The 56,535-nt window shown below is 68.0% G+C and carries 56 protein-coding genes, 1 tRNA gene and 2 pseudogenes (2 of these 59 only partly in view); 31 read left to right on the top strand and 28 right to left on the bottom strand.

From position 1 onward, the window contains the following. The 6 genes from QFZ29_RS08025 to QFZ29_RS08000 form a co-directional block, all read right to left on the bottom strand. Positions 1–842: the 5' portion of a DUF3097 domain-containing protein gene (locus tag QFZ29_RS08025; RefSeq protein ID WP_306893644.1), read on the bottom strand. Its footprint begins 25 nt before the window's first position; 842 of the gene's 867 nt are visible here — the first part of the coding sequence; it begins with the start codon at positions 840–842; the stop codon falls past the left edge of the window. 46 nt (positions 843–888) lie between these two features. Beyond that, positions 889–2,079, bottom strand: coding sequence for an MFS transporter (locus tag QFZ29_RS08020; protein ID WP_306893643.1), 1,191 nt, complete (start codon positions 2,077–2,079; stop codon positions 889–891). A gap of 90 nt (positions 2,080–2,169) precedes the next feature. After that, positions 2,170–5,622, bottom strand: coding sequence for an error-prone DNA polymerase (locus QFZ29_RS08015; protein WP_306893642.1), 3,453 nt, complete (start codon positions 5,620–5,622; stop codon positions 2,170–2,172). Between the two features lie 2 nt (positions 5,623–5,624). Next, positions 5,625–7,166 (bottom strand): DNA polymerase Y family protein, encoded by a 1,542-nt coding sequence (locus QFZ29_RS08010; protein WP_306893641.1) that lies wholly within the window; start codon positions 7,164–7,166, stop codon positions 5,625–5,627. Continuing rightward, a complete protein-coding gene (locus QFZ29_RS08005; RefSeq protein ID WP_306893640.1) occupies positions 7,163–7,936 on the bottom strand; it encodes a hypothetical protein in 774 nt (257 codons plus the stop codon). Before QFZ29_RS08005 ends, QFZ29_RS08010 begins: the two co-directional genes overlap by 4 nt. A 123-nt stretch (positions 7,937–8,059) precedes the next feature. Further along, a tRNA-Leu gene (locus QFZ29_RS08000) sits at positions 8,060–8,143 on the bottom strand. Between the two features lie 123 nt (positions 8,144–8,266). Here QFZ29_RS08000 and QFZ29_RS07995 point away from each other — a divergent pair. Continuing rightward, on the top strand, positions 8,267–9,592 hold the full coding sequence (locus QFZ29_RS07995) for a M20/M25/M40 family metallo-hydrolase (RefSeq protein ID WP_306893639.1): 1,326 nt from the start codon (positions 8,267–8,269) through the stop codon (positions 9,590–9,592). 48 nt (positions 9,593–9,640) lie between these two features. After that, entirely contained in the window at positions 9,641–10,459 is an 819-nt protein-coding gene (locus tag QFZ29_RS07990) for an undecaprenyl-diphosphate phosphatase (RefSeq protein WP_306893638.1), read from the top strand. Between the two features lie 64 nt (positions 10,460–10,523). Here the strand turns inward: QFZ29_RS07990 and QFZ29_RS07985 are convergent, their stop codons facing one another. Then, positions 10,524–11,420 (bottom strand): PAC2 family protein, encoded by an 897-nt coding sequence (locus QFZ29_RS07985; protein ID WP_306896657.1) that lies wholly within the window; start codon positions 11,418–11,420, stop codon positions 10,524–10,526. Between the two features lie 108 nt (positions 11,421–11,528). Between QFZ29_RS07985 and QFZ29_RS07980 the strand changes: the two genes are divergently transcribed. The 9 genes from QFZ29_RS07980 (at position 11,529) to lnt (ending at position 21,511) form a co-directional block, all read left to right on the top strand. Continuing rightward, positions 11,529–12,203 (top strand): HAD family hydrolase, encoded by a 675-nt coding sequence (locus QFZ29_RS07980; RefSeq protein ID WP_306893637.1) that lies wholly within the window; start codon positions 11,529–11,531, stop codon positions 12,201–12,203. Next, on the top strand, positions 12,200–13,294 hold the full coding sequence (locus QFZ29_RS07975; protein ID WP_306893636.1) for a tRNA (adenine-N1)-methyltransferase: 1,095 nt from the start codon (positions 12,200–12,202) through the stop codon (positions 13,292–13,294). The genes QFZ29_RS07980 and QFZ29_RS07975 overlap by 4 nt, the downstream gene beginning before the upstream one ends. A gap of 52 nt (positions 13,295–13,346) precedes the next feature. Beyond that, entirely contained in the window at positions 13,347–14,297 is a 951-nt protein-coding gene (locus QFZ29_RS07970) for an FKBP-type peptidyl-prolyl cis-trans isomerase (RefSeq protein WP_306893635.1), read from the top strand. A gap of 49 nt (positions 14,298–14,346) precedes the next feature. Continuing rightward, entirely contained in the window at positions 14,347–15,372 is a 1,026-nt protein-coding gene (locus QFZ29_RS07965) for a helix-turn-helix transcriptional regulator (protein WP_306893634.1), read from the top strand. After that, positions 15,372–16,391 carry a helix-turn-helix transcriptional regulator gene (locus QFZ29_RS07960; protein WP_306893633.1) on the top strand — a complete coding sequence of 340 codons (1,020 nt, stop codon included), beginning with the start codon at positions 15,372–15,374 and terminating at the stop codon, positions 16,389–16,391. Before QFZ29_RS07965 ends, QFZ29_RS07960 begins: the two co-directional genes overlap by 1 nt. Positions 16,392–16,472: 81 nt before the next feature. Further along, positions 16,473–16,649: a twin-arginine translocase TatA/TatE family subunit gene (locus tag QFZ29_RS07955; RefSeq protein WP_373426195.1), complete on the top strand. Its 177-nt coding sequence runs from the start codon at positions 16,473–16,475 to the stop codon at positions 16,647–16,649. A 50-nt stretch (positions 16,650–16,699) separates the two neighbouring features. Then, positions 16,700–17,452 carry a twin-arginine translocase subunit TatC gene (tatC, locus tag QFZ29_RS07950; protein ID WP_306896655.1) on the top strand — a complete coding sequence of 251 codons (753 nt, stop codon included), beginning with the start codon at positions 16,700–16,702 and terminating at the stop codon, positions 17,450–17,452. A gap of 12 nt (positions 17,453–17,464) precedes the next feature. Next, on the top strand, positions 17,465–19,894 hold the full coding sequence (locus QFZ29_RS07945; protein WP_306893632.1) for a DEAD/DEAH box helicase: 2,430 nt from the start codon (positions 17,465–17,467) through the stop codon (positions 19,892–19,894). Positions 19,895–19,924: 30 nt separating this feature from the next. Next, positions 19,925–21,511 (top strand): apolipoprotein N-acyltransferase, encoded by a 1,587-nt coding sequence (gene lnt, locus QFZ29_RS07940; protein WP_306893631.1) that lies wholly within the window; start codon positions 19,925–19,927, stop codon positions 21,509–21,511. Here the strand turns inward: lnt and QFZ29_RS07935 are convergent. From QFZ29_RS07935 to QFZ29_RS07915, 5 genes are all read right to left on the bottom strand, one after another. Next, complete coding sequence (locus tag QFZ29_RS07935) at positions 21,465–21,830, bottom strand: RNA polymerase-binding protein RbpA (protein WP_129520650.1); 366 nt, start codon at positions 21,828–21,830, stop codon at positions 21,465–21,467. The genes lnt and QFZ29_RS07935 overlap by 47 nt on opposite strands. Before the next feature lie 85 nt (positions 21,831–21,915). Next, the gene (locus QFZ29_RS07930; protein ID WP_306893630.1) at positions 21,916–22,635 is read right to left on the bottom strand and encodes a glycerophosphodiester phosphodiesterase family protein; all 720 of its coding nucleotides are present in this window, start codon (positions 22,633–22,635) and stop codon (positions 21,916–21,918) included. Positions 22,636–22,679: 44 nt separating this feature from the next. After that, positions 22,680–23,612 (bottom strand): SPFH domain-containing protein, encoded by a 933-nt coding sequence (locus QFZ29_RS07925; RefSeq protein ID WP_306893629.1) that lies wholly within the window; start codon positions 23,610–23,612, stop codon positions 22,680–22,682. A 33-nt stretch (positions 23,613–23,645) separates the two neighbouring features. Then, positions 23,646–24,116 carry an NfeD family protein gene (locus QFZ29_RS07920; RefSeq protein WP_306893628.1) on the bottom strand — a complete coding sequence of 157 codons (471 nt, stop codon included), beginning with the start codon at positions 24,114–24,116 and terminating at the stop codon, positions 23,646–23,648. Between the two features lie 59 nt (positions 24,117–24,175). Continuing rightward, positions 24,176–24,646 (bottom strand): NfeD family protein, encoded by a 471-nt coding sequence (locus QFZ29_RS07915; protein WP_306896653.1) that lies wholly within the window; start codon positions 24,644–24,646, stop codon positions 24,176–24,178. A gap of 139 nt (positions 24,647–24,785) precedes the next feature. On the opposite strand from QFZ29_RS07915, the gene QFZ29_RS07910 reads away from it, so the two are divergent. After that, on the top strand, positions 24,786–25,553 hold the full coding sequence (locus tag QFZ29_RS07910) for an SDR family oxidoreductase (RefSeq protein WP_306893627.1): 768 nt from the start codon (positions 24,786–24,788) through the stop codon (positions 25,551–25,553). A 62-nt stretch (positions 25,554–25,615) separates the two neighbouring features. Here QFZ29_RS07910 and QFZ29_RS07905 read toward each other — a convergent pair whose 3' ends face one another. Continuing rightward, positions 25,616–26,224, bottom strand: coding sequence for an HdeD family acid-resistance protein (locus QFZ29_RS07905; RefSeq protein WP_306893626.1), 609 nt, complete (start codon positions 26,222–26,224; stop codon positions 25,616–25,618). 181 nt (positions 26,225–26,405) lie between these two features. Here QFZ29_RS07905 and QFZ29_RS07900 point away from each other — a divergent pair, with 181 nt between their 5' ends. Beyond that, on the top strand, positions 26,406–27,152 hold the full coding sequence (locus tag QFZ29_RS07900) for an SDR family oxidoreductase (protein WP_306893625.1): 747 nt from the start codon (positions 26,406–26,408) through the stop codon (positions 27,150–27,152). Between the two features lie 7 nt (positions 27,153–27,159). Then, positions 27,160–27,588: a hypothetical protein gene (locus QFZ29_RS07895; protein ID WP_306893624.1), complete on the top strand. Its 429-nt coding sequence runs from the start codon at positions 27,160–27,162 to the stop codon at positions 27,586–27,588. 10 nt (positions 27,589–27,598) lie between these two features. On the opposite strand, the gene QFZ29_RS07890 is transcribed toward QFZ29_RS07895, so the two are convergent. Further along, a complete protein-coding gene (locus QFZ29_RS07890) occupies positions 27,599–28,000 on the bottom strand; it encodes a RidA family protein (RefSeq protein WP_306893623.1) in 402 nt (133 codons plus the stop codon). A gap of 117 nt (positions 28,001–28,117) precedes the next feature. On the opposite strand from QFZ29_RS07890, the gene QFZ29_RS07885 reads away from it, so the two are divergent. Then, entirely contained in the window at positions 28,118–29,038 is a 921-nt protein-coding gene (locus tag QFZ29_RS07885; RefSeq protein ID WP_306893622.1) for an NAD(P)-dependent alcohol dehydrogenase, read from the top strand. A 246-nt stretch (positions 29,039–29,284) separates the two neighbouring features. On the opposite strand, the gene QFZ29_RS07880 is transcribed toward QFZ29_RS07885, so the two are convergent. Next, entirely contained in the window at positions 29,285–31,618 is a 2,334-nt protein-coding gene (locus tag QFZ29_RS07880; RefSeq protein ID WP_306893621.1) for a hypothetical protein, read from the bottom strand. Next, positions 31,615–32,955 carry a hypothetical protein gene (locus QFZ29_RS07875; RefSeq protein ID WP_306893620.1) on the bottom strand — a complete coding sequence of 447 codons (1,341 nt, stop codon included), beginning with the start codon at positions 32,953–32,955 and terminating at the stop codon, positions 31,615–31,617. Before QFZ29_RS07875 ends, QFZ29_RS07880 begins: the two co-directional genes overlap by 4 nt. Before the next feature lie 409 nt (positions 32,956–33,364). Between QFZ29_RS07875 and QFZ29_RS20470 the strand changes: the two genes are divergently transcribed. The 5 genes from QFZ29_RS20470 to QFZ29_RS07850 all read left to right on the top strand — a co-directional run bounded on the left by QFZ29_RS20470 (position 33,365) and on the right by QFZ29_RS07850 (position 35,964). Then, positions 33,365–33,601, top strand: coding sequence for a hypothetical protein (locus tag QFZ29_RS20470; protein ID WP_306893619.1), 237 nt, complete (start codon positions 33,365–33,367; stop codon positions 33,599–33,601). A gap of 181 nt (positions 33,602–33,782) precedes the next feature. Continuing rightward, positions 33,783–34,604: an MBL fold metallo-hydrolase gene (locus QFZ29_RS07865; RefSeq protein ID WP_306893618.1), complete on the top strand. Its 822-nt coding sequence runs from the start codon at positions 33,783–33,785 to the stop codon at positions 34,602–34,604. A gap of 148 nt (positions 34,605–34,752) precedes the next feature. Continuing rightward, positions 34,753–35,190 carry a VOC family protein gene (locus QFZ29_RS07860; protein ID WP_306896651.1) on the top strand — a complete coding sequence of 146 codons (438 nt, stop codon included), beginning with the start codon at positions 34,753–34,755 and terminating at the stop codon, positions 35,188–35,190. 67 nt (positions 35,191–35,257) lie between these two features. Next, on the top strand, positions 35,258–35,569 hold the full coding sequence (locus QFZ29_RS07855) for an ArsR/SmtB family transcription factor (RefSeq protein ID WP_306893617.1): 312 nt from the start codon (positions 35,258–35,260) through the stop codon (positions 35,567–35,569). 2 nt (positions 35,570–35,571) lie between these two features. Continuing rightward, on the top strand, positions 35,572–35,964 hold the full coding sequence (locus tag QFZ29_RS07850; RefSeq protein ID WP_306893616.1) for a VOC family protein: 393 nt from the start codon (positions 35,572–35,574) through the stop codon (positions 35,962–35,964). Positions 35,965–35,998: 34 nt separating this feature from the next. Here QFZ29_RS07850 and QFZ29_RS07845 read toward each other — a convergent pair. Continuing rightward, positions 35,999–36,528: pseudogene (locus QFZ29_RS07845) on the bottom strand (AAA family ATPase); the annotation flags it as partial. A gap of 44 nt (positions 36,529–36,572) precedes the next feature. Between QFZ29_RS07845 and QFZ29_RS07840 the strand changes: the two are divergent. Further along, positions 36,573–36,869: a Dabb family protein gene (locus tag QFZ29_RS07840; protein WP_306893615.1), complete on the top strand. Its 297-nt coding sequence runs from the start codon at positions 36,573–36,575 to the stop codon at positions 36,867–36,869. A 32-nt stretch (positions 36,870–36,901) separates the two neighbouring features. Here QFZ29_RS07840 and QFZ29_RS07835 read toward each other — a convergent pair whose 3' ends face one another. Next, on the bottom strand, positions 36,902–37,231 hold the full coding sequence (locus tag QFZ29_RS07835; RefSeq protein ID WP_306893614.1) for a hypothetical protein: 330 nt from the start codon (positions 37,229–37,231) through the stop codon (positions 36,902–36,904). 67 nt (positions 37,232–37,298) lie between these two features. Between QFZ29_RS07835 and QFZ29_RS07830 the strand changes: the two genes are divergently transcribed. After that, positions 37,299–38,063 carry an SDR family NAD(P)-dependent oxidoreductase gene (locus tag QFZ29_RS07830; protein ID WP_306893613.1) on the top strand — a complete coding sequence of 255 codons (765 nt, stop codon included), beginning with the start codon at positions 37,299–37,301 and terminating at the stop codon, positions 38,061–38,063. Positions 38,064–38,076: 13 nt separating this feature from the next. Here QFZ29_RS07830 and dhaM read toward each other — a convergent pair whose 3' ends face one another. The 3 genes from dhaM to dhaK are packed head-to-tail and all read right to left on the bottom strand — an operon-like array spanning position 38,077 to position 40,470. After that, positions 38,077–38,805, bottom strand: coding sequence for a dihydroxyacetone kinase phosphoryl donor subunit DhaM (gene dhaM, locus QFZ29_RS07825; protein ID WP_306893612.1), 729 nt, complete (start codon positions 38,803–38,805; stop codon positions 38,077–38,079). Between the two features lies 1 nt (position 38,806). Continuing rightward, positions 38,807–39,454, bottom strand: a complete 648-nt coding sequence (dhaL, locus tag QFZ29_RS07820) for a dihydroxyacetone kinase subunit DhaL (RefSeq protein ID WP_373426265.1) — start codon at positions 39,452–39,454, stop codon at positions 38,807–38,809. 14 nt (positions 39,455–39,468) lie between these two features. After that, a complete protein-coding gene (gene dhaK, locus QFZ29_RS07815; protein ID WP_306896649.1) occupies positions 39,469–40,470 on the bottom strand; it encodes a dihydroxyacetone kinase subunit DhaK in 1,002 nt (333 codons plus the stop codon). 219 nt (positions 40,471–40,689) lie between these two features. On the opposite strand from dhaK, the gene QFZ29_RS07810 reads away from it, so the two are divergent. Together QFZ29_RS07810 and glpK are read left to right on the top strand one after the other, a co-directional pair. Beyond that, positions 40,690–41,460 carry an MIP/aquaporin family protein gene (locus QFZ29_RS07810; RefSeq protein WP_306893610.1) on the top strand — a complete coding sequence of 257 codons (771 nt, stop codon included), beginning with the start codon at positions 40,690–40,692 and terminating at the stop codon, positions 41,458–41,460. Between the two features lie 96 nt (positions 41,461–41,556). Beyond that, entirely contained in the window at positions 41,557–43,071 is a 1,515-nt protein-coding gene (glpK, locus tag QFZ29_RS07805) for a glycerol kinase GlpK (RefSeq protein ID WP_306893609.1), read from the top strand. Between the two features lie 70 nt (positions 43,072–43,141). Here glpK and trpD read toward each other — a convergent pair whose 3' ends face one another. After that, positions 43,142–44,194 carry an anthranilate phosphoribosyltransferase gene (trpD, locus tag QFZ29_RS07800; RefSeq protein WP_306893608.1) on the bottom strand — a complete coding sequence of 351 codons (1,053 nt, stop codon included), beginning with the start codon at positions 44,192–44,194 and terminating at the stop codon, positions 43,142–43,144. A 136-nt stretch (positions 44,195–44,330) separates the two neighbouring features. On the opposite strand from trpD, the gene ctaE reads away from it, so the two are divergent. The 5 genes from ctaE to QFZ29_RS07775 all read left to right on the top strand — a co-directional run bounded on the left by ctaE (position 44,331) and on the right by QFZ29_RS07775 (position 49,418). Next, positions 44,331–44,963 carry an aa3-type cytochrome oxidase subunit III gene (gene ctaE, locus QFZ29_RS07795; protein WP_306893607.1) on the top strand — a complete coding sequence of 211 codons (633 nt, stop codon included), beginning with the start codon at positions 44,331–44,333 and terminating at the stop codon, positions 44,961–44,963. Positions 44,964–45,012: 49 nt separating this feature from the next. Continuing rightward, positions 45,013–45,804, top strand: a complete 792-nt coding sequence (qcrC, locus tag QFZ29_RS07790; protein WP_306893606.1) for a cytochrome bc1 complex diheme cytochrome c subunit — start codon at positions 45,013–45,015, stop codon at positions 45,802–45,804. A 41-nt stretch (positions 45,805–45,845) separates the two neighbouring features. Continuing rightward, the gene (qcrA, locus tag QFZ29_RS07785) at positions 45,846–46,922 is read left to right on the top strand and encodes a cytochrome bc1 complex Rieske iron-sulfur subunit (RefSeq protein ID WP_306893605.1); all 1,077 of its coding nucleotides are present in this window, start codon (positions 45,846–45,848) and stop codon (positions 46,920–46,922) included. Further along, the gene (gene qcrB / locus QFZ29_RS07780) at positions 46,919–48,529 is read left to right on the top strand and encodes a cytochrome bc1 complex cytochrome b subunit (RefSeq protein ID WP_306893604.1); all 1,611 of its coding nucleotides are present in this window, start codon (positions 46,919–46,921) and stop codon (positions 48,527–48,529) included. Before qcrA ends, qcrB begins: the two co-directional genes overlap by 4 nt. 94 nt (positions 48,530–48,623) lie before the next feature. Beyond that, a complete protein-coding gene (locus QFZ29_RS07775) occupies positions 48,624–49,418 on the top strand; it encodes a methyltransferase domain-containing protein (protein WP_306893603.1) in 795 nt (264 codons plus the stop codon). Positions 49,419–49,493: 75 nt separating this feature from the next. Here the strand turns inward: QFZ29_RS07775 and ctaF are convergent, their stop codons facing one another. The 5 genes from ctaF to QFZ29_RS07750 form a co-directional block, all read right to left on the bottom strand. Further along, positions 49,494–49,910 carry an aa3-type cytochrome oxidase subunit IV gene (ctaF, locus tag QFZ29_RS07770; RefSeq protein ID WP_306893602.1) on the bottom strand — a complete coding sequence of 139 codons (417 nt, stop codon included), beginning with the start codon at positions 49,908–49,910 and terminating at the stop codon, positions 49,494–49,496. Beyond that, positions 49,910–51,646 carry an aa3-type cytochrome oxidase subunit I gene (gene ctaD, locus QFZ29_RS07765; protein ID WP_306893601.1) on the bottom strand — a complete coding sequence of 579 codons (1,737 nt, stop codon included), beginning with the start codon at positions 51,644–51,646 and terminating at the stop codon, positions 49,910–49,912. The genes ctaF and ctaD overlap by 1 nt, the downstream gene beginning before the upstream one ends. Next, complete coding sequence (gene ctaC, locus QFZ29_RS07760) at positions 51,643–52,545, bottom strand: aa3-type cytochrome oxidase subunit II (protein ID WP_306893600.1); 903 nt, start codon at positions 52,543–52,545, stop codon at positions 51,643–51,645. Before ctaC ends, ctaD begins: the two co-directional genes overlap by 4 nt. Before the next feature lie 199 nt (positions 52,546–52,744). Further along, positions 52,745–53,095, bottom strand: a complete 351-nt coding sequence (erpA, locus tag QFZ29_RS07755; RefSeq protein WP_129520682.1) for an iron-sulfur cluster insertion protein ErpA — start codon at positions 53,093–53,095, stop codon at positions 52,745–52,747. A 79-nt stretch (positions 53,096–53,174) separates the two neighbouring features. Further along, on the bottom strand, positions 53,175–54,611 hold the full coding sequence (locus QFZ29_RS07750) for a dipeptidase (RefSeq protein ID WP_306893599.1): 1,437 nt from the start codon (positions 54,609–54,611) through the stop codon (positions 53,175–53,177). Between the two features lie 37 nt (positions 54,612–54,648). Between QFZ29_RS07750 and QFZ29_RS07745 the strand changes: the two genes are divergently transcribed. Then, complete coding sequence (locus QFZ29_RS07745) at positions 54,649–55,233, top strand: DUF3043 domain-containing protein (RefSeq protein ID WP_306893597.1); 585 nt, start codon at positions 54,649–54,651, stop codon at positions 55,231–55,233. Between the two features lie 72 nt (positions 55,234–55,305). On the opposite strand, the gene QFZ29_RS07740 is transcribed toward QFZ29_RS07745, so the two are convergent. After that, positions 55,306–56,454 carry an alkaline phosphatase family protein gene (locus QFZ29_RS07740; RefSeq protein WP_306893596.1) on the bottom strand — a complete coding sequence of 383 codons (1,149 nt, stop codon included), beginning with the start codon at positions 56,452–56,454 and terminating at the stop codon, positions 55,306–55,308. A 72-nt stretch (positions 56,455–56,526) separates the two neighbouring features. Between QFZ29_RS07740 and QFZ29_RS07735 the strand changes: the two are divergent. After that, positions 56,527–56,535: pseudogene (locus QFZ29_RS07735) on the top strand (DNA gyrase/topoisomerase IV subunit A); it runs 2,467 nt beyond the window's last position.

Below are 56,535 nucleotides of genomic sequence, written 5' to 3'. Positions count from 1 at the left end.
ATGAGCTCCTCGACCCGGCCGAGCAGCGCCGGTTCGAGGTCGCCGTAACCACGCACCCTGCCGAGGATGCGCTGCCAGGCGCGGGCGATGTCGGCCTGCTCCTCGTGCGGCCAGCCGAACGCCTCGCAGATGCCGTGCTTCCACTCGATGCCGCGGGGAATCTCGGGCCACGCATCGCGGCCGAGACGTGCCGGCTTCACGGACTGCCAGATGTCGATGTACGGATGCCCCACCACGAGCACGTGCGCGCCATGCGGCCCGCGCCGGGCGGCGTCGGCGATGCGCTGCTCCTTCGATCCCGGCACGAGGTGGTCGACGAGCACGCCGACGCGGCGGCCGGGACCCGGCCGGAACTCGTCGAGCACGTCGGCGAGCACGTCGACACCCTCGAGGTACTCGACGACGACACCTTCGATGCGGAGGTCGGCGCCCCACACCTTCTCGACGAGCTCGGCGTCATGGCGGCCCTCGACGAAGATCCGGCTCGGCAACGCGACCTTCGCCGGAGCCGATGCGACCGCGAACGAGCCCGAGGCGGTGCGAAGCCGGCCCGCCGGCGCCTTGGGCTTCGGCATGACGAGCTCGACCAGGCTCCCCTCGACGAGGAATCCGTGCCCGAGCGGGAACATGCGCCGTGCGCCGAACCGATCTTCGAGGGTCACGGTCTGCTTCTCGACGGCGACGACCGCACCGCAGAAGCCGCTGCTCGCGAGCTCGACGACGAGGTCGCGCTCGGCCTCGATGACGGGGATCGTGCGGCGGCCGCGCGCCCTCCAGTCGCCGGCGAGCACATCGCCGCCGTACCGGTCGTGGCCGATGGGGTCATGGGGCGTAGCAGGCACCGGTCGAGGCTAACGGACGTCGGCGACCGTTGTCGTGACGACGCGCTCAGGCGACGTCGACCGGTTGCCGCTGACGGGTGCGGCGCTGCAGGAACAGCGTCCAGATGCCACCCGCGAAGGCGATGGCCGCGCCGACGCCGAAGGCCCACGGGATCCCGAATGGGCCGGCGACCAAGCCGAGCGCGATCGGCCCGAGCCCGAGCCCCAGGTCGAGGGCCGCACTGGCGGTGCCGGAAGCGGCACCTCGCTGCGATGGCGTCGCCGTCGAGAAGATCGCCGAGAAGAACGCAGGGGTGCAGAATGAGACGCCGACGGCCATGATGACGACGCCGACCAGCATCCCCGCCGGAGCCTGCCAGACTGCGATGAGACCGAGCCCGGTGCCGATCACGCCGAGTGCGGCGGCGCCGAGCGGGAGCGAGGGCAACCGGTCGGGCACGCGCGCGAATACGATCCGGCACACCACGACGACGCCGCCGTAGACGAACAGCGCAAGGCTCGCCTGACTCAGGCCGACGCGCACCGCATGCAGGGAGGCGAAGGCGAGGAACCCGCCGACGGCGACGAGCGACGTGATGAATCCGATCGAGATCGGGATGGAAGGCCGATGGATGAACCGGCGAGGCGAGAGATCGGGCGACGAGTCGGCCGAGGTGTCCTCCCGGGTCTCCCCGATCAGCAGCGTCAGCGCTGCGGCGAGCACCGCGAGCACTGCCGCGCCCAGCCAGGCGATGCCGAATCCCCAAGTCTGCACGAGAACCTCGCCGAGCGGCGGGCCGAGCGCGATGCCGAGATAGAGGCGGAGGGAGTTGTAGGACAGCGCCTCGCCCAACCGCTTGGCCGGTGCGAGATCGGCGAGCGCTGCGAAGCCGGCGACGAAGAAGGCGGCCTCGGCAACCCCGGCGAGCAGGCGCAGCGCGATGATCGCGACCAGGTTCTCGGCCATTGCGATGAGCGCGAGGCTGCCGGCAGCGAGCAGTGCGCCCCCGAGAAGGAGGGGCAGACGGCCGTAGACGTCGACGATTCGGCCGGCGAAGGGTCGCAGCACGAGCGCGGACACCGCGAACACGCCGAAGGCGAACCCGGCACCGATCTCGTCCCCGCCGACGGGACCGGTCACGTAGAGGGGCAGGGCGAAGATCGACACGCCCACAGCAGTGAAGTACGCGAGGTCGGAGACCCCGAGCGCGATGAACTGCGGCGTGAACAGCCGCTCAGTCGGCGGCGGGCGCTTCATGGTTGGCCCCGGGGGGTGTTCGCGGCAGATCGTGTCTCAGCCACACGCTCACTGTATTCCTGATGCACCCGCGCCGCCGGTCTTCTCTGGTCAACGGAAGTCGCGCGAGCGCCCGGGCGCCGACACGACGAGCCGCTCGAATCGATCGGCGACGAGGTTCGTGACGCCCTCGGGCGATCGCTCGAGCATGCCGCGCACGATCATCGCGGGCGCTTCGCGTGCCACTCGCCGGTACCGGTTCCATACGCCCACCCCCGCGATGACGTTGAGGGTGCCCGATTCGTCTTCGATGTTGAGGAAGGTGATGCCGCTCGCCGTCGCCGGCCGCTGGCGATGGGTCACGACCCCGCCCACTTCGATGCGCCGGCCGGTCTCCGCGTGCTGCAAGCGGTCGATGCGGATCGCGCCGCGTTCGTCGAGTCGCTCGCGCACGTGCCGGATGGGATGGTCGTCGGGGGAGATGCCCGTGGCCCAGAGGTCGTAGACGACCTGCTCGGCGGGGGTGAGCATCGGCAGCAAGGGAGGCTGCACCACGACGACGGAGCCCTGAAGGTACTCGGCACGGTCTTCTGCAGCCTCGCCGGCGAGCCAGAGGGCTTCTCGGCGCTCGAGGCCGAAGCCGGAGAACGCACCGGCCGCGGCGAGTGCCTCGAGCTGTTCGGCGCTGAGCGCCGCGCGACGTGAGACGTCGGCCATGTCGCGGTACGGCCCGCGTGCGTCACGTTCGGCGACGATGCGTTCTGCGACGGCGGTGCCGATCGACGAGACGTCGGCGAGGCCGAGCCGCACCGCGAAGGCCGCATCGCGGCGATGCTCGGCGGAGCGATCGGGTGCGTGCCTATCGAACCTTCCGACGGGCGGTTGTGCCGGGTCGATGCACGAGTCGAGGCCGCTCGGCGCGCGCGATCCGCGCTGCCGGTCATCGGCGGATGCCGCGGCCGCGCCTGTCGCGGCATCCGTCGCGACCGCCTCGAGTCCGGCGTGCACGCCGGAGTGCAGGATGTCTGGCCGGAGCATCTCGACGCCATGCCGCCTCGCGTCGGCGGTGAGCGTCTGCGGCGAGTAGAACCCCATCGGCTGGGCGCGCAGCAGCGCGGCGAGGAATGCCGCGGGATAGTGGAGCTTCAGCCACGAGCTCGCGTAGACGAGCAGGCCGAAGCTGATCGCGTGGCTCTCGGCGAAGCCGAAGTTCGCGAAGGCCTCGATCTTCGCGTAGATCGAGTCGGCGACGTCTGGTTCGATGCCGTTGCGCTCCATGCCCGCGTAGAGCTTCGACTTCAGGCGTTCGATCTTCTCGACGCCGCGCTTCGAGCCCATCGCCCGGCGCAAGAGGTCGGCGTCGGCAGCGCTGCAGTCGCCGACCGCGACGGCCATCTGCATGAGCTGCTCCTGGAAGAGCGGCACCCCGAGCGTGCGTTCGAGCACCGGCTCGAGATTCGGGTGCAGGTAGCTCACTTCTTCTTCACCGGTGCGGCGGCGGATGTAGGGGTGCACCGCACCGCCCTGCACGGGCCCAGGACGGATGAGCGCGATCTCGACGACGAGGTCGTAGAAGCAACGTGGCTTCAGGCGGGGGAGCGTGCCGATCTGCGCGCGGCTCTCGACCTGGAAGACGCCGATCGAGTCGGCACGGCACAGCATGTCGTAGACCGCCGACTCCTCTTTGGGGATGGTGGCGAGCTCCCACGTCTCGCCGGTGGTCTGCTGCACGAGGTCGAAGGTGTACTGCAGCGCCGCGAGCATGCCGAGGCCGAGCAGGTCGAACTTCACGAGGCCCATCCACGCGCAGTCGTCTTTGTCCCACTGGAGCACCGTGCGGCGCTCTTTTCGGGCGTGCTCGATGGGGCACACCTCGCCGACGGGGCGGTCGGTGAGCACCATGCCGCCGGAGTGGATGCCGAGGTGGCGTGGGAAGGTGAGCACCTGCTCGGCGAGCTCGACGACGGAAGCGGGGATGTCGTGGTCGTCGGTCGAGACCATCGCACCCCAGCGCTCGACCTGGCGCGACCACGCGTCCTGCTGGCCGGTGGAGTAGCCGAGCGCCTTCGCCATGTCGCGCACGGCGGCCTTCGGCCGGTAGCTGATGACGTTCGCGACCTGCGCGGCGTTCTGCCTGCCGTACTTGTCGTAGACGTACTGGATGACCTCTTCGCGCCGGTCGGAGTCGAAGTCGACGTCGATGTCGGGCTCCTCGTCGCGGAGCGCGGAGAGGAACCGCTCGAAGGGCAGCCCGTAGCCGATCGAGTCGACCGCGGTGATGTCGAGCACGTAGCAGACGGCGGAGTTCGCCGCCGAGCCGCGGCCCTGGCAGAGGATGCCGCGGCTGCGGGCCTCGCGCACGATGTCGTACACGATGAGGAAGTAGCCGGGGAAGTCCTTCTGCTCGATGACGTCGAGCTCGCGGCCGATGCGCTCCCGCACGTGCTCGGGCATGCCGGGATAGCGTCGTTCGGCACCCGCCCATGCGAGCTCGCGCAACCAGCTCATCGGCGTGTGGCCGGTCGGCACCTTCTGCTGCGGCAGCCGCGGCTTCGCGCTCCTCAGCCGGAAGCCGAGCTCTTCGGCGAGTCGTACCGAGTGCTCGACCGCGCCGGGATACCTCGCGAAGCGCTGCGCCATCTCGGCCCCGCTCCTGAGGTGCAGCCCATCGGATGCCGGGAGCCAGCCGTCGAGCTCGTCGAGGCTGCGCCGTGCCCGCACGGCGGCCAGCGCGCTCGCGAGCCGGTGCTCGGAGGGGCTCGCGTAGTGCACGGCGTTCGTCGCGAGGAGCGGCAGCCCCGCGCGTTCGGCGAGCCCGGCGAGGGCGTCGTTCGCCTCCTGGTCGAGCGGATGCCCGTGGTCGAAGAGCTCGACGACGACGTTCTCGCGACCGAAGAGGGCGACGAGACGGTCGAGCTCGCGCCACGCGGCATCCGGCCCCTCGGCAGCGAGCGCACGCCTGACGGCTCCCTTGCGACATCCCGTCAGCACCGCCCACTCGCCGCCCGCGCGCTCACCGAGCTCGTCGAGCGAATAGGCGGGACGGCCCTTCTCACCGCCCGCGAGCTGGCCGGCGGTGATCGCGGCCGCGAGGCGGTGGTAGCCCTCTTCACGGCGGGCGAGCACGAGCAGGTGCTCGCCCTCCGGGTCGGCCGAACCGTTCTGCGGCGCGCTCAGACCGAGCGAGAGCTCGGCGCCGAACACGGTCGCCAGTTCGGGGAAGCTCTCGGCCGCCTCGGCGAAGTGCACGATGCCGTAGAAGCCGTCGTGGTCGGTCATGGCGAGCCCCGTGAGGCCGAGGCGCTGCGCTTCTTCAACGAGTTGCTCGGGCGTCGAGGCGCCGTCGAGGAAGCTGAACGTCGAGTGCACATGCAGCTCGGCGTAGGGCACGACCGGGCCGGTCGGCGTCTCGAGCCCTTCAGATGGGCGGTACGGATGCCGCTTCCGGCTCCACGCCGGACTGTCGCCGCCGTCGGCGATGAGCGGGGGCCCGCCCGGCCGTCGCGCGTCGGAGAGCTTGCGCTCGAGCTCCGACCACGGGATGGCGGGATTGTTCCAGCCCATGGCTAGTCGTACCTCGCTTCGGCCCACCAGCCCTCGTCGTCGCGCACGAGGAGCCAGGCGCAGCCGTCGTCGTCGACGATCTGGAAGCGATGCACGCGCTTCGCACGCTCGGGGTCCCACCAGCGCTCCACGACCGGCCATGGGCCCGCCCAGGCCCGCACGGGGGCCGGCCTGCCGCCGTGGACGGCGAAGACCTCGGGGGTCGTGGTGATCGCACCTCGCCCGTCGATCGCGACGGTGACCCCGCCGGCCCCCTGGAGCGCGATCGGCAGTCGTTCGCGGAAGACGCTCGCGGGGGCGAGTGCGGGCAGGCTCCCCGGCCAGGGCGCGTCGCTCGGGCGCTCGGGCGCACGATCGCCCCACGGCACGAGCACCTGCCGGTCGGTGAGCATGCGCCCACCGCCGATCGTCGCGGTCACGACACTCTCGTGCCCGAGCATGCTCTGGACGCGCGTGAGTCCGTGATGCACGCGTTCGTCGGGCCCGCCGCCCCAGAGTCCCTCTTCGTGGTTGCCGGTGGAGTCGATGCGTTCGGGCACGACCCGCAATCGCACGATGGGGGAGGCGAGCCCGCTGGCGGTGCCAGCGCCCTGCAACTGCCAGCGCACCCGGTCGACGACGTCGGCGGGCGTGAACCATTGCGGGTGCAGCCAGCTGCGGCTGGAATGCCCGCCGCCCTCGTCGTCGAGTTCGACGCGGATGCCGGTGCACACGAGCCGCACCGCCCGCATGCGCTCGATGAACTCCTCGGCGAGCACGCGGAAGGCGAAGGCGAGCTGGTCGACGCGGTCGAGCGGCGGCTCGAACTCCTGCTGCACGGAGAACTCGGGCGGCGGCGTGCGGGCGATCACCCTGGCCTGCTCGCGCCCGGCGGCGCGGTCGTGGGCGAAGGCCCCCGCCGCGCCGAAGCGCCGCCGCACGTCTTCTCGCGGCAGTTCGGCGAACTCGCCGAGCGTGCGCACCCCGAGCCGATTGAGCAGGGTCGTCGTGCGGGTGTCGGTGACGAGACCGACGGGCAGCGGTGCGATGAACGCAGCGGATGCCCCGGGCTCGACGATGCCGACGGGAGACGCCGTGGCGGCCCGCGCCGCCTGCTCGGCCGCGAACGGCCCGTCGGCGATGCCGACCCGTGCTCCTGGCACCCCGAGCTCGGCGACGGTGGTGAGGAGGGCCGCCGCCGCGGCATCCTCGCCGCCGTAGTAGCGGGCGGGACCTCTCGCCCGCATCGCGAGCGAGCCGGGGCGGATGAGCTGCACGCCAGGCACGGTCTCTTCGACCCGCCGCACGACGGGCTCGAAGATGCGCGCGTCGAGCGCGGCGTCGTAGTCGAGCACCACGACCGTGGGGGAGCGGTACTGCGCCTCGCGGAGCTTCAGCCCGCGGGTGACCCCGTCGCGGCGGGCCGCTGCCGAGCAGGCGAAGACGAGCTGGGATTCGATGAGGGCGATCGGCTGCCCGGGATCGAGCTCACGCTCGTGGCACGCCGCGAGGATCGGCCAATCGGGGCACCAGAGCACGATCGTGCGGGAGAGCTCGGAGGTCATCCGGTGGCCCGCCGTTCGATGTCGCCGAGGGGAACCGGCTCGGCCCACTCGGGTTCGACCCGGGTCGGCCGGGTGCGCGCCCGCTCGGGGAGTGGCAGCGCCTCGCCGGCAATCGCGAACCCGAGGGAGCGATCGGGCAGGCGGAGCCGCGATCGGGCACGCCGGCCGAACCCGCCTCGACCGGCGGCACTCACGACGACCTCGCGTTCACGCAAGTGGCCGTGCCCGCGTTCGAGCCCCTGCCACTCGCTCTCTTCGAGGCCGAGTCTCGCGTCGCTGCCCGGCCACTCGCCCGCGACGAGCAGGGTCGAGCCGCGCTGGCGGAGCCTCGCCGAGAGCCGGGACGCCTCGGCGGGCGACACCCGGCCGACGGGCCGTACGGCGACCATGGGGATGACGTCGGCGAGGGCGGCGACGACGGTGAGCCATTGCCCGCCGGGATCTGGCACGAGCACCAGGCGATCGAGCGCGATGCCGAAGCGGGCCGCGGCCTCGACGCCGAAGTCGGGCAGCCCGACGACCGCGACCCAGCGCCCGCTCGCCGAGGGGGTCGCGAGCAGCGCCATGAGCAGCGTCGTGGACCCCTCGACCTGCACGACCGTGCCCTCGCGGAGGGTGCCGCCCGGCAGCACCGATTCGAATGCCGGATGCGTCGGCACGGCCTTCGACTCGAGCCGCGTGGCCTGCATGCCGCTGATTCGGGCCTGCAGCTCTTCAACACGCTCCAGCCGCGCAGGTGCGGGCGAGTCCGTGGTGAGGGGAGCGGTCATGGTCATACCCCAGTTTCGAACATATGTTCGAAGAGGGCAAGTCGGGAATGCCGACTGTCCACGTCGTGCGCATTAACGCGAGAAGGGCCGGATCTCGATGATCCGGCCCTTCTCGACACATCGTGCGCGAGGGGGGACTTGAACCCCCACGCCCGTTAGGGCACTAGCACCTCAAGCTAGCGCGTCTGCCATTTCCGCCACCCGCGCATGTGTCTGGCCACCCGATCGCTCGGAGGCCCGAGAGAAGACATTAGCACGGATTACTGGGTGCCTCGAACGCCGGCAGGGCCCCGGTGGTCACCGCCAGCGGTGGCCGATACCGTGAAGTCCATGGCCGAGTCATCCGCAGTCCAGCCCCCGACCCCCGAACTCGATGAGACGGCCGAGATCGCGCGCGACCTGATCCGCATCGACACGAGCAACTACGGCGAAGGACGGGCGAACGGCGAGCGGGAGGCGGCCGAATACGTCGAGGCGAGGCTCACCGCGCTCGGCCTCACCCCGAAGCTCTACGAGCCCGAATCCCGCCGCACGAGCGTCGTGGCCAGGGTGCCGGGGCGCAACCCCGCCAAGCCCGCGCTCGTGCTGCACGGGCACCTCGACGTCGTGCCCGCCGACCCCCGCAACTGGAGCGTCGACCCCTTCGGCGGGGAGATCCGCGACGGCATGCTCTGGGGACGCGGCGCCGTCGACATGAAGGACATGGACGCCATGATGCTCACGGCGCTCGGCGACATCATCGGCTCCGGGTCGCAACCCGAGCGCGAGCTCATCGTCGCGTTCTTCGCCGATGAAGAGGCCGGCGGCGGTCTCGGTGCGAGCTGGCTCGTCGACGAGCATCCCGAGCTCTTCGCGGGCGCCACCGAGGCGATCAGCGAGGTCGGCGGCTACTCGATCGCCGTCGACGGGCAGCGCGCCTACCTCCTGCAGACGGGGGAGAAGTCGCTCATCTGGGTTCGCCTCGTCGCGCGAGGGGTCGCGGCGCACGGCTCGCGCCTCGTTCGCGACAACGCGATCACGAAGCTCGCCGAGGGCGTGGCGCGGCTCGGCCGCACCGAGTGGCCGATCCGCCTCACCGACACGACTCGGGAGCTCCTCGGCGAGATCGCCGCCGTACTCGGCGTCGACCCAGAGCAGGTCTCGCCCGATGAGCTCGCCCTCGCGACCGGATCCGCCTCGGGATTCATCACCGCGACGCTCCGCACGACGTCGAACCCCACGCTGCTCGGGGGCGGCTACAAGCACAACGTCATCCCCGACCGGGCCGAGGCGCTCGTCGACATCCGCACGCTCCCGGGCGAGGAGGACGCGGTGCTCGCCGAGATCCGGGAGCTCCTCGGGCCCGAGATCGACGTCGAGATCGTGCACCGCGACGTGGGACTCGAGAGCCCGACGTCCGGCCCGCTCGTCGATGCCGTGAGGCGCTCGATCGCCGTGCACGACCCGGGCACGCCGGTGTTCCCCTACCTGCTCTCGGGCGGCACCGACAACAAGTCGCTCAGCCGGCTCGGCATCGCCGGCTACGGCTTCGCACCGCTCAGGCTGCCAGAAGGCTTGGACTTCCCCGCGATGTTCCACGGGGTGGACGAACGCGTGCCGCTCGACGCATTAGTCTTCGGTAGGCATGTTCTGCGGGACCTGCTCCTCGACTACTGACGGTCTCGATCCTCCGGCGTTCCGCGGAGGCGGAAGGCGGAAGCCCACGTGTTCGAAGCGCTCATCCTCGGCCTGGTGCAAGGGCTGACCGAGTTCCTGCCGATCTCCTCGAGCGCCCACCTGCGGATCCTCGGCGAGTTCCTGCCCGGAGCGCAAGACCCGGGGGCGGCGTTCACCGCGATCACCCAGCTCGGCACCGAGACCGCCGTCGTGGTGTTCTTCTGGCGCGACATCGTGCGCATCGTCTCGCACTGGTGGGGCTCGCTCTTCGGCAGGGTGCCGCGCAGTGACCCCGACGCTCGCATGGGTTGGCTCATCATCATCGGGTCGCTCCCGATCGTCGTGCTCGGCATCCTCTTCCAAGACGAGATCGAGACGAGCCTGCGCTCCCTCTGGATCGTCGCGACGATGCTCATCGTGTTCGGCATCGTGCTCGGCCTCGCCGACTGGGCCGGGGCAAAGCGGCGCACGCTCGACCAGCTGACCGTTCCGCACGGCGTGGTCTTCGGGTTCGCTCAGGCGCTCGCGCTCGTGCCGGGCGTGTCCCGCTCCGGCGGCACGATCACCGCCGGCCTGCTGCTCGGCTACGAGCGTCCGGCGGCCGCGCGCTACGCGTTTCTGCTCGCGATTCCGGCGGTCTTCGGCAGCGGCCTGTTCCAGCTCTTCAAGAGCTGGGGGCAGCCGACCGTGTACGGCCCGATCGAGACGGCCGCGGCGACGATCCTCGCGTTCTTCGTCGCGATCGTCGTGATCGCGTTCTTCATGAACTACATCTCGAAGCGCAGCTTCCTGCCGTTCGTGATCTACCGCATCCTCCTCGGCGGGCTCATCTTCGTGCTGCTCGGCACGGGAGCCATCCAAGCCTGACGGACGACGGATGCCGCGGCGCCGCGGCATCCGCTCGCGTCGGACTTTCAGCGGCAGCGCCGCATCATTCGCGCGGCCGCCATGGCTCATCGCGCGGTCCCTCGCCCCGACCGTCGGCGCGCCCCTCGGGGCCCTCGCCGCGTCGCCGCAGGTACCGCTCGAACTCCTGGGCGATCGCCTCGCCGCTCGCCTCGGGGGCATCGACGGCGTCGCGCGCCTGTTCGAGTTGCGTGATGTAGCCGGCCATCTCCTCGTCGTCGGCGGCAAGGGCGTCGACGCCAGCCTCCCACGCCTTCGCGTCGGACTCGAGGCTGCCGCGGGGGATGCTGAGCCCCGTGAGCTCCTCGAGCTTGCCGAGGAGGGCGAGCACCGCTTTCGGCGATGGCGCGTTGTGCACGTAGTGCGGAACCGAGGCCCACAGCGAGACGGTGGGGATGCCCACGCGCTCCGCCTGGTCGGCGAGCACGCTGAGGATGCCGACGGGCCCTTCGTAGTTGGAGCGGTCCACGCCGAGGGCGGCCCGCACGTCGGGGTTCTCGCTCGAGGCGAACACCGAGAGCGGCCTCGTGTGCGGCGCATCGGCGAGCATCGCGCCGAGCAGCACGATGCCCTCGACGTCGGCGGTGAGCGCCGCGTCGATGAGCTCGGCCGCGAAGCCCTTCCAGCTGCGCGCCGGCTCCGCGCCGATGAGCACGTGCAGCGTGCCGGCGCCGGGTCCGGTGACGCGGTCGTCGTCGAGCGCGTCACCGCTCGGGCCGAGGATCGCGGCACCCGGCCACTCGATGCGACGGACGCCGTCGTCTCCGACGACGACGGTGGGTCGCGTGAACTGGTAGTCGAAGTACAGTTCGGGGTCGACGGCGGCGATCTCGACCAGGCCGAGTCGCTCGACGAGCAGCCTCGCTGCTCCGGTCGCCGCCTCGCCGGCGTCGTTCCATCCCTCGAATGCCACGACGAGCAGCCTTCCGCCCTCGAATCCGGCCGGCTGAATCACTCCTGGTGCCCCGCTTCCCGCCCCGGATCTCCGGGTTCCTCTCCACAATAGGCCGTGCCCGTAGACTTGCGGGTTGTGACTACACGCCTGCCCGCCGCCGTCCTCTGGGATATGGACGGAACCCTCGTCGACACCGAGCCGTACTGGATGGCCGCCGAAGAGGAGCTCGTGAGCTCCTTCGGCGGCACCTGGACGCACGAAGACGCACTCGCCCTCGTCGGAAGCGGCCTGTGGGAGGCGGCGACGGTGTTCCAGTCCTTCGGCGTCGACCTCGATGCCGACACGATCGTCGCGCGCCTCACCTCGCGCGTGAGCGAGCAGCTCGTCGCGCACGGCGTGCCGTGGCGCCCGGGCGCGCGCGAACTGCTCGAGGCGCTGCGCGAGGCATCCGTGCCCACCGCGCTCGTGACGATGTCGATCCGGTCGATGGCCGATGAGGTCGTGGCCGCGATCCCGTTCGAGGCGTTCGACGTGATCGTCACGGGCGATTCGGTGACCGAGGCAAAGCCGCACCCCGAGCCCTACCTCACCGCCGCCGCCGAGCTCGGCGTCGACATCCGCGATTGCGTGGCCATCGAGGACTCGCCCGCCGGCGTCATGTCGGCGTTCAGTGCCGGCGCCGTGGCGGTCGGAGTGCCGAACATCCTCTCGCTCGACGATTCGCCCGCGAGCGTGCTCTGGACGACCCTCGCCGGCAAGTCGGTGGCGGATGTCGCTGCCCTCGTCGGTGCGCGCGAGGAGAGCCGATGAGCGAGCCGACCGACGAGCCGACGCACGAGCCCGTGAACGAGCCGACGAGCGAGCCCCGGCGCGAGAGCCGCGGCCAGCAGAGCGGCCCGTTCCGCGTCGGCGACCGCGTACAGCTGACCGGCCCGAAGGGCCGCATGCACACGATCACCCTCCAACCGGGCGCCCTCTTCCACTCGCATAAGGGCCCGATCGCGCACGACGACCTCATCGGCCTGCCCGACGGCTCGGTCGTCGCCAACCGGGTCGGCATCCAGTACCTCGCCCTGCGGCCCCTGCTCAGCGACTTCGTCATGTCGATGCCCCGCGGTGCGGCGATCGTCTATCCGAAGGACGCCGCGCAGATCCTCGCACAGGCCGACATCTTCCCCGGTGCGACCGTCGTCGAGGCCGGAGTGGGCTCCGGCGCGCTGTCGCTCTGGCTGCTTCGCGGTATCGGCCCAGCGGGCCGCCTGCTCTCGTTCGAGCGCCGCGAGGAGTTCGCCGACGTCGCGCGCGGCAACGTCGCGACCTTCCACGGTGCCGATCCCGAGAACTGGTCGATCACCCTGGGCGATCTCGCCGAGGTGCTGCCCGACGTGGCGCCCGAGGCATCCGTCGACCGCGTCGTGCTCGACATGCTCGCCCCCTGGGAGTGCCTCGACGTCATCTCGACGGCCCTGAAGCCCGGCGGCGTGCTGCTCTGCTACATCGCGACGGCCACCCAGCTCTCCCGCGTCGCCGAGGCGATCCGGGCGACTGGGGAGTACACCGAGCCGAGCTCGAGCGAGACGATGGTGCGCGGCTGGCATGTGCAGGGGCTGGCGGTGCGGCCCGACCACCGCATGATCGCGCACACCGGATTCCTCATCACCGCCCGTCGGCTCGCTCCGGGCACGGTGCTGCCCGAGCTCAAGCGCCGTCCGTCGAAGACCGAGTTCAGCGACGACGACTTCGAGGCGTGGACCCCGGGCGCGCTCGGCGAGCGAACGGTCAGCGACAAGGCGTTGCGCAAGCGCGTCAGGGCTGCGGATGCCGCGGCTGAGCGCTCCCGCGCGGCCGACGGCCCCGCCGCCGAACCGCAGGACACCGAGCCCCCGGCCGGAGGCGGGTAGGCTTTCAACGACTTTTCACCGCCCCCGCGACCCATCGAAGAATCGAGGATCAGTGCGCTCGTCTCTCGCGCTCATCGCCACGGCCGGCCTCGTCGCCGTCTCCCTCGCCGGTTGCGCCACGGCGCCCGATCCGGAGGCCACTGCGGGCGACTCGTCCGAGGCCATCACCGTCTCGGGCGATTTCGGCGAGGCGCCGAAGGTCGAGTTCCCGAAGCCGCTTGCTCCGGGCGAGACGCAGTGCACCGAGGTCATCGCAGGCGAGGGTCCGCGGATCACCGATGGCGAGCAGGCGCTCGTCGGCCTGGCCGTCTACAACGGCGCCACCGGCGAGGAACTGTCGGTCGCCGGATTCGACGACGAGGAGCGAATCCCGATCACCGCCGCGAAGGGCGCCACGATGCCGGGCCTCCAGAAGGCCCTGACCTGCGCGCGGACCGGCTCTCGCGTGGTGGCCGTCGTGCCGCAAGACGACGGCTTCGGACCCGACGGCAACCCGTCACTCGGCATCGAGCCCGGTGACAGCCTCGTGTTCGTGATCGATGTCGAGAAGACGTTCCTGGCGCGAGCGAATGGCGCCGTGCAACTCTCGCGCGACGGCTTCCCGGCGGTGGTGCTCGCGCCCGACGGTCGCCCCGGCATCACCGTGGCGAAGTCTGACCCTCCGAAGCATGAGCAGTCCGAGGTCGAAGTGCTGAAGGCGGGGTCCGGTCCGGTCGTCGAGTCAGGCGACAATGTCGTCGTTCACTACACCGGCGTCACATGGGCCGACAACGGGGTCTTCGACTCCAGCTGGGAGAATGGTGCGCCCGCGAACTTCGAAGTGACCGAAGGCGAGGGCTCGCAACTCATCCCCGGCTTCTCGAAGGCGATCATCGGCCAGAAGGTCGGATCGCAGGTCGCCGTGATCGTGCCGCCCGAGGAGGGCTACGGCGACCAGGATCAGCCGAACATTCCGGCAGGCTCCACCCTGTTCTTCGTCATCGACATCCTGGGCACCTACTGAGTCCGCGCAAGGAGCCGTTGGTCGCCCACGGGCCAGTATGATCGCACGTGTGGCGAGTGGAGGGGGCAAGGGCGAGTCGAGGATCCCGGTCGAGGATCGTCTCTTCAGTCTTGTGCTCGCGCTGCTCGCAACCGAGACCGGGCTGCTGAAGGCCGAGATCCTCTCGACGGTGCGCGGCTACGCCGAGCGTTTCGACACCTCAGGGCAGAACTCCAACCTCGAGCGCCAGTTCGAGCGCGACAAAGACGACATCCGCGAGCTCGGCATCCCGCTCGAGACCGTGGAGTCGCCTGATCGTCCCGGCGACAACCAGGCCCTTCGGTACCGCATCCCCAAGGGGCAGTACGACCTGCCCGACGAGGTGCGCTTCACGCCCGACGAGCTCGCGCTGCTGGGCCTCGCGGCCGAGGTCTGGCGCGAGGCATCCCTGTCAGCCGACTCCCAGCGCGCGCTCACCAAGCTGCGATCACTTGGAATCGAGCCTCGCGACCCGGTCATCGGCTACGCGCCCAGGCTCCGTGTCAGGGAGGCCGCGTTCGAACCGCTCCGTCAGGCGCTCGACCGCCGCCAGACCGTGCGATTCCGGTACTTCAAGCCGGGGGAGCCCGAGGCGAGGCTCCGCACGGTCAACCCGCTCGCCGTCGTCCTGCACGAGAACCGCTGGCATCTGCACGCGTTCGACCTCGATGCCGACGGCCCTCGCACCTTCCTGCTCTCGCGCATCATCGGAGCGGTGACGCCCGTTGCTGGCTCAACGTTCGACGCGCCGCCGGCCGGCATCCAAGACCGGGTGATCGCCGAGCTCAACGAGCTCCGGCTGCGGAACTCCACCGATCTCGCCGTCACCGCGGGCAGTGACGCCGAGGTGCGCCTCGGCAAGCGAGCCGTCGAGGGCGACGAAGACGCGGGCGTCATCCGGCTCCATTACACGGATGCCGCGGTGCTCGCCGATGAGCTCGCCGCCTACGGTCCCGAGGTGCGCGTGCTCTCACCCGAGTCATTGCGCGAGGCGGTGCGCGAGCGCTTGCGTGCCGTCGCCGCGGCCCACCGCGACGGCGTGGAGGAGGCATCCTGATGGCCAAGCGCACCAAGCCCCTGAAGGCACCCGACAAGCTCGTCTTCCTGCTCTCGTTCGTGCCCTACCTGCTCGAGCAGCGGGTCGTCGACGTGGCGGAGGCCGCCCAGCACTTCGGGATGACCGAAGAGGAGATCCGCGACGCGGTGCGTCTCATCGCGACTTCCGGGCTGCCGGGCGCCACGGGCACCTACCAGCCGAACGATCTCTTCGACATCGATTGGGACTCCTTCGAAGACGACGACGTGATCGTGATCGTGCACCATGTCGCGATCGACGACGCCCCTAGGCTCTCGGCGCGCGAAGCGTCCGCGCTCATCGCGGGCTTGCAGTACCTCTCTGCCTCGCCCGAGAACGCGAGCAGCGCATCCCTCGCCTCGCTCATGGCGAAGCTCACGGCCGGGGCCTCCGCAGCACCAAGTCGACTCGCCGTCGCCGAGACCGAGGCCGACTCGTCGCTCGCCGTGATCCGCAGCGCGGTGACCGGCGGCCGACAGCTCGAGTTCGACTACCGCAACGCACTCGGGCAGGCGGGTCGCCGTCGCGTCGATCCGCTGCGCATCCTCTCCCAAGACGCCGACTGGTACCTGCAGGCCTACTGCCACACGCGCGAAGACGTGCGCAACTTCCGTGTCGACCGCATGAGCGGTCTCGCGGTGACCGAAGTGCCGATCGACGACCATTCCGATCGTGAGGTGCCTGACACGCTCTTCCAGGTCTCGGACTCCGACCTCGACGTCGTCGTCGATGTCGCCCCCGAGACGATTCCGTTGCTCGCCGACTACCTCGCCGACTCCACATCCGTCGAGGTCGACGGGCGGATGCGGGTGACACTCCGGCTCGCCCACGTGCACGGGCTGAAGCGGCTCGTGGCGGGCCTGCCCGGCCTCGTGACGGTCGTCGCACCAGCCGAGGCGCGCGCCGTCGTAGCCGAGTGGGCGACCGCCGGACTCGCGGGATATGGTGGCGAGGCGCCCCCGCTCGGCGACGAGAACGGCGCGGAGACCCCCGACAGGTAGACTGTCGTCACCCATCCTCCGAGAAACGGACCAACACTTATGTGGCAAGGCTTCACTGGTTGGCACGCGCTGATCATCCTCGTGGTCATCCTGCTGCTCTTCGGCGCGCCCAAGCTCCCCGCGCTCGCGCGCAGCCTCGGCCAGTCGATGAAGATCCTGAAGAGCGAGGTGCGCTCCGACAAGGTTGACGGCGAAGCGCCCGCCGCAGGCGACGCGCCGGCCAGCTCCGAAGAGCCGGATTCCGGCAAGAAGTCCTGACTCCGGTGACCGCGATGAAAGATCGCGGCGAGAAGAACCGCGAGAAGCGGATGTCGCTCGGTCAGCACCTGATCGAGCTCCGCAAACGCCTCTTCATCTCCGCGATCGCAATCGTCGTCGGCGCGGGTCTCGGGTGGTGGCTCACCGACCTGTTCGTCTGGGACGCGATCCAGGAGCCCGTGCAGCGCGTGGCCGAGGCGCAGGGCTCCGACACGACGATCATCTTCCCGACGATTTCGAGCGGGTTCGACCTGCTCCTGCAGATCGCGTTCACGCTCGGTCTCGTGATCTCGAGCCCGGTGTGGCTGTACCAGATCTTCGCATTCCTCGTGCCGGGGCTGAACAAGCGTGAACGCCGCTTCACGCTCGCCTTCTTCGCGACGGCGATCCCGCTGTTCTTCGCTGGCTGTGCGGCCGGATGGTTCGTACTGCCGAACATCGTCAAGCTCATGACGGGCTTCGTGCCCGAAGGTGCATTGTCGCTCCTGACCGCGAAGGAGTACATCGACTTCGTCCTGAAGCTCGTGGTCGCGATCGGCGTCGCCTTCGTCGTGCCGGTCTTCATCGTGCTGTTGAATGCCGCGGGCATTCTCAGCGCCGCGGCGATCATCAAGTCGTGGCGGGTCGCGATCCTCGTGATCGTGCTTTTCACGGCCATCGCGACGCCGTCGGCCGACATCGTGTCGATGTTCATGCTGGCGATCCCGATGATCGCGCTGTACTTCGCGGCGTGGTTCATCGCCCATTTGCACGATCGCCGTGTCGAACGGCGCAACGCGCGCGAATTCGGGGCGGCTGTCTAGGCTGGAGGGGTGATGAGCCTCTCGCCGTCCGAGCGCTACGCGCTTTCGCGTCAGGAACGCCGCCAGCCTCGGCTCGCAGAGTTCGCCGCCGGGCTCCGGTTCGAGCTCGACCCGTTCCAGCGCGCGTCGTGCGCATCGCTCGACGAGGGGCGCAGCGTCCTCGTCGCGGCGCCCACCGGTGCCGGTAAGACGATCGTCGCCGAGTTCGCCCTTTACCTGGCTATGCAGGCCCGCGACGAGAAGGTCTTCTACACCACGCCGATCAAGGCGCTCAGCAACCAGAAGTACCAGGAGTTCGTCGACACGTGGGGTGCCGACAAGGTCGGCCTGCTCACGGGTGACACGAACATCAACTCGAGCGCGCGCATCGTGGTCATGACCACCGAGGTGCTCCGCAACATGCTCTACGCCGACTCGCCGCTCCTCGATCGGCTCGCGTATGTGGTCATGGACGAGGTGCACTACCTCGCCGACCGATTCCGCGGTGCCGTTTGGGAGGAGGTGATCATCCACCTCCCCGAGGCCGTGCGGCTCGTCTCACTGAGCGCGACCGTGTCGAATGCCGAGGAATTCGGCGACTGGTTGCAGGCGGTGCGCGGCGACACCGACGTGATCGTCTCCGAGGAGCGACCGGTGCCTCTTGAGCAGCATGTGCTCGTGAAGGCGAAGCTGCTCGACCTCTTCGATTCTTCAGGCCCGGTGGCGACGCATCGGGTGAACCCCGAACTCCAGCGCCTCGCGCGTGCCGGCGGCCGCTCCATCACGGCGCGATCCGAGCGCGGCCGCCGCGGCGGCGATCGTGGCCGGTACCACCAGCCTGGCCAGGGCAGCGGGCGCGCCGACCGGCCAGAGGTGGTCGCGCTCCTGCAGGGCAAGAACCTGCTCCCGGCGATCGTGTTCATCTTCTCGCGGGCGGGCTGCGACCAGGCCGTTCGTCAGGTGCTGCAATCCGGCATCCGGCTCACCGAATCGCACGAACGCGCCGAGATCAGGGCGATCGTCGAGGAGCGGGCACGGATGCTGCGCGACGAGGATCTCGCCGTGCTCGGTTACTGGGAGTGGCTCGAGGGCCTCGAACGGGGCGTCGCAGCGCACCACGCGGGCATGCTGCCGGCCTTCAAGGAGATCGTCGAAGACCTCTTCCAGCGGAAGCTCCTGAAGGTCGTGTTCGCGACCGAGACGCTCGCGCTCGGCGTCAACATGCCGGCGCGCTCCGTCGTGCTCGAGAAGCTCGAGAAGTTCAACGGCGAAGCGCGAGTGCCGATCACACCGGGGGAGTACACCCAGCTGACGGGCCGCGCAGGCCGGCGCGGCATCGACGTCGAGGGGCACTCGGTGATCCAGTGGGTCGACGGGCTCGACCCCGAATCGGTCGCCTCGCTCGCCTCGCGACGAAGCTACCCGATGAACTCGAGCTTCAAGCCGACGTACAACATGGCTGTCAACCTCATCGACCAGTTCGGGCGCGAGCGCACCCGCCAGATCCTCGAGCTCTCGTTCGCGCAGTTCCAGGCCGACCGCGCCGTCGTCGACCTCGCTCGCACCCTGCGCAAGCAAGAGGAGTCGATGGTCGGATTCGAGGAGGCGATGCGGTGTCACCTCGGCGACTTCGGCGAGTACGCGGCACTGCGGCGGCGCATCGGCGAGCTCGAGCGGCAGGCGTCGAAAGGCAACCCCTCGCACGGCCAGCGCGAACGGATGCAGCGTGAGCTCACGGCTGCACGCAAGGCGATGCGCGGGCACCCATGCCATGGGTGCGCTGAGCGCGAGCAGCACGCACGGTGGGCCGAACGATGGTGGCGACTGAAGCAGGAGCACGAGCAGTTGTCGCGACAGATCCGCACCCGCACCGGGCAGGTCGCCAAGCGATTCGACCGGGTCGCCGAGGTGCTCGAGGCCCTCCGGTACCTCGAGTACGACAAGCACGGCGCCCTCGTGTCGACCTCGGCGGGCCGCATCCTGAAGCGCATCTATGGCGAGCGTGACCTGCTGGTGGCCGAGTCGCTGCGCCGCGGGTTGTGGGACGGTCTCGACACCGCAGGCCTCGCCGCAATGGCCGCGGCGCTCGTCTACGAGCCGCGCCGCGACGACCGCGGCGAGCAGTTCCGTTTGCCGCGCGCCGGATTCCGTGAGGCGTTCGAGCGAACGCTCGACGTCTGGAGCGACCTCGACCAGCTCGAGCGCGAACATCGACTCGCGGGCAGCGAGCAACCGTCGCCGGCCCTCTCGTCGGCGATGTACGCGTGGGCGCGCGGCGCCGCACTCGGCAACGTGCTCGACGACACCGAGCTTGCTGCGGGCGATTTCGTGCGCCTCACGAAGCAAGTGGTCGACTTGCTCGACCAGGTGTCGATCGTCGCCGATGCCGAGCTCGGGGCGACCGCTCGCGCCGCGATCGACACGGTGCGGCGCGGCGTCGTGGCGTACGGCTCGCTGGGCTGATCACGCCCGCGCGTCGCTTAGGCTGAACGAGTGCCCGAGAACCTCCAGCGTCCCGTGCTGCCGACTTGGGCCGCCGTTCTCGTGGCAATCGCCGGCGGCGCCGTCTACGACCTCGGCTTTCCCGGCGCGAGCGCCTGGCCGCTCGCATTCCTCGGCATCGCCCTCGCCCTCGTCAGCCTGATCGGCCGTTCTTCGTGGTCGGCGCTGCTCGTGGGTTTCGCCTTCGGCTTGACGTTCTACCTGCTGCAGGTGTCGTGGACCTCGCTGTACCTCGGGCCCGTGCCGTGGCTCGCGCTCTCGTTCCTCGAGTCGACCTTCGTCGCGGCGGGGGCGGTGCTCATCACGCTCGCCTACCGATGGCTGCCGCAGGCCAGTCCGTCGCGATGGGTGCGACTGGTGTGGCTGCCGCTCCTCGTCGCGGGCCTGTGGTGCGTGCGCGAAGCTGCGACGGGATCAATACCCTATGGCGGCTTCCCGTGGGGCCGAGCCGCGCTCAGCCAGTCCGAGAGCCCGTTCGCCGACGTGGTCTCCTGGATCGGCTCGACCGGGCTCAGTCTCGTGATGGTTGCGATCGTTGCCGCGCTCATCGAGTGGGTGCGGTTGCGAGGCTGGCGCGACCTGCGCACCGCCGTGCCGGTTGCGGCGGTCATCCTCATCGCGATGGTGATCCCCGCGTGGCCGACGACGCCCAACGGAGAACTCACGGTGGCGAGCGTGCAGGGCGACGGGCCTGCCGGATACTTCGACGAACGGTCACCCGGAGGCGTCCTCGCCGCGCAGCTCGAGGCGACCGAACCGATCCTCGATGAGTCGGGAGTCGACGTGCTCCTGTGGCCCGAGGGTGGCTCAGACGTCGATCCCATGCGAAGCACGGAGGCCGCGCGCATCTTCGATTCGCTGAGCGAGCGCCTCGATGCTCCCGTCATCCTCAATACCGTGACGAGCATCGACGAGAAGTTCTTCAACACCTCCCTGCTCTGGCGCGCAGGGGAGGGGGCGGTCGCGAGCTACGACAAGCGCAACCCAGTGCCCTTCGGGGAGTACATCCCGGATCGGTGGTTCTACGAATCGCTCGCCCCCGACCTCGTCGGGCTGATCCAGCGCGGCTACACCCCAGGCACCAACCCGCCCGTTTTCGATCTCGGCGATGCCGTGACCGGACTTGCGATCTGCTTCGACGTGATCTACGACGAGCTCATCTGGCAAGGGGCGCGCGAGGGTGCCGAGCTCTACATGTTCCAGACCAACAACGCCGACTTCCGCAACACCGACGAGAACCAACAGCAGTTGGCGATCGCGCGGCTCCGTGCGATCGAGACCGGGCGCTCCGTCGTGAACATCTCGACCGTCGGCACGAGCCAGGTGATCGATCCGTCGGGGCGCACCATCGACTTACTGCCCGCCTACAAGCCGGGGGCGATGGTGACCGAGGTCGAGCTTCGTGAAGGCCTGACGCCCGCGGTCGCGATGGGCGGCGGCATCCCGTTCCTCGTCATCATCAGCGCGCTGGGCGGGCTGGTCGCCGCGGCAGCCCTCGCGAAACGGCGAGCTGCCGCGGCGTGGTTCGCGTCTACGCGCCGATCTTCTGCTGACCCCGACGGGCTCGCAGGTAGTTGAGCCGCTCCTCGAGCAACTCTTCGAGCTCGGCGCGCGTGCGGCGCTCGAGCAGCATGTCCCAGTGGGTTCGGGCGACCTTCTCACCCGAACGGTCGATCTCGACCGGCTTCGAGTCGACGAGCAGCGTCGCGGCTGCACCGCAGAAGCGACACTCCCAGGTCTCGGGGAGCTCAGCCTCGGTCGAGAACGTCATCACCGTCTCGCGGCCGCACACCTCGCAACGGTAGGTGTAGTCTGCACGGTCGGCGAAGACGACGCCGTCCTCACTCTGCAGGCTCTGGGCGCCGATTCGCATGCCCCGAAGGCTCCTGTCCGCCATGGCGTACTCCTCTCGATCCTCTCTAGGTATAGACGATCAAGCTGGGCATTCCCTTCCCGCGGGCTGATGGATTGCCGGGGAATTCTCAGCTTCGAGAGGCGACGACGTCGAGCGCGAGGTCCGCGCGATCGGTGACGAGTCCGTCGATGCCGAGATCGAGCAATCGCGCCATGTCCGCACCGTCGTTGACCGTCCACACGTGCACCTCGCTGCCGGCGCGTTGGACCGCCGCCACGAAGCGGGCGGTGACGAGCCGAACCCTGCCCGAGCGCTCGGGAATCTGCAGGGCGCCGGCACCGCGCAGCGCGCGAATGAGTCGAGCCTCCGGCCCGGCGAATGCGGCGACGCGGGCACGGATGACCCCGGCGCTGCCCGCCGACGTGGCGACGCCGGGCACGAGCGACGCGAGCCGGAGCCGGCGCCGCTCGGAGAAACTCGTCAGCAGCACGCGCGACTCGGCTCCGGTGCGCTTCACCGCAGAGACCACGGGCTCGACCGCCCGCTCGACTTTCACATCGATGTTGAAACGCGTCTCGGGGAAGGCGTCGAGTGCCTCTTCGAGCGAGCAGAAGCTCTGACCTCGACCGAGGTCGACTCGGCCGAGCTCGGCCATCGCGAGTTGCGCCACCGCGATGTCTCGACCGGCGACGCGCTGGAGCGATGGGTCATGCGCGACGACCGCCATTTCGTCGCGACTGACATGCACGTCGGTCTCGATGTACTGCACACCGATGGCGACCGCATTCTCGAACGCGAGGAGCGTGTTCTCAGGCGCGTCGACCGCGAAGCCGCGATGAGCGAGCACCCGCGGCCCCGGTGGTTCGAAGTACGTGGAGGCCACGCGCGACGTCAGCTCCGCGGCGGCGCTGGGTCGTTCGGGCCGGCCTGCGGCGGCACGAACGCCCGCCCGATGCCCTTCAGCGCCTCGGTGAGCTCGCTCGGCACGATCCAGAGCTTGTTCGACTCGCCCTGCGCGATCTGGGGGAGCGTCTGCAGGTATTGGTAGGCGAGGAGCTTGGGATCGGGGTCGCCCTTGTGAATGGCCTCGAAGACCTTGAGGATCGCCTCCGCCTCACCCTGCGCCCGAAGCACGGCCGCTTGCGCATACCCCTCGGCCTCGAGGATCGCGGCCTGACGGGCACCCTCGGCGGTGAGGATCGCAGACTGCTTGGTTCCCTCCGCAGTGAGGATCAGTGCGCGGCGGTCGCGCTCGGCGCGCATCTGCTTCTCCATCGAGTCCTGAATCGAGTGGGGCGGGTCGATCGCCTTGAGCTCGACACGGGAGACGCGGATGCCCCACTTGCCGGTGGCTTCATCGAGCACGACGCGAAGCTGCCCGTTGATGTTGTCGCGTGACGTGAGCGCCTCTTCGAGATTCAATCCGCCGACGACGTTTCGGAGCGTCGTGGTGGTCAGCTGTTCGACCGCACCGAGATAGTTCGCGATCTCATACGTCGCAGCCCTGGCATCCGTGACCTGGAAGTAGACGACGGTATCGATCGACACGACCAGGTTGTCTTCGGTGATGACCGGCTGTGGAGGGAACGAGACGACGGTCTCACGCATGTCGACGAGCGGACGCACGCGATCGATGAACGGCACGAGGATGTTCAAGCCCGGCATGAGGGTCTTGTGATAGCGGCCGAGCCGCTCGACGACGCCGGCGTATGCCTGCGGGATGATGCGGATCGCGCGAACCAGCACGACCAATACGAAGATCCCGACGACGATCAGCAGCGCGATGACGAAGATCTGGCCGACGAATCCCTCGATGCCGATCATGGTGAACTCCTCTGCGGTTGTACGAACGGGACTTCAGGCGCTGTCGCGCTCGAGCGGAACGATGACGACGGTCGCGCCGTCGACGAGGACGACCCGAACGGATGCCCCGGTGTCGATGAGGCGCTGGGCGGATTCGGGTGCGAGGCGCGCCGTCCACGTCTCGCCGTTGGCAAGCTTGACGAGCCCGGTCGTGTCTGCCACGGGGGAGACGACTCGCCCCGACATCCCATGCAGTGCCGCGATGTTGCTCAGTGCCGGGTCCGCCCCCCGGCGCAAGTAGCGGAGCATGACGGGGCGGATGGTGAGGAGGAGCAACACCGAGACGGCGGCGGCCACGAGGAACTGCACCCACCATTCCCAGCCGAGGAGATTGGCGCCGAGGCCGGCGACCGAACCGAAGGCGATCATGAGGAAGGTGAACTCGAGTGTCAGAAGTTCGATGATCACGGCGATGAGGATCAGGATGAGCCACGCGATCCAGACGTACTGGGTGAGGTCCACCATTCGATCGCCCCTTCGACATCTCTGTGCTGAACCTATCACCGGAGCTCCGGCGGGGACCCCTATGCGTTCGGCGTGCTGCGCTCGATGGGGACGACCACCGCGGTCGCGCCGTCGACGCCGGTGACGAGCACGCGGTCGCCCACGGAGACATCCGGCTGCTCGGTGATGGGGGACAGGCGAGCCGTCCAGACCTCTCCATTCTGGAGACGAACCTGGCCGCCCGACGGGGTGACGGTACGCACAACCGATCCGTCGGCACCGATGAGCGCGTCGACATTGCTGCGCGCCGGATCGCCGCCGCGGCGGAGGAGCCTGAGCAGCGGCGGCCGAAGGGTCACCATGAGTGCCACAGAGACGACCGCCGCGATGAGGAACTGGGCCCACCAGGGAACGCCGAAGAGGCCTGAGAGGAGGCCGGCGACGCTGCCGAACGCCATCATCAGGAACGTCATCTCGAGCGTGAAGACCTCGATCGTGGCGAACGCGAGGATCAAGACCAGCCAGACGATCCAGGCGTACTGGGTCAGCACATCCAATTGCCCTCCTTCGCACCCGCCACCGTTCCGAAACTAGCAGGGCGGAGAGGCGACCGGGGGAGTTGATAGTCTCGGTTCGGCGTCCTGCCCGCGGACCGACGGTCCCAATTCCGAAGCTTCGAGGAGTCGACTCGTGACCAACCCACTCGCCCCCGATTCGCTCACCGGGCGTGTCGCCCTCGTGACGGGTTCGTCGCGCGGCATCGGCGCCGACACGGTGCGCTACCTCGCCGGCGCAGGTGCCGCCGTCGTCGTCAACTTCCGCAACAAGGAGGCCAGGGCAGCGAAGCTCGTCGACGAGATCGTCGCTGCCGGCGGCCGGGCGATCGCGGTGGGGGCCGACCTGACGGATCCCGCATCCGTCGCTGCGATGTTCGAGCGCACAGTGGCCGAACTCGGCCCCATCGACATCCTCGTCTTGAATGCCTCCGGCGGCATGGAGTCCGGCATGGGGGAGGACTACGCGATGCGCCTCAACCGCGACGCGCAGGTGAACGTCGTCGACGGAGCACTCCCGCACCTCGCCGACGGTGCTCGCATCGTGTTCGTCACCAGCCACCAGGCGCATTTCATCCGCACGACGCCGACAATGCCCGAGTACGAGCCGGTCGCGCTGTCGAAGCGTGCCGGTGAAGACGCGCTGCGCGAGAAGATCCCCGCCATCGAGGCGGCCGGATTCGAGTTCGTGGTCGTCTCCGGCGACATGATCGAGGGCACGATCACCGCGACCCTGCTCGAGCGAGCCAATCCCGGTGCGATCGAGGCTCGCAAGCAAGACGCGGGTCGTCTCTTCAACGTGTCGGAGTTCGCCGCCGAGGTGGCTTCCGCTGCGGTGGAGCCGGTACCGGCCGAGCACACCCGCTACGTGGGGGACACCTCGGGGTTCAACCGCGAAGTGTGACCCGCTGACGTGCTGAGGCCGGCCCGGAGCATCCGGCCGGCCTCATCTTCGTTCGCCGAGCGTCACACCGTCGCCGGTGCCCCGCGACCGAATGTGAACGCCCGCACGAGCTGCATGATGCCGAGCACGATGAGGCTGATGCCGGCGATGATGAACAGCACGATCGCAGCCCAGAGCGGCGAGAAGAGCAACACGATTCCGGCGATGATGCTGAGGATGCCGAAGAAGATCGCCCATCCCCTCGACGGGGCATCTCCGAGCTGTGCGAGGGCGACGACGCCTTCGACGATCCACAGGACGCCGATGAGCACGCCGATGAAGATCGCGAGGAAGACGGCGGTCGCGGCGAGATTCGCGAAGGCGAGGATGCCGCCGACGATGAACAGGATGCCGAGGATGACGTCCAAGGCCCTCGCGCCGCCGGAGATGCCTCTCGAGAAGATGCCGAGACCCACGTAGGCGATGCCGACGATCACGAGGTAGATCGCGAGCATCACCGTGAGGACAACAGCCGAGTCCTTCGGCCAGAACGTGATCAACAGGCCGATGATGAGCGCCGTGGCGCCGGTGATGCCGAGCATCGTGCGCACCGTGTTGATGACGGGCTTCGACAGGTTGGAGGCGTCAAGAGAGAACGAGGCGAACATCGCGCTGGGCTGCGGAGCAGACATGGAGTGTCCCTTCTGGCGACAACATGAGACGTGCAGCATCAGGGTATTGCTCACCATCGGCTGCTGGGTGGATGTCTGCCCCGAGCCTCGCCGCGTGTCGGGGCGGGGGACGGGTCACCCTGAACCGGCCACTTATTTCGCGGTGACTCATGTAAGTCGGATCGCATGGAAGACTGCACGAGTGGGACATCGTGTCGCGTGCATCACCGGCGTCGGACGCAGCAAGGGAATCGGGCGCGCGATCGCGTTGCGGCTCGCGTCCGAGGGCTGGGACATCGCGATCAACTACTGGCGACCGTACGACGTCCGAGAGGGGCTGGGCGACGGCACCGATCCGCAAGAGATCGACGACGAGCTCAAGGCAACAGGTCGGCGAGTACTGGCGGTGGAAGCCGACCTTGCTGACGCACGCGCTCCAGGCGAACTGATCGACCGCGCGAACACCGACCTTGGTCCCGCGTCGGCGCTCGTGCTGTCCCACGCCGAGTCGCACGATTCGGGCATCCTCGATACCTCGCTCGAGAGCTTCGATCGGCACTTCGCTGTGAACACGCGAGCTGCGTGGTTGCTCATCGGCGCGTTCGCTCGTCAGGTGCCCTCTGACGGGGGAGCCATCGTGGCACTCACGAGCGACCATGTGGTCGGCAACCTTCCCTATGGGGCGAGCAAGGGCGCGCTCGACCGTATCGTGGTCGCCGCAGCACGTGAACTCGGATCGCTCGGCATCAGAGCGAATGCGTTGAACCCCGGACCGATCGACACGGGTTGGATGAGCGACGAGGTTCGCGACGCATTGACGGCTCAGCAGCCGAGCGGGCGGCTGGGAACGCCGAACGATACGGCCGACATCGTGAGCTTCCTGGTGTCGCCACAGGGGAGATGGATCTCGGGCCAGCTCATCAAGAGCGATGGCGGGTTCTCGGTCTGATGCGGCTGTGGGGGAGACCCACCCGGGGTCAGGCTTCTCCGTCGAGCAGCCGTACGAGAGAGGCAAGGTCAGTTTCGAGGCTGTGCTGCACATCCTGTCCAAACCGGCGGGCCAGTTCTCGTTCTCGCGGTCCTTCCACCTTGGCGAGCAAGACGATGTGGCTCCCATCGCCGAGAGGATGAGCCTCGTGACGGACCGTGAGGTCGGCCCCGTCCAGGAACGTCGTGTCGGCATAGATGCGGCCGCTTTCGACGGCGTGATCATGAATGGGGCAGGGTCACCACCTTCGGCCTTGAGCAGTCCACGCGCCCCAATGGCGAACGGTTCATCAAGCCGCAGGAACTCCATGCTGGAGGACCACTCGGGGTGTGTCGCGAGATCGCACCATCTCGCGAAGAAGCGCTCCGGTGCAGCGGAAGAGTACGCCGTCGTATAGGCAACCTGAATCATCGCAGCACGGCGGCGACCGCGCTGATCTCGACGAGCGCGCCGGGCACGCCCAGCCCGGCGACACGAGCCGCGGTCACCAGGGCCGGCTGATCGGACGCGAGATCGGATGCGATCGCTCCGTACCCCGCCGCGAGATCGACGCCGTCGACGAAGAGCACCGTCCACTGGACGACGTCGCCGAGGGTCGCACCGGCCGCGGCGAGTGCGGTCTTCGCGTTCTCGAGGGCGCGGACAGACTGCGCGGCCACGTCGCCCTCGCCGACGAGCGAGCCGTCGGCGTCGACCGCGTTCTGACCGCCGACGTAGATGGTGGTCGCGCCGGGCGGCACGATGGCCACGTGGCTGAAAGCCGGGCTCGAGACGAGCCCTTCGGGACGGATGCGCTGGATGGCTGCCATGCCCGTACGATCGCACAGACCACCGACACCGGGGGCGGCCCCCGCCCTCGGCGTACACTGACTCGCATGTCGAGACGGCCGACCAGCATGAGAGCCGTGGTCTATGACCGGTACGGCTTGCCTGACCAACTGAGGGTCGAGGAGGTGCCGGTGCCGTCGCCGGGCGCGAAGCAGGTGCTCATCGAGGTCGCCGCGACATCCGTCAATCTCTCGGACTGGGAGAGCCTGACCGGAAGCCCGGCATACGCGCGGTTCGGGGGACTGCGAACCCCTTCGCATCGCGTGCTCGGATCGGACATCGCCGGTCGCGTCGCAGCCGTCGGCTCGGGCGTCACCGGTTTCGTGGTGGGCGACGAGGTGTACGGAGACAACCTGGGACTCATGGGCGGTTTCGCCGAGTTCGCGGTGGCACCCGAGGCGGCGCTCGCTCGCAAGCCTCGGGAGTTGACGTTCGCCGAGGCCTCGACCCTGCCCCAGGCCGGCGCGATCGCCCTTCAGGGCACTGCCCGTTCTCGCCCCGGGCTACGCGTGCTGATCAACGGGGCAGGCGGCGGCGCAGGCTCATTCGCCATCCAGCTCGCCTCGCGCTCCGGGGCACACGTGACCGGCGTCGACAACGCAGGAAAACTTGACTTTATTCGAGAGCTCGGCGCCGACGAAGCGATCGACTATCGCAGCGAGGACTTCACCCGGTTCGAACCGTACGATCTCGTGCTCGATCTCGTCGCCCACCGATCCGTGTTCGCCTACCGAAGGGCATTGGCGCCCGGCGGCCGCTACCTCTGTGTCGGTGGATCGGTTCGAGCACTGCTGCGGGTCGTGACGGTCGGGGCGGCGATCGCACTCCTCACCGGGCGCCGGATGGGGGTCATGGTTGCGAGGCAGGGGCCCGAGCACTTCGAGCCCGTCGCTGGGCGGTGCGTCGCCGGCGACGTTCGCATCCACATCGACCGTGTCTTCCCGCTCGACGAGGTGCCGCAGGCGCTCACCCACGTTGGTGAGGGGCGCGCACTCGGCAAGGTGGTCGTCACGCCATAGAGCCCCATCGAGTTCGTCGGCTCAATACAAGGTTCAATTGCTGATCGCGGGTGCGCGATTGAGGTAGGTGTCGTTGCTGACCTGCGAGGCGGCGAACGCGGCGATGTCAGCGCGGGTGACGGCAACTCCGATCTTGTATCTTGTCGGTTACGTCGGCCGGACCTCACTCGTTCTCGTAAGGGGTGTACGTCGGCCTTCGCCACCCTGTCGAGGCAGCCACGACGAGCTGCTGGCCGACGTCGCCGACTACGGTGTGGGCTCCGGTGAGGACTGCGGAGACGGGGCGGGCTCGGGTGCAGGTGTGGGTTCTGGAGACGGGGCCGGCTCAGGTGCCGGCGTGGTCTCCGGAGACGGGGCCGGTTCGGGTGCAGGCGTCGGCGGCGGCGCGCTCGGGTCAGAAGTCGGTGACGGAATGCCCGTCGAGGGTTCCTGCGTGGAGGGCGCCGGCGTTTCCGCGGGTGGGGGATCCGCTGCCGACTGGACCGGCGGTGCGTCTTCGAGGATTTCGACGATCTCCGTACTGAAGGCTTCGAGCTGTTCGATGATCTCGGTGAGCGTGTACGACGTGATGCCCTGCGCGAATTGGACAAGTTCATTCCAGACTTCGCCGAGCGCATTGAGCTGCTCATCGCCCGGCTCGCCGGCAACGGACAGGACGAGCTGGTTGGCGATGGCTGCGGTGATGCAGTTGTAGCAGTCGTAGTTCGCCGCGACGGCGAGGTTCTGCGGTACCACGACCTGCGCGTCCTCCATGATCAGCACGACCTGGAATGCGACCGCGACGGCCACGCAGTCCGAACAGGACGCATAGGCGTGCGCTTCGTTGACGTTGAGGACCTCGTCACCATCCGCCCAGACCAGTGCGAACGCGAGGTCGTAGATGACAGAGCCGTCCTCCGTGGCCACGGCGAGGGCCTGATTGTCACCTTCGGCAGGCGGAAGTGGCTTGTTGAAGGGGAAGACCCAAGTGTCCTCTGGTGCGCTGCCGGAGCCGTTCGAGTCGTCTGTTGGGACGAGCACCATGGCGAGCACCGGATCCTCATTGGTGGGCAGTGCCGTGCCCTCCTCGAATACTGCAACGAGTGACTGATCGCTGGACAGCCTGGTCTCCGCCGCCGTGCCTGGCGGGGCACTCGAGCTCGAGGGCGGGCCGACCCCGTCGCGCTGCGCCGTGGGCTGCCACGGGAGGAGCGCAGTGAGGGTTCCCCGCTCGTCTGGCTGGATGGGCCGGTAGGTGCCCGGGTCGGGCCACCAGGCCCAGGCCAGGCCGCCGATCACGACCGCGCCCAGGGTAGCGGCCGCGACCCGCTTGCGCGCCGAGCCGCGGCTCCATCCGACCAGTCGGCCAGCGAGCCGGAACCCCATTCGTCCGAGCACGAGGGCGCAGGCCAGCACAGGCAGAACGACCCCCAGTGCCTCGAGCCCGTGGCCTGCAACGTCGAGGAATCGACCACCGCCGGCCGCTTCGGCGACGGCGGTCGCGTCTTCCTCCAAGGCGGCCCCGGCACTTCCCAGCAGGCGGGGCACGGCCCGCACCATGGCGTAGAGCATGAACGCCATCAGAGGAACGGTCACGAGCACCCACAGCGTGATGAGCACCCGCGCACGGGGCGTCAGTATCCGCTGATCAGGGGAGTTCCAGCGGTGGGGCAGCAGCCCCATCAGGGTGGGCTTGATGCGGTGGTAGAGGTCAGGGACACCCGCCACGTCGGCGAGCACGTGATACCCATCGAATCGCAGCAGGGGCAGCAATTGCGTCACCATCTGCAGGATCTGCGTGGCCACCAGCAGAAGCAGGGCCTCCCAGCCTGTGACCCACCACCACGCGAAGGTGAGCACCACGACGACCGCGTTGAAGTACAGACCGCCGAGGTCGGTTCGGAGCCGTCCCACCCGATCCAGCCGGTAGCTGTCGGTGACGTCGGTGTAGAAGGCAGGCCAGACCAGGAAGAAACCGGCCCCCATCGAGCCGGGCACGCCACCGCTGTAGCGGTTCGCAGCGGCGTGCCCGAACTCGTGCAGGCCACCGGAGATCACCGTCACCACGAAGACCAGCACGAGCAGGTGCGGGCGCTCGAAGGCCTCGTACGCTGAGGCGCCCAGGCCCCGCTCGAAAAACACCCAGATCACTACAGCGAAGAATGCAACCAGCACGGGCAGGACCACCACGGACCGGAAGAGGAACCGGAACGGATCGGTCAGCCGGCGGGTGACGCTCGGGCTGGTCACCGCAACCTTGGGCTTGAGGCCGAGAAGCGGGTCCGAGCGTTTCAGCTCGGGCGCCGAGCCGTCGGCCCCGAGCACAAGACCGAGCGGCCGCAGGTGGCGGTTCACCAACGCGACGACGTCCGCTTCGGAGACGCTGCGGCCCAGTGCGCGACCGACTACCGCCGCGATCTCCGCAGAGCTGCGACTGCCGTCGGCGGCGTTCAGCACGAGGTAGAGCAGCGGGGTGAGTTGGAGAACCTGCCCGTCTCCCCGCCTCACCAGGGCAGGCGGGGTCCGGTATCCGGACCCCACCATGTCCCCGATGAGCTGGACGCCGTCGACGCGGGTGGGGGCGTCGATCAGCGTGGTCACGGCGTGGTGTCGTCAGCCGGGTCGACCGTCTCGGCGGCAGGGGCCGGCTCCTGCGCCACCGGTGCACTGGCGATGGCGGGATCGTCGGTCGACGCGGTATCGGTGTCGACCGGCTCCAGCGACGACTGGTCGATGTCGGAGATCTGGTCGGAGAGGCCGTCCGCGTTCCCGGTGATGCTCTGCGTGATGATGGCGGTTTGCTGCGCGATCGCGGTCGCTTCCGAGTTCTCCGACAGGATGTTCGCAGCCACCGACGCATCGATGGGCGCCGCGACGTTGGCGTTCGCCGCGATGGCGCCGTTGATCGGCGCTGCCAGATCGGCGTCCAGGTCGACGTTGACGTCGACGTTGAGCAGGTCGCCCTTGAGCAAGTCGCCAGTGTTGAGCCTCGTCAGTGCGTCGGTGACGTCGTCGACCACCTCGCCGATCGTTCCAAGGATGTTCCCCGCCGCGTCCAGGACTTGGCCGGTGATCGGGTTCAGCACACCGATGACGTTGCCCAGCGAGTTGACCACGTTGCCGGTCGCACCGTCGAGGATGCCGATCACGTTGCCAGCGGAGTCCAGGACGGTGGTGCCGTCCAGGAAGTCGGTCACCGTGCCCAGCACATTCCCGACCGTGTCGAGCACCTGGCCGGTGAGCGGGTCCAGCACACCCACGACGTTGCCGGTGGCGTCGAGCACGTTGCCGGTAGCCGCATCCAGGATGCCGAGGACGTTGCCGTTCAAGCCAACCACGGTGGCACCATCGACGAGGTCGGTGACCGTTCCGATCAGGTTGCCCGCCGAGTCGAGAACGACACCTGTCGTCTCGTTCAGCGTGCCCAGGATCGAACCGTCAGGGGCCACCACGTTGCCGGCCGCGGTATCCAGCGTGCCGATGATGTTGCCGGCCGAGTCGATCACGACGCTGCCGTCCACGGGCGCGGCAGACGCAGCGGCGAGCTCGGTGGGCGCCATCAGCGTGGATGCCTCGCCGACGCCCTCCGCGGGGACCGCACCGCCCACGACGGTGTCGCTCTGGTCGATGGTGCTGTCCTGCAGCGCGGTCGCTGTCGCGTCGGCGGCGACCGTCTGAGTGATCTGCACACCCTGGTCGGCCATCGCTTGGGCGGTCGAGCCGTCGGCAAGCAGGTTGGCGCTGACAGCTGCATCGATCGGCGCCACGACGTTGGCATTGAGGGCCACGGCCAGGTCGATGGGCGCCGCGCCGTCGATGGCCAGGTCGATGTCGGCGGCGAGGTCCAGGATCGAGACGACTTCCTTGTCTGGCAGGGCTACGATGCCCTCGTCGGCCAGTTCTGCGGGCGTGAGGGGCTCACGCTTTTTCTCGTCCATGATGATTTCTCCTCCACGACGCACGGTCAGTCAGCTCGGCCGGAACGTCGCTGTCGTCGATTTGGGTATAAACACCACACCTATCACGCACCCCGGACTGCCGTAGGAGGCTGCATGGTCGTGCGAGCTGTGCTACACTTCACGCTTCAACTCGGCGAGAGCGGCGAGGACACCAACCGGTGCCGATTGGTTCAACCAATCGGATCGACGTGGGTTCAACGTCTACCAGGACATCACCGTGCGTGTGCTCGACCTTGTCTCGGATGACGAAGGCCACCACGTCGGCGGCTGGTGCTTGGGTGAGCGCATGTCAGAACGACGTGGCGGTGCGCCTTCCTCTTAGACCACGTCGACGATCAGCGACGAGGATTGATACGCCCGCGAGTTCGACGGTGCGGAGTACTCCGACGTGCGATTCGTCGACATCGACCTCACCGAGGCATCGAGTTCCGGCGCGACCTTCACCAACTGCGTCTTCGTCAATGTGAAGTTCAACATCTCCAAATCACGAATCCACCGCGTTCGTGAACTGCACCTTCCGCAGCTGCAACTTCTTCGACGCGACCTTCACCGGCTGCAAGCTCGTCGGCTGCGTTTCGACAGCTGCGACTTCAGCATCCTGAAGGAACACGCATCGGCCTTATAGCCGATAATGCACATTATGTCCGTTTGCTCGAACGGGCCTGTTAGGGCGTCTCCCCTGAGCCCACCGACGAACGCGGTGACCGGGTGGTGGGCTCAACCGCTTCGCCCAAAGTGCTTGCAAGCACTACCGTCAGCCAATACGGTCTCGACAAGCGGATGAGACCACAAGCGGAAGGCATTTCATGCTGAAGCAAGTCGCTGAGGGCGTGCTCGTTCACGAGAGCGAGTTCATCCAGAGTAATTCCGTTGTGGTGCAGGGCCGGGACGGCGTGTTGCTCATCGACCCCGGCATAACGAGCGACGAAATGGCCGCCCTCGCGAACGACCTTCGTGAGCTGGGCCAGCCCGTCGTGGCAGGCTTCTCGACGCATTCTGATTGGGACCACGTGCTCTGGCACGCGAACTTCGGCGACGCGCACCGTTACGGTACAGCCCGCTGCGCGGCCTCTCTCCAAGATCTGCTGTCGAACGCGGACTGGAAGGACCGCGTAGCCGAGGGGCTCCCGCCGGAGTACGCCGAGGAGATCCCAATGGAGCTGCTCGGTCTCATTACCGGTCTGTCCACCGAAGCTGCGCAGATCCCTTGGGATGGCCCCGAAGTAAGGATCATCGAGCATCAGGCCCATGCCCCAGGCCACGCGGCCCTGTTGATCGAGGAGCGCGGTGTCCTCGTCGCCGGCGACATGCTGTCTGACATCCTGATGCCGTTCCTCGATCTCGAGGCCGCGAATCCGATCGAGGACTACCTCGCCGCGTTGCGGCTGTTCGATGGTGTGGCCGACCATGTTCATGCCGTCATCCCCGGTCACGGCTCGGTCGGCGGAGCTGAGCAGCTACGAGCACGAATCAAACTGGATCGCGCGTACGTGGAGGACCTGCGAGACGGCGGTGTTCCCGACGACCCGCGGGTCGGTCCATCTGCCCCATTGGATTGGCTGCCCGACGTGCACAGATGGCAACTCCATCGGCTCGCCGAGAGAGAGCAGAACGAGACGCCCGCATAGCGGTCATCCACCGCGACGCTCGTCGAGCCGCTGAAATTTCCGGACGCCCAGCGGAACCGGATTCCTGTTTGAGCCGCCCACAAAGTGCCCGGCCAAGGTGCCCAAACCGCAGCGAATCGGTTCGGCTCGGCTCGGTAGCATGCAACGCATGGCCATCAAACTTGAGAACGTCGGCATCGCCGTTCGCGACCTCGAAGCAACGATCTCCTTTTTCACCGACCTCGGTCTCACGGTCGTCGGCCGTGACACGGTCAGTGGTGAGTGGACCGACACTGCCGTCGGCCTTGATGGCAACCACGCCAAGATTGCGATGCTCCAGACGCCAGACGGCCATGGTCGCCTTGAGCTCTTCGAGTACATCCACCCCGAGGCGATCGAGTCGGAGCCCACTCGGCCCAACGAGATTGGCATGCACCGCGTTGCCTTCTCAGTCGACGACATCGACGAAGCCCTTGAGGTCGTCGCGAGGCACGGATACCGTCCGCTTCGCGGCGTGGCGACCTATGAAGACGTCTATAAACTCACGTACGTCCGCGGTCCCAGTGGCATCCTCGTGATGCTCGCCGAGGAGCTGAAGAAGAACTGACGCCACTCCCCCGATTCGGTTGGCTCGTCCCTCGACAGGTAACCACGTGGTTACCTATAGTGGTCATGTGGATCCGGTATTCAAGGCAATCTCCGACCCGACGAGGCGAATCCTCGTCGAGGAGCTCGCCGAGCGCGATGAGCAGACGCTCTTCGAACTGTGCGTACGACTCATGTCGCGGCACGGGCTCGAGGTCTCACGGCAGGCCGTCGCGAAGCACCTCGATGTGCTCGAGCAGGCCGGGCTCGTGACAATACGACGCGAGGGCAGGTACCGCCTCCACTCCCTCGATCGCGCACCGCTGCGCGCCACGTGGGACGAGTGGTTCCGGCCGCTCGTGACATCCGACGACCAGATGACCGACCAAGAACAGGAGTGACCATGCGCATCAACCTCACGAGCGTGCTCGTCGACGACCAGGCCAAGGCTCTCGACTTCTACACCGACGTGCTCGGGTTCGAGAAGAAGACCGATTTCGCGGCCGGCGAGGCCCGCTGGCTCACCGTCGTTTCTCCCGACGATCCCGACGGCGTCGAGCTCGTGCTCGAGCCCGACGAACACCCGGCAGCGGGGCCGTTCAAGCAGGCGCTCGTCGCCGATGGCATCCCGTTCACCTCGTTCGCTGTTGACGACGTCGAGGCCGAGCACGCGCGCCTCGTTGCCGCGGGCGTCGAGTTCACGCAACCGCCGACCGCGATGGGTCCCATGACGACCGCGGTCTTCGACGACACGTGCGGCAACCTCATCCAGATCGCGAGCATGGCCGCCTCCTGACGAGACGGAAGACGGCGTTGTGCTCCGGTCCCTGTCACCGATGCAACGTCGTGAGAATGACGAGCTGCTGCGTTGCCCGGGTCATCGCGACATAGCGGTCGACGGCTCCTTCGATGCCGTTGCCGAACGCATCAGGGTCGATGAGGACGACCAGGTCGAACTCGAGTCCCTTTGACAATTCCGGCGTCAGAGAACGGATCCGGGATGTCCCCTCGAATGTCGGATCGCCGATGACGCAGGCGATGCCGTCGGCGTGTGCGGCGAGCCATGTTCCGAGGATCGAGTCCAGGTCCGAAGTCGATCCGCGCACGATGGGGATGCCGCTGCGGTGTATGGAAGTCGGCACGTTGGCGTCCGGCAGGACGGCCCGGATGACGGGCTCTGCTTGCGCCATCACCTCTTCCGGCGTCCGGTAGTTGATGCTCAACGAGGCCAGGTTGATGTGGTGGAACCCGACCCCCTCGAGCCGTTCCTGCCACGACTCGTGGAACCCGTGTCTCGCTTGGGCGCGGTCCCCACGATGGTGAAGCTTCGCGAGGGGCAGCGGCGCAACAGCATCTGACACGGCGATCGGCTGCCCTCGTGTCTCTCGCCCATAGGGTGGAGCGATGATCCGTCACACCGTCGCGTTCCGTCTGCGTCACCCCTCGGGTTCCGAAGCAGAACGATCGTTCCTCGAGACCGCGCAGGTGCTCGCCGGCATTCCGGGTGTCGAGCGATTCGAGCAGCTCCACCAGGTGAGCGCGAAGAACGACTTCACGTTCGGATTCTCAATGGAGTTCTCCGATGCCGCTGCGTACGCGTCGTACAACGAGCATCCCGATCATGTCGCCTTCGTCGCCGCACGATGGGTGCCCGAGGTCGAGGAGTTCCTCGAGATCGACTACGCGCCGTACGCTGCGTAACCCAGCACCACTCCCCCGGCGACTCTCGCGACTCAGCGCGGCTCGCCGCGCTCTTCGTATCGCTCGAGGCGCCGTCCGGTTGCGGGCATGCCGAGCTCGTTGAGTGGTCCCGCTCCGTCGCGCTCGGGAATGCGCTCGTCGGTGGGACACGTCATCACGGTGTTGGGCGTGGAGTGATCGAACGAGTGCTCGAACATCGGGTGTCCACACAATGGACACCTCTGCTCATCGAGCGAACGCTCCTCTGGCTCGCTCTCGGTGATCGGTGGCGGACCGAACATCGGGAAGAGCGCTCGATCCACCCTCTCGAAGAAGTGCGTGAACGCGTTGCCCTCTTGGCGGCTCGCCGCGTCGCGTGCCATGGCACGATGGTACGCCCGTACTGCGCGTTCCCGCCAGAGGCGACTGTGGGCACCTAGGCTTGCCGGCATGGAAACGGATGCCTCGTCACGGCCGGTCACGATCATCACGGGAGCGAGCCGCGGCATCGGTGCGGCGATCGCCGAACGACTGGCCGCCGACGGACACGACCTCGTACTGACGTTTCGGGACAGGGTGGCGGATGCCGATGAGGTGGCACGCCTGTGCGAGGCATCCGGTGCCCGTGTGTTCTTCCTGCAGGTCGACCTCGCCGACCTCGACGTGGCCGCGACGGTCGTGCCGACGGCGATCGACGAGTTCGGGACGATCACTGGTCTCGTGAACAACGCCGGGATCACGGGTCGGATCGGCGGATTCCTCGACGCATCCATCGAGGAGTCCGAGCTCCTGTTCCGCGTGAACGTGCTCGCGCCGATCGTGCTCACGCGCGCTGCGATCGCGCACATGGCGACGGATCGCGGCGGCGCCGGCGGCTCGATCGTGAACATCTCCTCGGGCGCAGCGACGACGGGTTCGCCGAACACCTACATCCCCTACTCGATGAGCAAGGCCGCGCTCAACGCGCTCACGACGGGCACGGCGAAGGAGTTCGGCCCGGTCGGGGTGCGGGTCAACACCGTGTCGCCCGGCACCACTCGCACCGAGATCCATGCGGCCGCGGGTCGCCCGAACGCGCCCGAGGAACGCGCGCCGCGCATTCCGATGCGCCGGCCGGGCGAGCCCCACGAGATCGCGGGAGCCGTCGCGTACCTCTTCTCTCCCGACGCGTCCTACACGTCGGGCGCCGACATCCGCGTGGCAGGCGGCAACTAGAGGGGAACGCCCATCACGCCTCGCCGAAGCCGGACTCGGCGAGTTCGGCGATGGCGTCGACCGCTTCGCGTCCGTCGGGATCGGCACTCGCGATCTCGACGGCAGCTCCCTTCGTCAAGCCGAGCGACATGATGCCGAGCAGGCTCTTCGCATCCGTGCCGTTCACGGTGATCTTCTGCTTGAATCCGCTCGCGAGCTTCACGAGCTCCGCAGCGGGACGCGCGTGCAGGCCGTCGGCGTTCACGAGTGTAATCGAGCGGGAGTAGACGGAGCCGGATGCCGCTGAGCCGCCGGTGGTCGCGGCATCCGTGCCGACCGTGGCCTCGGCCGCCGCGCCGACCGGCTCTGCTCCCCCACGTGCGGATTCCGCCGCTGCCACGACCGCATCGAGCCCATCGCCCGACTCCGCAGACACCGCGGCAGCGACGCCGCCTTCGACGAGTGGGGCGTCGACGATGCGAACCCGTTCCCGCACTTCGTCGTCGAGGAAGTCGAGGGCGGTCTCGGCCGTGAGGATCGCGGAGCCGAGGTCGCAGAGCACGGCCACGCCCTCGCCGGCATCGGCGTCGGTGATCGCCGACGACACGAGGTCGAAGCTCGTGCCGATCCGGCCGTCGTCCGTGCCGCCTGCAGCGGCGAGCGTCGCCGTCGGCGCCATCTGGCGAGCGAGATCGACGAGGCCTGCGGCGATCTGCTGGGAGTGCGACACGAAGACGACGCCGACCTTCCCGGCCGTCGCCACGTCAGGCACCTGCCGACGCCGCCGCTGCGTCGGCCGCCGCCTGCAGGAGGAGGGCGCTCGATTCGGCGCCCGGGTCGCGATGTCCGGCGGAGCGCTCGCCGAGGTAGCTCGCGCGCCCCTTGCGCGCAACGAGCGGTTCCGTCGCCGCGGCGCCCTTCCACGCGGCACTCGCCGCGGCCTCGAGGGCGCCGACGGCATCCGCTCCGTCCGCGGCAGCGGCCGTGGCGGCGTCGACGGCGGGCGTCCACGCGTCGACCATCGTCTTGTCGCCGGGTTCGGCCTTGCCTCGCAAGACGATTCCGTCGCGAGCCGCCGTGAGGATGCCCGCGATCGCCTCGCCGTCGAGCGAGACCGAATCGCCTGCAGCGACCGCGGCCTTCAGGTACGCGGTGCCGTAGAGCGGCCCTGCCGCACCGCCGACGGTCGAGATGAGCGTCGTCGCGACGAGCTTCAGCACGTCGCCGGGGGTGGATCCGGCATGCAGGTCGTCGAGTTTCGGGAGCACTGCCTGGAAGCCGCGATCCATGTTCTCGCCGTGGTCTCCGTCGCCGATCTCGCGATCCAACGTGATCAGCTCGATTCGGTGGTCCGATACGACCTGCGCGCTCCGCCTGACCCAGTCCACCGCCCAGGTGATATCCAATCCCACCGACATGCCCCCTTCTATCGTCCCCACCGGAGTGCAGCAGTCTGCACCGGTGCATCCCACAATTCGACCATCTCGTCGTCGAGTCTCAGCAACGTGATCGACATGCCCTGCATCTCGAGCGATGTGATGTAGTTCCCGACGAGTGAGCGGGCGATCTCGATGCCGCGTTCGCCGAGCACCTCGGCAGCTCGACGATAGGCGATGTAGAGCTCGACGAGCGGTGAACCGCCCATGCCGTTGACGAAGAGCAGCACGCGGTCGCCGGACTCGAATGAGAGGTCTTCGAGGATCGGTGCAAGCAAGCGGTCGACGAGCCCGTCGGCAGGTTCGAGTTTGATCCGCTCGCGGCCCGGTTCGCCGTGGATGCCGATGCCGATCTCGATCTCGTCTTCGGCGAGCGTGAAGCTCTCCTCCCCGGCGTGCGGGACGATGCACGGGGTGAGCGCGAGGCCCATCGACCGCGCGTTGGCGTTGACGCGCTCGGCGACCTCGGCGACCTCGGCGAGCGAATCGCCGCGTTCGGCAGCTGCACCTGCGATCTTCTCGACCAGCACGGTGCCGCCCACGCCGCGTCGTCCGGCGGTGTACAGCGAATCCTTCACGGCGACATCGTCGTCGGTCACCACGGAGCGCACGTCGATGCCTTCGGCGGATGCCAGGTCGGCGGCGGTCTCGAAGTTCAAGACGTCGCCCGTGTAGTTCTTGACGATGTGCAGCACCCCTGCGCCGCCGTCGACGGCCTTCGTGGCCGCGAGGATCGGATCGGGCGTGGGCGACGTGAAGACGGCGCCGGGCACGGCGGCATCCAGCATCCCGAAGCCGACGAAGCCCGCGTGGAGCGGCTCGTGACCGCTGCCCCCGCCGCTGACGATGCCGACCTTGCCGGCGATGGGCGCGTCGGCGCGCACGATGTGGATCGGATCCATCTCGACCCGCACGAGATCGGCGTGGGCTGCACCGAAACCTGCGACGGATTCGTCGACGACACGTTTCGGATCGTTGATGATCTTCTTCACGGACATCCCTTCCCCTCGGCTGCCGGACGCCGTGCGACCGTGCATCGGCGCCGACGCAGCACTCCCGGCAAACCTACGCCCGCGGAGAGGCCGGCCGTAAGAGGCGGAGGGAAATCCCCGGCGCGCCCTTTCCGGGGGGCGCACCATCTGAGTATCGTGGGCTCTGTTCCGCCCCTGGGCGAAGCCCATCGGGCTCGGCGAAAAGGATGGAAGGTCAGCGTGGACAGTCTCGGAGTGTTGTTCCTCAGCGAGCTCATCGGCACCGCGATGCTCGTGCTTCTCGGTTGTGGTGTGGTCGCGAACGTGGCGCTCGTCAAGAACAAGGGCTTCGGCGGCGGATTCCTGATGGTGACCTTCGGCTGGGGCCTCGCGGTCTTCGCCGGTGTCACCGTCGCATTGGCTTCCGGCGCCCACATCAACCCCGCGGTCACGCTCGGACTGGTGGCCAACGGCGCTACCGAGTTCGGCAATCCCGCTTTCGGCACCGTCCCGGTCGAGTTCCTGTCGGTGATCGCCTACATCGGGGCGCAGCTCATCGGTGCGATCATCGGTGCCGTCGCCTGCTGGCTCGCGTACAAGCAGCACTTCGACGAGGAACCACAGCCGGCCGCGAAGCTGGGCGTGTTCTCGACCGGTCCGGCCATCCGCTCGTACGGGTGGAACCTCGCCACCGAGATCATCGGCACGTTCGTGCTCGTGTTCGTGGTGATCGGCTTCGGGCGCCAAGGTGACGCCTCCGGCCTCGCCGCGCTCGGCGCGCTGCCGGTGGCGCTTCTCGTCGTCGGCATCGGCGCCTCCCTCGGTGGCCCGACGGGCTACGCCATCAACCCGGCACGTGACCTCGGACCCCGCATCGCGCACGCGATCCTCCCCATCCAGGGCAAAGGAAGTAGCGACTGGTCGTACTCGTGGGTGCCGGTGGTCGGACCGATCATCGGCGGACTCATCGCCGGCTGGGCGGCGATTCCCCTGCTCCCCCTTATCGGCTGAGCACTCGGGGGGCCCAGGGCCGACATCGGCCCTCCCTCGAACACTTCTGTGGAATCAGGTGTCGGCTCCGGCCGGCGGAAAGATTGAGAGAACTGCATGGCCGACTACATCCTGGCGATCGATCAGGGCACGACGAGCACACGCGCGATCATCTTCGACAAGTCGGGATCGATCGTCGCCAGTGGACAACTGGAGCACGAGCAGATCTTCCCGCGGGCGGGCTGGGTCGAGCACGACCCCGCCGAGATCTGGCGTAACACCCGTGAGGTGATCGGTCAGGCTCTCGGCAAAGCCGATCTCACTCGTCACGACATCGCCGCGGTGGGCATCACGAACCAGCGCGAGACCGCGGTCGTCTGGGACCGCACCACGGGCGACCCCGTCTACAACGCCATCGTGTGGCAGGACACCCGGACCCAGCCGATCGTCGACCGGCTCGCGGCCGACGGCGGCGTCGAGCGCTTCAAGCAGCAAGTGGGCTTGCCGCTCGCCACCTATTTCTCGGGCACGAAGATCGTGTGGATCCTCGAGAACGTCGAGGGTGCACGTGCGAAAGCCGAGGCCGGCGACCTGATGTTCGGCACGACCGACACGTGGGTGCTGTGGAACCTCACTGGCGGGGTCGACGGGGGCGTGCACGCGACGGATGTCACGAACGCGAGCCGCACGATGTTCATGGACCTCGAGACGCTCGCGTGGGATGACGACATCCTCGCCGCCTTCGACGTGCCGAAGTCGATGCTGCCCGAGATCCGTTCGTCGTCCGAGGTCTACGGAACGGTGGAATCCTCGAGCCTCCTGCGGGAGGTGCCCGTCGCGGGCATCCTCGGAGACCAGCAGGCCGCCACGTTCGGCCAGGCCGCGTTCGACACGGGTGAGGCGAAGAACACCTACGGCACGGGCAACTTCCTGATCTTCAACACGGGCGAGGAGATCGTCCACTCGAAGAACGGGCTGCTCACGACCCTCGGCTACAAGCTCGGCGACGACGCGCCGCACTACGCCCTCGAGGGCTCGATCGCGGTGACCGGTTCGCTCATCCAGTGGCTGCGCGACAACATCGGGCTCATCTCGAGCGCGCCCGAGATCGAGGACCTGGCGAAGACCGTCGACGACAACGGCGGCGCATATTTCGTGCCGGCGTTCTCAGGGCTCTTCGCGCCGTACTGGCGGCCCGACGCCCGTGGCGCTCTCGTGGGCCTCACGCGATTCGTGAACAAGGGTCACATCGCCCGCGCCGCGCTCGAGGCGACCGCGTTCCAGACCCGAGAGGTGCTCGACGCCGTGAACGCCGACGCAGGCGTCGACCTCACCGAGCTCAAGGTCGACGGCGGCATGATCGCGAACAACACGCTCATGCAGTTCCAGGCCGACATCCTCGGCGTGCCGGTCATCCGCCCCGTCGTCGCCGAGACGACGGCGCTCGGTGCGGCGTATGCCGCCGGACTCGCCGTGGGCTTCTGGGCCGATCTCGACGAGCTCCGTGCCAACTGGCAGGAGGATTCCCGCTGGGAGCCGAAGATGGATCCCGCCGAGCGCGACCGGCAGTTGCGGCTCTGGCGCAAGGCGGTCACGAAGACGTTCGACTGGATCGACGAAGACGTCAACTGAGCCGACTCGAACCAAGCTGAAGGGCCCCGCGGATGCCGCGGGGCCCTTCAACTGTGTGGCGTACCGGCGATCACGACCGAGTCGCCGCGATCCACTCCTCGAGCTTCCGCGCGGCGCCGCCGCTGTCGATCGCCTCTTCGGCGACCGCGAGCTTGTCGCGGAAGCGGTCGAGGATGCTCCGGTGGAACTGGCTCGGATCCTTGGCGAGCTCGAACGAGACGAGACCCGCGGCGGCGTTGAGCACCACGATGTCGCGCACGGGACCGCGCTCGCCGCCGAAGACCCGATGCACGATGCGCGCGTTGTACTCGGCATCGCCGCCCTCGAGCTGGTCGATGGTCGCTCGCTGGATCCCGAGCTCGCGCGGATCGATGTCGTGCTCCTTGACCGTGCCGCGTGAGACCTCCCACATGTGGCTGTGCCCCGTGGTCGTGAGCTCGTCGAGCCCGTCGTCGCCACGGAACACGAGCGCCGTCGCGCCGCGCGTCTGGAACACGCCCACGATGAGCGGCACTCGGTCGAGGTGGGCGACGCCCACGGCCGACGCCTCGGGTCGTGCCGGGTTGCAGAGCGGCCCGAGGAAGTTGAAGACCGTCGGCACGCCGAGTTCCGCGCGCACTGCGCCGGCGTGCCGGAACCCGGGGTGGAATGCGGCGGCGTACGCGAACGTGATGCCGGCTTCGCCGAGCACCGCGGCGACTCGCTCGGCCGGCAGCGCCAGGTCGAGTCCGAGTGCGGCGAGCACGTCGGACGAACCCGACGACGAGCTCGCCGCCCGATTGCCGTGCTTGATGACCGGGACACCGGATGCCGCGGCCACGACCGAGGCCATCGTCGAGACGTTGACCGTGCCGAATCGGTCTCCCCCGGTGCCGACGATGTCGAGCGCCATCGGGTCGACGGGCAGCGGGATGGCGTGCTCGAGCACGGCGTCCCGGAATCCGACGATCTCATCGACCGTCTCGCCCTTCACGCGCAGCGCGATGAGGAATCCGGCCAGTTGCGCCGGTGTGACGGTGCCGGTCATCACCTGCTCCATGCACCATGCGGCATCCGAGACGCTGAGGTCTTCACCCTCGAGGAGGGAGTGGATCACATCGGGCCAGGTTTGATGCGCGGGCATGAGATCGATCCTATCGGCCCGATTCACGGCGGATTCCCGGCCCCTACGCAGCTCGTTTAGGGTTGCCTTACTTCGAAGGCGGCGACATAGCTCCCCCAGATGACGAAAACTCACGCAAGGTTTCGGCCATAATGGGATGGTGACGAGCACCTCAATCACTACTCAGGCGAGCGCGCCCGTGATCAACCGACCGAACACCGTTGCGGTGGGCACGATCGTCTGGCTCGGCAGCGAGGTCATGTTCTTCGCAGGCCTCTTCGCGATCTACTTCACGCTGCGATCGCAGTCGCCAGATCTCTGGGCGTTCGAGGCCGATCGCCTGAACTTCCCGTACTCGCTGACGAACACGATCATCCTCGTGCTCTCGTCGGTCACGTGCCAGTTCGGCGTGTTCGCGGCGGAGCGACTGCAGCCGTACGCCACGGGGTGGAAGCCCACGCAATGGGGCATGGTCGAGTGGTTCTTCCTCACCTACGCCATGGGCGCGGTCTTCGTCGCCGGCCAGGTCTGGGAGTACGCCACGCTCGTCTCCGAGGGCATCGCCCTCGACTCGAACTCCTACGGCTCCGCGTTCTACATCACCACCGGGTTCCACGGCCTGCACGTCACCGGCGGCCTCATCGCGTTCCTGCTCGTGATCGGCCGGGTCTTCTCGGTCAAGCACTTCGGCCACCGCGAGGCGACGAGTGCGATCGTCGTCTCCTACTACTGGCACTTCGTCGACGTCGTCTGGATCGGTCTCTTCTTCATCATCTACGTCCTCAAGTAAGCCCCAGCAGGAGCGCCAGCAGAGCATGCCCGTGAACAGGAAGAATCACATGACCCGAACGAAGCGACGCACCGGACGCCGGCATCCGCTCGCCGCGGCCGCGCTCCTCGCGCTCGGACTCGTCTTCACCGGGGGCGCATATGCTGCGCTCAGCACCGGAACGGCGCAAGCTGAGGTCGACCCGAATTCGCAGCAGACCATCGAAGAGGGCAAGAAGCTCTTCCAGGCCAATTGCGCCACGTGCCACGGCCTTGATGCGCAGGGCACCGGCAACGGCCCCACCCTCATCGGCGTCGGTGCGGCCTCGGTCGACTTCCAGGTGGGCACCGGGCGCATGCCGATGCAGATGCAGGGTCCACAGGCACAGCAGAAGCCCGCACAGTTCACCGATGACCAGGTCAAGCAGCTCGCCTACTTCATCGCCTCCCTCGGCCCGGGTCCCGAGATCCCCTCCGACCATCTCGCGAGCGGTGGCGGCGATGCAGCGAACGGCGCCGAGCTCTTCCGCATCAACTGCGCGATGTGCCACAACGTCGCCGGTGCCGGTGGCGCCCTCACCGAGGGCAAGTTCGCTCCCTCGCTCACGAACGTCTCGGGCGTGCACATCTACGAGGCCATGGTCACCGGCCCGCAGAACATGCCCGTGTTCAACGACCTGAACATCTCGCCCGAAGACAAGCGCGACGTCATCACCTACCTGAAGTACGTGCAGGACAACCGCTCACCCGGCGGCTTCGAACTCGGCTCGCTCGGGCCGGTTGCAGAGGGACTGTTCATCTGGATCTTCGGCCTCGGCACGATCGTCGCCATCACCGTGTGGATCACGGCGAAGTCCAACTAGCGCCCGCCTGGCATCGAAGAAGAAGTTGAAGAAGGAGAACCATGGCCCAGGACGACCACAGCGGCGCTGAGCTCGCCGCTGCCGACTCGTCGCACGCCGCGCAGGAGTTCGCAGGCTCGACCGGCACGGCGGTCGTACCCTACGACGCGTTCGAGAACCCCGGCTTCGAGCCCCACCGGCCTCGCGTGACCGACCAAGACCCCCGCCGCGAGAAGCGGGCGCAGCGCACGGTCTACACGCTGTTCTACCTCTCGATCCTCGGCAGCGTCTGGGCGGTCGCCGCCTACATGCTCTTCCCGATGGAGTCCAACAACGTCGATGCCGTTCGCCTGAACAACATGTTCATCGGCTTCGGTGCCACGCTCGCGCTCCTCGGCATCGGATTCGGAGCCGTGCACTGGGGCAAGTCGCTGATGACCTCGGCCGAGTCCGTCGACATCCGCCATCCGATCAGCACCAGCGAAGCCACGCAGCGGGGCGCCGTCGAGGTGTTCCGCCAGGCCGATGAGGAGTCTGGCTTCAGTCGGCGCACGGTCATCCGCAACAGCCTCATCGGCGCGCTCCTGGCCTTCCCGCTGCCGGCCGTCGTGCTCTTCCGCGGCTTCGCCCCGCAAGATGAGCTCCCGGTCGAGCTCCTCAGCCACACGATGTGGAAGAAGGGCACGCGTCTCGCGCTCGACCCGTCGGGCGTCGCGATCAAGGCCTCCGATGTGACCATCGGCAGCGCCTTCCACGTGATTCCCGAGGGCCTCACCGATCTCGAGCACGGCAAGCTCGAGGAGAAGGCAAAGGCTGCCGTGCTGCTCATGCGACTCGAGCCCGAGGAGCTCAACCAGGCTCCCGAGCGCGAATCGTGGTCGTACGAGGGCATCGTGGCGTACTCGAAGATCTGCACGCACGTCGGATGCCCCGTCGCCCTCTACGAGCAGCACACGCACCACCTCCTCTGCCCCTGCCACCAGTCGCAGTTCGATGTCGCGAACCACTGCAAGGTCATCTTCGGTCCGGCCAAGCGCCCGCTGCCGCAGTTGCCGATCGCCGTCGACGACGAGGGCTACCTCATCGCGCAGAGCGACTTCACCGAACCCGTCGGCCCGAGCTTCTGGGAGCGAAATTGAGCACCGCATCGACCCGATCACCCGCGCCCGTCAAGCGCTCGTTCACGGCTGGGGCGTCCGAGTACATCAACGACCGCACGGGTCTCGCCGTCGCGATCAAGGGGCTCGGACGTAAGGCGTTCCCCGACCACTGGTCGTTCCTCCTCGGCGAAGTCGCCCTCTTCAGCTTCATCGTCATCCTCGTCTCGGGAACCTTCCTGACGTTCTTCTTCCAGGCATCGATGGCCGAAGTCCACTACGACGGGTCGTACGTGCCGCTCAAGGGCGTCGAGATGTCGGTGGCGATGGCATCGACCCTCGACATCTCCTTCGACATCCGCGGCGGGCTCTTCGTGCGCCAGATGCACCACTGGGCAGCGCTGCTCTTCGTCGCCGCCATCGGCCTGCACATGCTCCGCGTGTTCTTCACCGGCGCATTCCGCAAGCCTCGTGAGATCAACTGGGTGTTCGGCTTCACCCTCTTCGTCCTCGCCCTGGGCGAGGGATTCACGGGCTACTCGCTTCCCGACGATCTCCTCTCCGGCAACGGCCTTCGCATCATCGACGGCTTGGTCAAGGGCATTCCCCTGATCGGCACGTGGACCTCGTTCCTGCTCTTCGGCGGCGAGTTCCCAGGCACCGTGATCGTCGGCCGCCTGTACGCGCTGCACATCCTCCTTCTCCCCGCGCTCCTGGTCGCGCTCATCGGAATCCACGTGGTGTACGTGTTCATTCACAAGCACACCCAGTTCGCCGGCCCCGGACGCGAAGTGACGAACTCGGTCGGCCCGCCAATCCTGCCGATCTACGCGGCGAAGGCCGGCGGCTTCATGTTCATCATCTGGGGTGTGATCTCGCTCATCGCAGCGCTCTTCACGATCAACCCCATTTGGAACTACGGGCCATACGACCCCTCCCCCGTCTCGGCCGGTACCCAGCCCGACTGGTACATCGGCTTCGCCGACGGCGCGTTGCGTCTCATCCCGTCGGGCTGGGAGTTCGTGCTGTTCGACCGCACCTGGTCGTTCAACATCCTCGTACCGCTCGTCGCGATCGGCATCTTCCTCCTCCTGGTGGTCGCCTATCCGTTCATCGAGGCCTGGGTGAAGGGCGACACGCGCGAGCACCACATCGCCGACCGTCCCCGCAACGCACCCACCCGCACCGCGATCGGTGCCGCGGGCGTCACGTTCTACGCCGCCCTCTGGGCCGCCGCGAGCTCCGACATCCTCGCGACGCACTTCTCGCTCACGATGGAGGGCGTGATCTACGCGCTCCAGGCCATCACTGTCCTTGGCCCGTTCATCGCCTACTTCATCACGAAGCGCGTCTGCATCGCGCTCCAGAAGAAGGATCGCGAGATCGTGCTGCACGGCTACGAGTCGGGTCGCATCGTCAAGCTGCCGGGCGGCGAGTTCATCGAGGTGCACCAGCCGCTCGACGAGTACGACCGGTGGCGGCTCGTGAGCTACGAGAGCTACCAGCCGTTGATGCTGCGGCCCAACGCCCGTGGCAAGATCACGGTCGGCCAGCGCGTTCGCGCTTCGCTGTCGCGCTGGTTCTTCGAGGACCGCATCGCTCCGGTGACACAGGGTGAGCTCGAGGCGTCGCACTCCGCGCACCACTGATCATCCACCGTTAGGGCACCGGACCTTGCCGATCGATTCGACATGGCTCCGGTGCCCGAACTGTCTCCTCGAGCTGGAACCGCACGGCGCACAGGTGATCGGCTGCGCGCACGGCCATCGCTTCGATCTCTCCCGGCACGACATCGCCACGCTCCTCCCGCCGCGCGCCCCGCGAACCATCGGCGACGATCGGCCGATGCTCGAGGCGCGCCGGCGCCTGCTCGAATCCGGAGCCTACGATCCGGTGGCCGATGCCATCGTGCATTCCGCTGAGCACGCGGTGGCAGACGAAACGGAACCGCGAAGCGCGGATACACCCGAACGCCCGCTGCGGATGGTCGACCTCGGCTGCGGCACGGGCCAGTACGCTCAGCGGCTCGCCGCTCGATTCCCAGATTCCGTACTGCTCCTCGCAGATCGCTCCCCCGACGCCGTCCGCATGAGCGTGCGGGCCATTCCGGCGGCGTCGGGAGTCGTGCTCGATCTCTGGCGACCGTTGCCGATTCGCGACGCGATCGCCGACATCGCGATCAACGTCTTCGCGCCGAGGAACCCGGTGGAGTTCGCCCGGATCGTGCGGCCCGGTGGTCGCCTCATCGTCGTGGTGCCCACCCCCGAGCACCTCGTCGAGCTCCGGCGCCTCGGCCTCGTGCTCGACGTCCCGGCGGGCAAGTCCGAGCGCGTACGCGCGCAGCTCGAACCAGTGGGGTTCCGGCTCGCCGACCACTCGACCGTCGAGTATGGCATCTCGGCGGATGCCGAGACCAGGGCGCTCCTCGTCGGCATGGGCCCCTCCGCTCACCATCGTGCCGATTCGCCGCAGCTCCCTGCCGGCGACGAGCTCGCGGTCACGGTCTCGGTCGAGGTGCTGAGCTTCGACCGCGTCTGAGCCCGCGCCACGACTACGCCGGAACACGACGAAGCCCCGATGCTGTTCGCATCGGGGCTTCGTGGAGAGATCGCGTCAGCGGGCGAAGTTGCCGCGGTAGTACTCGTACACCCAGCCGACCAGGCTGATGACGCCCAGCGCGACCCCGCCGAATGAGATCCAGAACCCGATCGCGAGACCAAGGAACAGCAGTGCGGCGGCTGCGGCGAGCAGGATCGGCCACCAGCTCCACGGGCTGAAGAACCCGAGCTCTGCGTCACCGTCGTCGATGTTCGCGTCGAGGCGGTCTTCGGGAAGTTCCGCGCCCTGCGCCTTGTGCACCCGGCCGAGGTAGAACGCGATGAACGCGGCCAGGATCGTCGTGAGCGTGAGCGCGACCGTACCTACCGGCTCTGACGCGGAATAGACGACCCACGACCAGTACGCGTACAACGCAGCCGAGAAGGCGAAGAACGCTGCCAGGATCCAGAACAGGTTGACATTCGCGCGCATTACTTGACTTCCTTCGTCGACGCGTCGTAGACGGGTGCCTCAGGGGCATCTTTCGCCGGACCGATGCCGACCGGGATGCCGGCTTCGGGGTGGTTGAGGTCGAAGGCCGGAGCCTCCGAGCGAATGCGCGGGATGGACGTGAAGTTGTGCCGCGGCGGCGGGCAACTCGTCGCCCATTCGAGGGAGCGCCCGTATCCCCACGGGTCGTTCACGGTGACCTTCGGCGCTCGTCGCGCCGTGATGTAGACGTTCAGGAGGAACGGGACCATCGACACCGCGAGGATGCCCGCGCCGATCGTCGACAACTGGTTCATCCAGGTGATGTTGTCTTCGGGCAGGTACGAGTAGTACCGGCGGGGCATCCCGACGACGCCGAGCCAGTGCTGGATCAGGAACGTCGTGTGGAAGCCGATGAACAGCAACCAGAAGTGCCACTTGCCGAGCGTCTCGTTCAGCATCTTGCCGGTCCACTTCGGCCACCAGAAGTAGAAGCCGGCGAACATCGCGAACACGACGGTGCCGAAGACGACGTAGTGGAAGTGGGCGACGACGAAGTACGAGTCGGAGACGTGGAAGTCGAGCGGAGGTGAGGCGAGGATGACGCCGGTGAGCCCGCCGAACACGAAGGTGATGAGGAAGCCGAGCGACCAGATCAGCGGCGTCTCGAACGTGATGGAGCCCCGCCACATGGTGCCGATCCAGTTGAAGATTTTCACACCAGTGGGCACTGCGATGAGCATCGTCATGAGCGCGAAGAACGGCAACAGCACCGAACCGGTGACGTACATGTGGTGCGCCCACACGGTGACCGACAGCGCCGCGATCGCGATCGTCGCGTAGATCAGCGTCTTGTAGCCGAAGATCGGCTTGCGGCTGAACACGGGGAACACCTCGGAGACGATGCCGAAGAAGGGCAGCGCGATGATGTAGACCTCTGGGTGCCCGAAGAACCAGAACAGGTGCTGCCACAGGAGCACGCCGCCGTTGGCCGGATCGTAGATGTGCGCGCCGAAGATGCGGTCGGCGCCGCCTGCGAGGAGCGCCGCTGCGAGCACGGGGAACGCCATGAGCACGAGGATCGACGTGACGAGGGTGTTCCACGTGAAGATCGGCATGCGGAACATCGTCATGCCGGGAGCGCGCATGGTGATGATCGTGGTGATGAAGTTCACCGCGCCCAGGATCGTGCCGAAGCCCGAGAGACCGAGGCCCAGCATCCAGAGGTTGCCGCCGATGCCCGGCGAGAACGTGGTCGACGCGAGCGGTTGGTAGGCGAACCAGCCGAACGACGCGGCGCCCTGCGGGGTGAAGAAGCCGGCGACGGCCATCAGCGAGCCGAAGTTGAAGAGCCAGTAGGCGAACGCGTTCAGTCGCGGGAAGGCGACGTCGGGCGCACCGATCTGCAGCGGCATCAGGACGTTCGCGAAGCCCGCGAATAGGGGCGTCGCGAACATGAGCAGCATGATCGTGCCGTGCATCGTGAACAGCTGGTTGTACTGCTCACGCGTCTGGAGGATCTCCAGGCCAGGCTCGAAGAGCTGGGCGCGGATGATCAGGGCCATCACTCCGCCGATGCAGAAGTAGATGAACGAGGTGATCAGGTAGAGGTACCCGATGACCTTGTGGTCGGTGGAGGTGATCCAGCTGACCAGGATGTTGCCCTTGCGCTCGACCTTGGAGGCGCCGAACGGCAGGCTGCTCGACGGCGGCCGAGCCGGTGCGGTCGTGGTGCTCATTCGGCTTCCTGCTCCTCTTTCAGTTCTGGCGCGCCCGTGCCGGGTTTGTTCTGGTTGCGGTCGTATTCGTTCGACAGCTGGCCTTCCTGACCGAGGGCGCGCAGCGAATCGATGTAATTCTCGTACTCGGCTTCGGAGACGACCTCGACGTTGAAGAGCATCAGCGAGTGATACTCGCCGCACAGCTCGGCGCACTTGCCGGCGTAGGTGCCCTCACGCTCGGGAACGATCGTCATGTAGTTGGTCTTGCCCGGGTACATGTCCTTCTTGTAGAGGAAGTCGACGACCCAGAAGGAGTGGATGACATCGCGCGACTCGAGCTCGATCTCGACGTTCTTGCCCACCGGCAGGTAGAGGGTGGGGAGCTCGGACTGCACGAGCGAGCCCTTGGGGCCCTCGTCGGAGAGCTGGCCCTGGATGCCGGGCGAGTACACGTCTTCTTTGACGTAGTTGAAGTCCCATGCCCACTGCTTGGCGATGACCTCGATCTGCACGTCGACTTCGTCGGCGGCGAACCGCTGCTCGATGGCCTCCTGGTCGCGCGCCGTGAAGGCGAAGAACCCGAGCACCAGGATGAGCGGCACGATCGTGTAGAACACCTCGATCGGCATGTTGTAGCGCAACTGCACGGGCAACCCGGTCTGGCCCTTGCGGCGCCGGTACGCGATGACGGCCCAGATCGTGAGGCCCCAGGTGAGGATGCCGACGACGAGCAGCACGATCCACGACGTGACCCAGAGCCCCGAGACACGCTCGGTGTTGTTGGTGACCGGCGCCTCGCCCTCGACGAAGCCGGGCAGGAACCCGTTCAGTTGGGCCTGTGTGCACCCTGCGAGTACGAGGCTGAGCGACGCTGCGATCGGGATTGCAGCCCATCGGAGACGGCGATTGTGGCGCACCGGTGACCTTTCGGGGGACTCGAAGGCGCTTCACAGCGAAGCGCGTTGATCGATGTCTAGCCTACTCCGAGTCGACCCCCCGGGTGTGCAACAGCGACCGGTGTCGGGTGCCGGCGTCGGGGTATTCCGCGTTAAACAGTGCTTGACGACGAAGGGAGGCCGCTCGGCGCGGCCTCCCTGGAGTCGTTCGTGCTGGTGCTCAGTGGAACGAGTCACCGCACGCGCAGCTGCCCTGCGCGTTGGGGTTGTCGATCGTGAAGCCCTGCTTCTGGATCGTGTCTTCGAAGTCGATCGAAGCTCCGTCGAGGTACGGCACGCTCATCTTGTCGACGACGACCTCGACGCCCGAGAAGTCGACGACGGCGTCGCCATCGAGGAGTCGCTCGTCGAAGTACAGCTGGTAGATCAGCCCGGAGCATCCGCCGGGCTGCACTGCAACACGCAACCGCAGGTCGTCGCGACCCTCCTGCTCGAGGAGGTTGCGCACCTTGTCGGCAGCGGGGTCGCTCAGCTTCACGCCGTGCGCGGTCTCGATGATCGTGTCGCTCATATCTCTCCTCGGTGCGTGGGAACGCGGAAAACCTGTCTCAATGGTAACCGCCGAATCGGCGTGCCGGTCCAGTTCGCTCTCAGGAACGGGAATCCCGCGCGTCGAGCCGTGCAAGGAACAGCGCTTCGCTGAGCAGGGCACGCTTGAACACGCCCAGGTGGAGCGACTCGTTGGGGCTATGCGCCCGCGAGTCGGGGTCTTCGACGCCGGTGACGAGGATCTGCGCCGACGGGAACTCCTCGACGAGCTCGGCGATGAACGGGATCGAGCCGCCCACCCCGATCTCGACCGGGGCCTTGCCCCAGGCATCCGTCATCGCCGCGTTCGACTCGGCGACCGCCCAGCCGGAGGTGTCGACGAGGAACGGACGGCCGAGTTCGATGCCGTCGATGGCGAGGTGCGCGCCGAACGGCGCGTGCTGCTCGAGGTGCTCGCGCAGGATCGCGAGCGCCTCGGTGTCGCTCTGCCCGGGTGCGATCCTCGCGCTCACCCGTACGGCGACGCTCGGAAGGAGGGTGTTCGAGGCGTTCGCGACACTCGGCGCGTCGATGCCGGTGACCGTGATCGCCGGCTGCGCCCAAATGCGCGACAGGATGGCTCCCCTTCCGATCGGGGTGACGCCGTCGAGGAGGCCGGCCTCGGCACGAAGCTGCGCCTCGTCGTATTCGGGGGTCTCGAGGTCAGCCGACGTGAGCCCCTCGACCGCGACCGAGCCGTCGGCGTCGTGGAGGGTCGAGAGCAGCCGGATCGCGGCGAGCATCGCGTCGGGGACCGCGCCGCCGAACATGCCCGAGTGCGAGGCGTGCGTGAGCGTCGAGATCGTGAGGCGGAACGCGACGGCGCCGCGAAGCGCCACCGTGAGCGCCGGCGTCTCGAGATCCCAGTTGTTCGAATCCGCCACCACAATCGCGTCGGCTTCGAGCACCTCCCGGTTCTCACGCAGGAAATTCGCGAACGAGAGGGAACCCGACTCCTCTTCGCCCTCGATGAAGAGCGCGATGCCGAGATCGAAGTCGGCTCCGAGCACCTCGGTGAGGGCCCGGATGGCGCCGATGTGGGCCATGATGCCCGCCTTGTCGTCTGCCGCTCCCCTGCCGTACAGGCGGTCGCCGCGCAGCGTGGGCTCGAACGGCGCCGACTCCCAGTCCTCGTCGAGCCCGGGGGGCTGCACGTCGTGGTGCGCGTAGAGCAGCACGGTGGGCCGACCGTTGCGCGCGGCGCGGCGCGCCACGACCGCGGGCTGACCGGGTGCGGCATCCGCCCCATCGCCGATCGCGGCGTGTCGAACCTCGACGAGATCGAACACGCCGAGACCGCGCACGAGCTCCGCGACGGCATCAGCGCTCGCCGCGACGTGCGCCCGGTCGAACGCCGCCCACGACACCGACGGGATCTTGACGAGGCGGGTGAGGTCGGCGATCGTCGCCGGGAATGCGGCGGTGACGGCGTCGCGAAGCGCCTCGGTCACGGTCGCGGGATCGGCGGAGGCGAAGTCGGTGGGAAGAGCGTCGGTCATGCCGGTAATCTTAAAGGCAACCGATCCGAGGATTCCCGTGGCAAAGCAACCGAACAGCACCGAAGAGCCGAGCGCAGAGTCGCTCGAAGAGACCCAGGCCCGCCTGAAGGCCGGCAAGGGTGCTCCCACGCCGAGCCGCAAGGAGCAGGAGGCCGCGAGGAAGCGGCCACTCGTGCCGAACGATCGCAAGGAGGCCGCGCGACAGGCTCGCGCGAAGACCGCCGAGGCACGCGAGCGTGCCCGTCTCGGCATGGCGGCCGGCGACGAGCGCTACCTCCCGATGCGCGACCGAGGGCCGCAGAAGAAGTACGTGCGCGACTACGTCGACGCGCGGTTCAGCATCGGTGAGGTCCTCATCCCGGTGATGTTCGCCGTCATCCTGCTCACGTTCGTGCCGAGCGTCGAGGCGCAGTCCATCGGCATCATCGCCCTGTGGGCGTTCTTCCTCGTCGCGGTCATCGACGTCGTCATCCTCGGCTTCCTCGTGCGGCGCAAGCTCGCCGCGAAGTTCGGGGCCGACAAGGTCGAGCGCGTGCGCTGGTACGCCGCGATGCGCGCACTCCAGTTGCGGCCGCTGCGACTGCCGAAGCCGCAAGTCAAGCGCGGTCACTACCCCTCCTGAGCCGGATGTCACGGCGCTCGCTCGACTGCCGTGCGAGCGCTTCGCGGCGACACCGCAGGCCGACGTCTCGACTCAGGCCCGTGAATACGCGCCGCCCCGCACGAGCGGCACGCGAGTCTCCTCGTCGCTGAGCGATCCGTGCTGCCCGATCATGGCCTCGGCCTGCCGGTTCGGCTCGCGGCGGTCGTAGTAGGCGATGCCCGACCTCGCCGCCAGGAGGATGTCGCCGATGCGGTCTCGCACCGCGTCGTCGACCGGCCCGTAGAGGCCGGCGGCGATCGCCTCGTCGCGGCCGAGCACCCACGACCGGTGCCCCTCGGCGGCGCGCCACCCGTCGAGGAGTGCGGTCCGGGCGCCGTCGCCGAGCTCGGGCTCGAAGTAGAGCGAGACGCAGCGCGGCTCGCCACCGACGTGCCGCACCCCTTCGAGGAGCTTCGGCCGGTCGTCGATGAACACATGGCGCTCGGCGGGCACGTCGATGACGCCGTGGTCGGCGGTCACGAGCAGGCCGGCGCCACGGGGCATCCGCGGCTCGAATGAGGCGAGTTCGGCGTCGAGCAGCTCGAGGATCGAAAGCCAGCGTTCCGACGCCCAACCGAAGGCGTGCGCGGCCTGGTCGAGTTCGGGCACGTAGAGATAGATGAGGCCTTCGGCGCCGGCGTCGAGCAATCGGCCGGCCTCGGCGAAGCGGTCGGCGACGGATGCCGCGGGCCGGTACTCGGCGCCGCGGAGCGCGGCGCGCGTGAACCCCGAGTCGGCGTAGCGTGCCGCGCCTATGGCGAAGCTCGCCATGCCCTCGTCGCGCGCGGTCTCGAACAGCGTCGGCGTTCGTTGCCAGGTCTCGGGCACCACGCCGGCGTCCCAGCCGCTCAGCTGGTTGATGACCCGGTCGTTCGCGGCGTCGAGCACCCGGTAGCCGACGAGCCCGTGCTCGCCCGGCATCCGACCCGTGGCGAATGTGGCGATCGCCGCGGCCGTGGTCGACGGGAACACCGTGCGGATTACGTCGCGCTTCGCCATGCGGGACGAGAGGAATCGCGCGTGCCCTGCCCTGGCCCGGATGTTCGCGGCCCCGAGGCCGTCGACGAGCACGACCACGGCGCTCCGGACGCGAGGCAGTTCGAAGGTGTTCGGCACGCCGCGCAGACTCGCGAGCGAACTGCCGAGCACCCCGGCAAGGCGTGGAGCGCTGTCGGCCGGCACCGGTAGCATTGCAGGCATCGCGCCCAGTCTGGCACAGGCCGGGTGCGCCCTGTTCCTCCGTGCCTGCCACACCCCCGACCGAGACGACGGATGACCCGA

It is taken from the genome of Agromyces albus, assembly GCF_030815405.1.
In the GTDB taxonomy this organism is placed as follows: Bacteria; Actinomycetota; Actinomycetes; order Actinomycetales; family Microbacteriaceae; genus Agromyces; species Agromyces albus_A.
The sequence above is the reverse complement of the archived record's forward strand: the minus strand, read 5'-3'. Positions and strand labels throughout refer to the sequence as shown.

What these genes read in the sequence shown, in the direction of transcription:
- QFZ29_RS08010 (WP_306893641.1), bottom strand. Translation starts at nt 7,166, where the DNA reads ATGACCTCCGAGCTCTCCCGCACGATCGTGCTCTGGTGCCCCGATTGG.
- QFZ29_RS07840 (WP_306893615.1), top strand. Translation starts at nt 36,573, where the DNA reads ATGATCCGTCACACCGTCGCGTTCCGTCTGCGTCACCCCTCGGGTTCC.
- QFZ29_RS07750 (WP_306893599.1), bottom strand. Translation starts at nt 54,611, where the DNA reads ATGACCGACGCTCTTCCCACCGACTTCGCCTCCGCCGATCCCGCGACC.
- ctaE (WP_306893607.1), top strand. Translation starts at nt 44,331, where the DNA reads ATGGTGACGAGCACCTCAATCACTACTCAGGCGAGCGCGCCCGTGATC.
- QFZ29_RS07920 (WP_306893628.1), bottom strand. Translation starts at nt 24,116, where the DNA reads ATGGTGGACCTCACCCAGTACGTCTGGATCGCGTGGCTCATCCTGATC.
- qcrC (WP_306893606.1), top strand. Translation starts at nt 45,013, where the DNA reads ATGACCCGAACGAAGCGACGCACCGGACGCCGGCATCCGCTCGCCGCG.
- QFZ29_RS07995 (WP_306893639.1), top strand. Translation starts at nt 8,267, where the DNA reads ATGGCCGAGTCATCCGCAGTCCAGCCCCCGACCCCCGAACTCGATGAG.
- QFZ29_RS07960 (WP_306893633.1), top strand. Translation starts at nt 15,372, where the DNA reads ATGGCCAAGCGCACCAAGCCCCTGAAGGCACCCGACAAGCTCGTCTTC.
- erpA (WP_129520682.1), bottom strand. Translation starts at nt 53,095, where the DNA reads ATGAGCGACACGATCATCGAGACCGCGCACGGCGTGAAGCTGAGCGAC.
- QFZ29_RS07925 (WP_306893629.1), bottom strand. Translation starts at nt 23,612, where the DNA reads ATGATCGGCATCGAGGGATTCGTCGGCCAGATCTTCGTCATCGCGCTG.
- ctaF (WP_306893602.1), bottom strand. Translation starts at nt 49,910, where the DNA reads ATGCGCGCGAATGTCAACCTGTTCTGGATCCTGGCAGCGTTCTTCGCC.
- QFZ29_RS07835 (WP_306893614.1), bottom strand. Translation starts at nt 37,231, where the DNA reads ATGGCACGCGACGCGGCGAGCCGCCAAGAGGGCAACGCGTTCACGCAC.
- QFZ29_RS07860 (WP_306896651.1), top strand. Translation starts at nt 34,753, where the DNA reads ATGGCCATCAAACTTGAGAACGTCGGCATCGCCGTTCGCGACCTCGAA.
- QFZ29_RS07905 (WP_306893626.1), bottom strand. Translation starts at nt 26,224, where the DNA reads ATGTCTGCTCCGCAGCCCAGCGCGATGTTCGCCTCGTTCTCTCTTGAC.
- QFZ29_RS07865 (WP_306893618.1), top strand. Translation starts at nt 33,783, where the DNA reads ATGCTGAAGCAAGTCGCTGAGGGCGTGCTCGTTCACGAGAGCGAGTTC.
- QFZ29_RS07875 (WP_306893620.1), bottom strand. Translation starts at nt 32,955, where the DNA reads ATGGACGAGAAAAAGCGTGAGCCCCTCACGCCCGCAGAACTGGCCGAC.
- QFZ29_RS08020 (WP_306893643.1), bottom strand. Translation starts at nt 2,079, where the DNA reads ATGAAGCGCCCGCCGCCGACTGAGCGGCTGTTCACGCCGCAGTTCATC.
- QFZ29_RS07975 (WP_306893636.1), top strand. Translation starts at nt 12,200, where the DNA reads ATGAGCGAGCCGACCGACGAGCCGACGCACGAGCCCGTGAACGAGCCG.
- ctaD (WP_306893601.1), bottom strand. Translation starts at nt 51,646, where the DNA reads ATGAGCACCACGACCGCACCGGCTCGGCCGCCGTCGAGCAGCCTGCCG.
- QFZ29_RS07935 (WP_129520650.1), bottom strand. Translation starts at nt 21,830, where the DNA reads ATGGCGGACAGGAGCCTTCGGGGCATGCGAATCGGCGCCCAGAGCCTG.
- glpK (WP_306893609.1), top strand. Translation starts at nt 41,557, where the DNA reads ATGGCCGACTACATCCTGGCGATCGATCAGGGCACGACGAGCACACGC.
- qcrA (WP_306893605.1), top strand. Translation starts at nt 45,846, where the DNA reads ATGGCCCAGGACGACCACAGCGGCGCTGAGCTCGCCGCTGCCGACTCG.
- QFZ29_RS08015 (WP_306893642.1), bottom strand. Translation starts at nt 5,622, where the DNA reads ATGGGCTGGAACAATCCCGCCATCCCGTGGTCGGAGCTCGAGCGCAAG.
- QFZ29_RS07740 (WP_306893596.1), bottom strand. Translation starts at nt 56,454, where the DNA reads ATGCCTGCAATGCTACCGGTGCCGGCCGACAGCGCTCCACGCCTTGCC.
- QFZ29_RS07945 (WP_306893632.1), top strand. Translation starts at nt 17,465, where the DNA reads ATGAGCCTCTCGCCGTCCGAGCGCTACGCGCTTTCGCGTCAGGAACGC.
- QFZ29_RS07830 (WP_306893613.1), top strand. Translation starts at nt 37,299, where the DNA reads ATGGAAACGGATGCCTCGTCACGGCCGGTCACGATCATCACGGGAGCG.
- QFZ29_RS08005 (WP_306893640.1), bottom strand. Translation starts at nt 7,936, where the DNA reads ATGACCGCTCCCCTCACCACGGACTCGCCCGCACCTGCGCGGCTGGAG.
- QFZ29_RS07890 (WP_306893623.1), bottom strand. Translation starts at nt 28,000, where the DNA reads ATGGCAGCCATCCAGCGCATCCGTCCCGAAGGGCTCGTCTCGAGCCCG.
- QFZ29_RS07850 (WP_306893616.1), top strand. Translation starts at nt 35,572, where the DNA reads ATGCGCATCAACCTCACGAGCGTGCTCGTCGACGACCAGGCCAAGGCT.
- tatC (WP_306896655.1), top strand. Translation starts at nt 16,700, where the DNA reads ATGTCGCTCGGTCAGCACCTGATCGAGCTCCGCAAACGCCTCTTCATC.
- trpD (WP_306893608.1), bottom strand. Translation starts at nt 44,194, where the DNA reads ATGCCCGCGCATCAAACCTGGCCCGATGTGATCCACTCCCTCCTCGAG.